At 41.6% G+C, this 57,671-nt stretch carries 43 protein-coding genes (1 of these 43 running past the window's edge); 11 read left to right on the forward strand and 32 right to left on the reverse strand.

All coding sequences use genetic code 11. The features are described 5' to 3' along the window. Positions 1 to 314 carry the 3' portion of an Hsp70 family protein gene (locus ACUN24_RS20930; RefSeq protein WP_445564281.1) on the forward strand. The gene continues 1,741 nt to the left of window position 1, outside the view, so the window shows 314 of its 2,055 coding nt (coding positions 1,742-2,055); its start codon lies off the left edge, out of view; the stop codon is at positions 312 to 314. A 640-nt stretch (positions 315 to 954) separates the two neighbouring features. Here ACUN24_RS20930 and ACUN24_RS20935 read toward each other — a convergent pair. After that, on the reverse strand, positions 955 to 1,599 hold the full coding sequence (locus tag ACUN24_RS20935) for a sensor histidine kinase (protein ID WP_445564282.1): 645 nt from the start codon (positions 1,597 to 1,599) through the stop codon (positions 955 to 957). Between the two features lie 172 nt (positions 1,600 to 1,771). Between ACUN24_RS20935 and ACUN24_RS20940 the strand changes: the two genes are divergently transcribed. Further along, a complete protein-coding gene (locus tag ACUN24_RS20940) occupies positions 1,772 to 2,911 on the forward strand; it encodes a hypothetical protein (protein ID WP_445564283.1) in 1,140 nt (379 codons plus the stop codon). A 627-nt stretch (positions 2,912 to 3,538) separates the two neighbouring features. Here ACUN24_RS20940 and ACUN24_RS20945 read toward each other — a convergent pair. Continuing rightward, a complete protein-coding gene (locus ACUN24_RS20945) occupies positions 3,539 to 3,763 on the reverse strand; it encodes a hypothetical protein (protein WP_445564284.1) in 225 nt (74 codons plus the stop codon). A gap of 285 nt (positions 3,764 to 4,048) precedes the next feature. Next, entirely contained in the window at positions 4,049 to 4,660 is a 612-nt protein-coding gene (locus tag ACUN24_RS20950) for a class I SAM-dependent methyltransferase (protein WP_445564285.1), read from the reverse strand. 884 nt (positions 4,661 to 5,544) lie between these two features. Between ACUN24_RS20950 and ACUN24_RS20955 the strand changes: the two genes are divergently transcribed. Then, on the forward strand, positions 5,545 to 5,946 hold the full coding sequence (locus tag ACUN24_RS20955; protein WP_445564286.1) for a hypothetical protein: 402 nt from the start codon (positions 5,545 to 5,547) through the stop codon (positions 5,944 to 5,946). A 633-nt stretch (positions 5,947 to 6,579) separates the two neighbouring features. Here ACUN24_RS20955 and ACUN24_RS20960 read toward each other — a convergent pair. Genes ACUN24_RS20960 through ACUN24_RS20970 form a run of 3 tightly spaced genes read right to left on the reverse strand, consistent with a single transcriptional unit; the run spans position 6,580 to position 14,475 of the window. Then, the gene (locus ACUN24_RS20960) at positions 6,580 to 7,326 is read right to left on the reverse strand and encodes a hypothetical protein (RefSeq protein WP_445564287.1); all 747 of its coding nucleotides are present in this window, start codon (positions 7,324 to 7,326) and stop codon (positions 6,580 to 6,582) included. Positions 7,327 to 7,331: 5 nt separating this feature from the next. After that, complete coding sequence (locus ACUN24_RS20965; protein ID WP_445564288.1) at positions 7,332 to 10,874, reverse strand: RHS repeat domain-containing protein; 3,543 nt, start codon at positions 10,872 to 10,874, stop codon at positions 7,332 to 7,334. 7 nt (positions 10,875 to 10,881) lie between these two features. Further along, a complete protein-coding gene (locus ACUN24_RS20970) occupies positions 10,882 to 14,475 on the reverse strand; it encodes a hypothetical protein (protein WP_445564289.1) in 3,594 nt (1,197 codons plus the stop codon). A 1,048-nt stretch (positions 14,476 to 15,523) separates the two neighbouring features. On the opposite strand from ACUN24_RS20970, the gene ACUN24_RS20975 reads away from it, so the two are divergent. Then, entirely contained in the window at positions 15,524 to 15,928 is a 405-nt protein-coding gene (locus ACUN24_RS20975) for a hypothetical protein (protein ID WP_445564290.1), read from the forward strand. A gap of 582 nt (positions 15,929 to 16,510) precedes the next feature. Next, positions 16,511 to 17,563 carry an IS110 family transposase gene (locus ACUN24_RS20980; RefSeq protein ID WP_445564291.1) on the forward strand — a complete coding sequence of 351 codons (1,053 nt, stop codon included), beginning with the start codon at positions 16,511 to 16,513 and terminating at the stop codon, positions 17,561 to 17,563. 165 nt (positions 17,564 to 17,728) lie between these two features. Here ACUN24_RS20980 and ACUN24_RS20985 read toward each other — a convergent pair whose 3' ends face one another. Beyond that, the gene (locus ACUN24_RS20985; protein WP_445564292.1) at positions 17,729 to 17,974 is read right to left on the reverse strand and encodes a hypothetical protein; all 246 of its coding nucleotides are present in this window, start codon (positions 17,972 to 17,974) and stop codon (positions 17,729 to 17,731) included. Next, positions 17,961 to 18,149, reverse strand: coding sequence for a hypothetical protein (locus tag ACUN24_RS20990; RefSeq protein ID WP_445564293.1), 189 nt, complete (start codon positions 18,147 to 18,149; stop codon positions 17,961 to 17,963). Before ACUN24_RS20990 ends, ACUN24_RS20985 begins: the two co-directional genes overlap by 14 nt. Before the next feature lie 105 nt (positions 18,150 to 18,254). Between ACUN24_RS20990 and ACUN24_RS20995 the strand changes: the two genes are divergently transcribed. Beyond that, positions 18,255 to 18,404 (forward strand): hypothetical protein, encoded by a 150-nt coding sequence (locus ACUN24_RS20995; RefSeq protein WP_445564294.1) that lies wholly within the window; start codon positions 18,255 to 18,257, stop codon positions 18,402 to 18,404. Positions 18,405 to 18,697: 293 nt separating this feature from the next. Here the strand turns inward: ACUN24_RS20995 and ACUN24_RS21000 are convergent, their stop codons facing one another. Then, on the reverse strand, positions 18,698 to 19,375 hold the full coding sequence (locus ACUN24_RS21000) for an alpha-ketoglutarate-dependent dioxygenase AlkB family protein (protein WP_445564295.1): 678 nt from the start codon (positions 19,373 to 19,375) through the stop codon (positions 18,698 to 18,700). A gap of 24 nt (positions 19,376 to 19,399) precedes the next feature. On the opposite strand from ACUN24_RS21000, the gene ACUN24_RS21005 reads away from it, so the two are divergent. Genes ACUN24_RS21005 through ACUN24_RS21015 form a run of 3 tightly spaced genes read left to right on the forward strand, consistent with a single transcriptional unit; the run spans position 19,400 to position 24,882 of the window. Beyond that, on the forward strand, positions 19,400 to 20,137 hold the full coding sequence (locus ACUN24_RS21005) for an ImuA family protein (protein ID WP_445564296.1): 738 nt from the start codon (positions 19,400 to 19,402) through the stop codon (positions 20,135 to 20,137). A gap of 53 nt (positions 20,138 to 20,190) precedes the next feature. Next, complete coding sequence (locus ACUN24_RS21010; protein ID WP_445564297.1) at positions 20,191 to 21,636, forward strand: Y-family DNA polymerase; 1,446 nt, start codon at positions 20,191 to 20,193, stop codon at positions 21,634 to 21,636. A gap of 18 nt (positions 21,637 to 21,654) precedes the next feature. Beyond that, positions 21,655 to 24,882, forward strand: a complete 3,228-nt coding sequence (locus ACUN24_RS21015) for an error-prone DNA polymerase (RefSeq protein WP_445564298.1) — start codon at positions 21,655 to 21,657, stop codon at positions 24,880 to 24,882. Positions 24,883 to 25,082: 200 nt separating this feature from the next. Here the strand turns inward: ACUN24_RS21015 and ACUN24_RS21020 are convergent, their stop codons facing one another. Next, positions 25,083 to 25,262 carry a hypothetical protein gene (locus tag ACUN24_RS21020; protein WP_057935026.1) on the reverse strand — a complete coding sequence of 60 codons (180 nt, stop codon included), beginning with the start codon at positions 25,260 to 25,262 and terminating at the stop codon, positions 25,083 to 25,085. Positions 25,263 to 25,368: 106 nt separating this feature from the next. Next, on the reverse strand, positions 25,369 to 25,698 hold the full coding sequence (locus ACUN24_RS21025; RefSeq protein WP_445564299.1) for a hypothetical protein: 330 nt from the start codon (positions 25,696 to 25,698) through the stop codon (positions 25,369 to 25,371). A 208-nt stretch (positions 25,699 to 25,906) separates the two neighbouring features. Between ACUN24_RS21025 and ACUN24_RS21030 the strand changes: the two genes are divergently transcribed. Continuing rightward, entirely contained in the window at positions 25,907 to 26,800 is an 894-nt protein-coding gene (locus ACUN24_RS21030; RefSeq protein WP_445564300.1) for an IS982 family transposase, read from the forward strand. A gap of 15 nt (positions 26,801 to 26,815) precedes the next feature. Here the strand turns inward: ACUN24_RS21030 and ACUN24_RS21035 are convergent, their stop codons facing one another. The 8 genes from ACUN24_RS21035 to ACUN24_RS21070 all read right to left on the reverse strand — a co-directional run bounded on the left by ACUN24_RS21035 (position 26,816) and on the right by ACUN24_RS21070 (position 42,498). Further along, positions 26,816 to 27,784, reverse strand: a complete 969-nt coding sequence (locus ACUN24_RS21035) for a FecR family protein (RefSeq protein WP_445564301.1) — start codon at positions 27,782 to 27,784, stop codon at positions 26,816 to 26,818. Between the two features lie 195 nt (positions 27,785 to 27,979). Continuing rightward, on the reverse strand, positions 27,980 to 30,445 hold the full coding sequence (locus ACUN24_RS21040) for a glycoside hydrolase family 95 protein (RefSeq protein ID WP_445564302.1): 2,466 nt from the start codon (positions 30,443 to 30,445) through the stop codon (positions 27,980 to 27,982). Between the two features lie 17 nt (positions 30,446 to 30,462). Next, on the reverse strand, positions 30,463 to 31,353 hold the full coding sequence (locus ACUN24_RS21045; RefSeq protein ID WP_445564303.1) for a glycerophosphodiester phosphodiesterase family protein: 891 nt from the start codon (positions 31,351 to 31,353) through the stop codon (positions 30,463 to 30,465). Continuing rightward, complete coding sequence (locus ACUN24_RS21050) at positions 31,350 to 33,677, reverse strand: alpha-galactosidase (RefSeq protein ID WP_445564304.1); 2,328 nt, start codon at positions 33,675 to 33,677, stop codon at positions 31,350 to 31,352. Before ACUN24_RS21050 ends, ACUN24_RS21045 begins: the two co-directional genes overlap by 4 nt. 104 nt (positions 33,678 to 33,781) lie before the next feature. After that, on the reverse strand, positions 33,782 to 35,530 hold the full coding sequence (locus tag ACUN24_RS21055) for an SGNH/GDSL hydrolase family protein (protein ID WP_445564305.1): 1,749 nt from the start codon (positions 35,528 to 35,530) through the stop codon (positions 33,782 to 33,784). Between the two features lie 10 nt (positions 35,531 to 35,540). Beyond that, complete coding sequence (locus ACUN24_RS21060; RefSeq protein WP_445564306.1) at positions 35,541 to 36,947, reverse strand: RagB/SusD family nutrient uptake outer membrane protein; 1,407 nt, start codon at positions 36,945 to 36,947, stop codon at positions 35,541 to 35,543. 3 nt (positions 36,948 to 36,950) lie between these two features. Next, on the reverse strand, positions 36,951 to 40,424 hold the full coding sequence (locus ACUN24_RS21065; RefSeq protein WP_445564307.1) for a SusC/RagA family TonB-linked outer membrane protein: 3,474 nt from the start codon (positions 40,422 to 40,424) through the stop codon (positions 36,951 to 36,953). A gap of 352 nt (positions 40,425 to 40,776) precedes the next feature. Beyond that, on the reverse strand, positions 40,777 to 42,498 hold the full coding sequence (locus tag ACUN24_RS21070) for a glycoside hydrolase family 28 protein (protein WP_445564308.1): 1,722 nt from the start codon (positions 42,496 to 42,498) through the stop codon (positions 40,777 to 40,779). A 170-nt stretch (positions 42,499 to 42,668) separates the two neighbouring features. Here ACUN24_RS21070 and ACUN24_RS21075 point away from each other — a divergent pair, with 170 nt between their 5' ends. Beyond that, positions 42,669 to 43,271 (forward strand): RNA polymerase sigma-70 factor, encoded by a 603-nt coding sequence (locus tag ACUN24_RS21075; protein WP_445564309.1) that lies wholly within the window; start codon positions 42,669 to 42,671, stop codon positions 43,269 to 43,271. Positions 43,272 to 43,701: 430 nt separating this feature from the next. Here the strand turns inward: ACUN24_RS21075 and ACUN24_RS21080 are convergent, their stop codons facing one another. The 13 genes from ACUN24_RS21080 to ACUN24_RS21140 form a co-directional block, all read right to left on the reverse strand. Beyond that, positions 43,702 to 44,262, reverse strand: a complete 561-nt coding sequence (locus ACUN24_RS21080; protein ID WP_445565152.1) for a S41 family peptidase — start codon at positions 44,260 to 44,262, stop codon at positions 43,702 to 43,704. A 51-nt stretch (positions 44,263 to 44,313) separates the two neighbouring features. Continuing rightward, on the reverse strand, positions 44,314 to 44,994 hold the full coding sequence (locus tag ACUN24_RS21085; protein ID WP_445564310.1) for a hypothetical protein: 681 nt from the start codon (positions 44,992 to 44,994) through the stop codon (positions 44,314 to 44,316). Between the two features lie 1,112 nt (positions 44,995 to 46,106). Beyond that, positions 46,107 to 47,795: a sigma-54 interaction domain-containing protein gene (locus tag ACUN24_RS21090; RefSeq protein WP_445564311.1), complete on the reverse strand. Its 1,689-nt coding sequence runs from the start codon at positions 47,793 to 47,795 to the stop codon at positions 46,107 to 46,109. Positions 47,796 to 48,331: 536 nt separating this feature from the next. Then, a complete protein-coding gene (locus ACUN24_RS21095; RefSeq protein ID WP_445564312.1) occupies positions 48,332 to 49,279 on the reverse strand; it encodes a D-2-hydroxyacid dehydrogenase family protein in 948 nt (315 codons plus the stop codon). A gap of 26 nt (positions 49,280 to 49,305) precedes the next feature. After that, a complete protein-coding gene (locus ACUN24_RS21100; RefSeq protein ID WP_445564313.1) occupies positions 49,306 to 49,932 on the reverse strand; it encodes a TMEM175 family protein in 627 nt (208 codons plus the stop codon). Positions 49,933 to 49,940: 8 nt separating this feature from the next. After that, the gene (locus tag ACUN24_RS21105) at positions 49,941 to 50,573 is read right to left on the reverse strand and encodes an alpha/beta hydrolase (protein ID WP_445564314.1); all 633 of its coding nucleotides are present in this window, start codon (positions 50,571 to 50,573) and stop codon (positions 49,941 to 49,943) included. After that, entirely contained in the window at positions 50,560 to 50,865 is a 306-nt protein-coding gene (locus ACUN24_RS21110; RefSeq protein ID WP_445564315.1) for a GNAT family N-acetyltransferase, read from the reverse strand. The genes ACUN24_RS21105 and ACUN24_RS21110 overlap by 14 nt, the downstream gene beginning before the upstream one ends. Positions 50,866 to 50,870: 5 nt before the next feature. Next, positions 50,871 to 51,806, reverse strand: a complete 936-nt coding sequence (locus ACUN24_RS21115; protein ID WP_445564316.1) for a ring-cleaving dioxygenase — start codon at positions 51,804 to 51,806, stop codon at positions 50,871 to 50,873. 5 nt (positions 51,807 to 51,811) lie between these two features. Beyond that, a complete protein-coding gene (locus ACUN24_RS21120) occupies positions 51,812 to 54,076 on the reverse strand; it encodes a tetratricopeptide repeat-containing sensor histidine kinase (protein ID WP_445564317.1) in 2,265 nt (754 codons plus the stop codon). A 53-nt stretch (positions 54,077 to 54,129) separates the two neighbouring features. Next, the gene (locus ACUN24_RS21125; protein WP_445564318.1) at positions 54,130 to 54,819 is read right to left on the reverse strand and encodes a YoaK family protein; all 690 of its coding nucleotides are present in this window, start codon (positions 54,817 to 54,819) and stop codon (positions 54,130 to 54,132) included. 11 nt (positions 54,820 to 54,830) lie between these two features. Then, positions 54,831 to 55,304, reverse strand: a complete 474-nt coding sequence (locus ACUN24_RS21130) for a Dps family protein (RefSeq protein WP_445564319.1) — start codon at positions 55,302 to 55,304, stop codon at positions 54,831 to 54,833. A gap of 22 nt (positions 55,305 to 55,326) precedes the next feature. After that, positions 55,327 to 55,761, reverse strand: coding sequence for a DoxX family protein (locus tag ACUN24_RS21135; protein ID WP_445564320.1), 435 nt, complete (start codon positions 55,759 to 55,761; stop codon positions 55,327 to 55,329). A gap of 3 nt (positions 55,762 to 55,764) precedes the next feature. Further along, complete coding sequence (locus ACUN24_RS21140; RefSeq protein WP_445564321.1) at positions 55,765 to 57,657, reverse strand: amidohydrolase; 1,893 nt, start codon at positions 57,655 to 57,657, stop codon at positions 55,765 to 55,767. Between the last annotated feature and the right edge of the window lie 14 nt (positions 57,658 to 57,671).

A 57,671-nucleotide genomic window follows, 5' to 3' on the forward strand; every position in this document is an offset into this window, starting at 1 on the left:
TTAAGGAAATATCCGTAGATTCAGTTGAAAACGGTTATCGAGAAAATCTGTTTAAGCCAACATCGACTCTCCCCGTCTATTCTAATGAGACCTTTGTAGTCCAGCACAAAACGGCAAAGCAAAAATGCCGGATACATCTCTTCGAAACTAGTATAAGTGATAACGTTGAATATGACTTGATCCATGTCGATATACCCTTGCATATTGGTGCAAATCATATTAAAATAATTACGGATATAAATGTTAATAGCCAAATTAAAATAAAAGTCTGTAACGAAGCACTTGAGTTTTCAAAGATTATAAACTTAAATTAATGGTGATTTAAGGCAAAGTTGTTTTAACTTTATGATCTGATCTCCTCACTCGTGGCAGTAACAAAAGTACTGGATGGGGTAAAGTATACAAATGCTGCATTAAAGAAAATAAATGTGCAAAATTTTGTAGGGTTGCCCAGGGTTGCTAAATGAGCAACTTGACAACATCCAAAAAGCTCCTTTAGAGGCTTTCATGCAGGTGAGAACCAATTATCTTTCTGGAGAATGCATCTGTAACCAAACTTAAGTAGCCCGTTTATTCTACCGTATCGAAGCCCCAATTTGGGGCTTTTCTTTTTGTGGAATCTTGATTTTGACCAATCTTGGATTATATTTGTTTGAAAAGGCAATCATTTTACTTGGTGTAAAGTAATATATCATTGCCTTTTTTATATTGCCTTCTACCGGGCTATTGCTCCAAGATAAACTGATTGCGTTTCGATGGACTTCAGTGCACCATTCCTCAGTTTTTAATGACAAGCTGTTTTCAGGACAAGACATACTGTAATATCGACTTTAAGGCTTGAAAACTATGTAAGCGAAGTTGATCAGGGAAGCATTTTCTCTATTTCGCTGCCTTTAAGCTGAGATATTAAATACCAAGCAGTAACATTTAATTTCCCCCTTTGTAAGTTGGAATTTATACTACCTTGATAACTGGTAAACAAATGGTGGCGATTGTACCACGTTCATTTTCTCCCAATCGGATATCAAAACTGGCCTTATAACTGTTGTTTTGCCTGTTGATCATATCCACCCTTTCTAAAATAGATTTAAGCCCGATCGATTTCTCTTTTATACCTTTCGGAAGCAAAGGTTTGGTGTTTTTCTGATAACCCACTCCATTATCGGTAACCCTTATGCAAACATGGTCTGCCGCCATATTTAAAGCTACATCCAAATGCGCATCGGGTTGTGGCGATTCGATTAGCCCATGTAAAATCGCATTTTCGATTAAGGGCTGTATCAGCATTGGCGGCAGCAAAAATTCTTTAAGCTCCAGCGCTTCATTCACCGTAAAGGTATAACTGAAAGCATGGTCGTAACGCATGGACTCTAACTCGGTATAAAGTTTAATGGCTTTCCATTCCCGATCGGCGGTAACCAGGCTTTTGGTTGAGTTTTCAAGGATCAAACGGCTTAAGGCAGCAAACTTCTGGATTAGCCGTGAAGCTATTTTTTTATCGTTATCCATAATGTATGATTCGATAGAATTTAACACATTGAAGATAAAATGTGGATTCATCTGTGAGCGTATGGCTTTTAATTCGCTTTCAGAAAGCATTTGCTTGACGGTGCGGAGGTGGAGGTCTCGCCGCAACGTAAAGAAACCTTATTGCAGAAATTATTCTAATGGTTTTAAGCCAAACAGTTGCTTAATAACATAAAGTTAACACCTTTTATTATCGGATATGCGAACTGCCACGTAAATTTGAAATCCGATAGCAAGCCGCCAGATGAAAAAAATAATCCTGTCTCTCTTACTCATAGCATCCTTTATACAGAGATCACAATCTCAAACCACAAATTTACCTGATTCGATATACTCAGGAAAACAAGGCGGCTTACATGTGCAAGGCGTAGTGGTAGATCAAATAAAGGGATATGTTTATTTTTCATTTACCGATAGATTGATCAAAACAGATCTTTCTGGCAAATTGATCGGTAGCGTAACTGGTTTTGTTGGTCATCTGGGCGATCTCGATTTTGCTGACGACGGGAAAATTTACGGTTCATTGGAATATAAAAACGACGCCATTGGCAAGGGGATAAAAAAAGAGTTAGGTGGTCAAATGGCTAACGAGGAAGGCTTTTATATTGCCATATTCGATGTGTCGCGTATTGTGCGGCCAAATATGAATGCAGAAAAAGAAGATCTGCTGCGCACCGTTTACCTCAAAGAAGCGATGAATGATTATACTGCAAAGGTTAAAGTAGGTGATCAAGAAATACCACATCGTTTTGCCTGTTCAGGCATAGATGGCCTGGCCTTTGCACCTGCGATAGGAAGTACAAAGGCAGCTAAAAAGTTTTTATATGTGGCCTACGGCATTTATGGAGATACAGTTAGAACGGATAACGAGCACCAGGTGATTTTGCAGTATGATGTAAGCGACTGGGGAAAATATGTACAGCCATTATCCCAGGAAAACCTGCATCATTCCGGACCAGAAAAACCATTGGAGAAATATTTTGTAAAAACAGGCAATACCCGTTATGGTATTCAGAACCTGGCTTATGATCCCTCTACCGGGAATTTATTTGCAGCGGTATACCATGGCACCAAAACGCAACTCCCGAATTACGATTTATTTGTGATAAACGGCAAAAGGAAACCTAAAGATGATCTTATGTCGTCTGATGGCCAGGAAATAAAGGTTAAAACACTTTCTTTATTGGAGGCTGGGGTTAAAGATGTCAAATCGGGTATCCGCGGATGGTTTTTTCCATGGGGCGCCACCGGCTTGTGTCCCCTAGGCGATGGATTGTTTTATATCTCACATCAGGAAAAAGCAAAGGATGGGCAACAACAAAGCACCATACACAAATATAAATGGACGGGAGACAATCAAAATCCATTTGTGCTTGTGAAATAAAAAATCAATTACTTACATGCCCCATCTTGTCACGCATCTTTTTAACCTAAATTTGATTTTAATTCCTTTTTCTCGGAAGATCGTCATGCAAAATTTATTTCAGCATCTATGTTGCTATTAACAGTATCGATTCCTGAAAAACAAACTTTTTGCAACAAAATGGTGTTTTAAGCACATGTTTTGTCTTCGAATCCTTTCGGACCAACTCTATATTGTTAATGATTTTAAATAAGCTTAGGTATTTCCGAAGCTTAAGCCAGTCCAGTAAGAAAGCGTGCTGAAATGTTATATTTGTCGAACTGTTTTAGTTAATGCCTCCAAAAAAACCTCCATATCAAAAACCAAACTGGTTTGATGAGCTTCCAGCATTCTTAAAGGTTCTGCTGTTTATTCTTTCCTGTGGTTTTCTCTACTGGCTTAAAACCAGGCCATCTACTTCTTCCCGACCGTGCTGTTTTTGATCTTGTTGCCATAATAACTAAAGATACAAAAATAAGATAATGTTTTACAACATCTTGTTTAATATCTGTAATCTTAACTTAAGCATGATGATCAGCATCTACCTGAAAACATCCTCTCCCATTATCCTAAGCTTATCTTCTAAAATATAGATGAGCACATCTGCCATTAGATCACTGATTTTCTTGGGTAGATGAAGGTAAGCTTTTTTTCTTCACTGGAGAGTTGCGCTTCCCTGAATTCTGTTTCAAAACCCCAATGTGCCTTTACTGTACTATCGGTCATATGGAGTAGCCCGCGCACATGTTTTATCGCTATTTCTGCGTTATCCTGCTGAAATGTTTTCAGTATTTTTTTTTGCAGCGTATATGGGGTTTCCGAGTTGATCAGCATCGATCTGATGATTTCAATAAAGGAATCGATTAATTTGTCCAGGTTAGACGTTTTTGGTCTGTTCTGGTTTCGAGCACGGGATAAAAGTAGTACAAAACAGTTTTGGCTGCAACCTTCAATTCCACAAGTACCAAAAATAAATCACCGATGACTGATTACTAAATGGTTGGACTAGCGGGTGGTTTTGGAAGTCCGCTAGTAAAGACAATGGCAGATTCCTGCTTTTATTCAATAAACCAAAATCATACATCTGATATGCTATACTAAACTTTTTAAACCCGATTGTTATTTCCGCACGCACCAAGTGGTCATGGCTCTCATGTTCTGCACGTTGGTCGTCTTGATGGGTTCGTGAAGTTGTCCGCCAAGTTTTTTGGTGAGCCTGACCAGCATTTCCTGGTTGACTAAAAAGCGCTCTGATCCGTCCGGAAGAATGTACCTCCCATTTCCGATAAAACGGACCAGCGATTCAATACCGATTTCCGAGGCCAACCGACAGAAGAAATATCCACCGGGTTTAAGTACGCGCCACATGGAGCTTAACATCGCTTCAAAATGTTCCTGGTTTTCAGCAAAGTGGAGTACGGCAGAACTAATGACCAGATCAAAACTTTCATTTTCAGATGGTAATTGTTCTACAGGCGCTATGCTGAAGTTTTCCTCGGGATTGATATGGGGAAAAGCACTGGCTACATTTTTAAGCATTGCTATAGCTTCAGGATTTTGATCTACCCCATAAACCTGTGCACCACTTCTTAAAAAGTAAAGCAGGTTTCTTCCTGTTCCACATCCAGCATCCAAAACAGTCTTACACTCATCATAGGTACCTTTTAGTAACTGGTCGAATAAATAAATATCAATGTTTCCGAAGATTTCCTGTATATGCTCGCTTTTCATCTTTGTAAAGATAACTACAATCGGTCTGGTATTAAATCGCTATCCCCAAGAAATAATATTTTAAGCAACTAATCTCTTACATCAGCCATTACACCTACCCTATTTACTTAAGTAGCTTAATTTCGTTTTCAGTAGGTTATATTACTAACCCAGAACTCATATTTACAGGCAGCTTTCCGGTTTTTGTATCAGTTAGGATATTTATGCAGCCAATGTTTTGAGTTTGTTGTCTTTTGATAGGAACGTCTCGGCTTAATCAGCAAATGCTCCAAACGCAGAAAGTCGAACAACCCCATCCCTGCCTATATTAATACCCTTGTCCACAGCACAAATGTATCAGTTTACAAAAAAAGCGCATCAATCCTGATAGCGCTAGTTTAGATAAAAAGTGCAGACCAAATAGCTCTGCAGCGCGAAAATAGGAAATAGTTCCGAAATAGAGGAAGCTTAGACCAAAAGAAATTATTAATTAACATCCCTATCTTGCATACAAACTGTCCTGTCAGGGACAGACGCGGCATCCTTTTGGAACAAAAGATACAGCAGATGGCCCGGCCCGCAGGGGACAGCCAAAAACAATCCAAGCCATTTCTTAATACCAACCAACCAACAGCCCATTTTACCGAAACAAACAAACAAACAAATCTTCATCAGCTATCATAAAACCAATTATAGAAATGAATATGAAACTGTTTATCGAGATAAGAACTTTGTCCCATAGATGACCGGATTATAACCAATAGTGAAATTCAGGAAAAAATACTGATACTATATATGGCCATAAAAAAGTATGGCAACCCTGCCATTCTGACCAATAGCCTCCAAAATATAAAAACCACTTGTTTTTATTCCCGGGGTTTCTTAAGTTTAAGAAACTAACCTCTATGAACCAGGACCCAATCGTATTATACATAGATGCCGACAACAATCACGGCTTTCTGAGCTACACTCAAGATCCGGATAAAATTTCCAAAAACATCAAGCATTTTGGAGAAGAATATGCCCAGGATATAGAAATACGGAAATCTATATACACCGATGACGTCGTAAGTATAAACATTGTTGGAAAATATATCTGCATTTTACATACCAATGCAGAATTCCAAAGGATGCTGCTTTTTGATTCTATGGCTATTGCGGATGTGGATATGGTGGAGACTTTTTTATCCAAACTATTCAACAGCGCATTATCTGAAGATTTCTTATACAAACTTGAATACCTAAAGTCCCATTCTTCCCGGTCTTTTTATCCCGTTTTGTTAAGCAGTGATATCCCTTCCCCCTGATTAAACTCCATATCAATCTCGTAGTTCCCGTTTGACGCGTTTACTTGTGGACCTGCAAAAAATCTGACCGTGGAAAGAAGGAAAATTGCTTTTGATTTTTTCACTGGCTATCCATTGAAATGGTCATGGCCTTCCCTCTCTGATATAATTAATAAAATGCCTTCCAAAAGCAATGATCTCCATATGGTGAAATGGAACATGCCTAATACTGCCTACGCCAACATCAGTCATCCCACATCTAGCCCACCTTTTTTACCGATAACCATTTTATCCAAGTCAAATCACAATCAGGAAGCCTTAACATCACCCGAATAGCAATACCTATACTAAACCACTCCATAAGCCGTCATAAAAAAGTATCCGTTTCGACAGGACAATATTACTCCGTTTAAAAATAACTATGGTTCATCTGTGACACAATCGATTACCATGCCACCAAAATTGGGGAAGAACCAGCTTCAGCAAAATCTCCAGCTTACAACGTAATCTTACCGGTTGGCCAGGTCCGCCTGTATCTCATTTCCACTGTAAATGGTAACAGTCATTGTTCGAAAGATCATAGCTGCCGGTGGGCTTTTTCAGCCCAAAGCTATAATAATCATCCTCCTGGAAAGGCCTTGAAGTACTTTTAAACTATCTCCGATTTTTTTCTATTTCAATAACTGTTTGATACACTTCAAAAAGCGAAGACTTAAGGTTTCCATTCGTGTAGATATCTTCGTAAAGATAAGTGAAAAATTCTATTGGCCTACCGGTAGATCGTAGGTATGGGTTCCATGTCTTACCGTCTGAACTTAATATCATTTCCCATTCACTCTTATTTTCTTTCAGCAAAACCTCACCAATAACGGCAATAAAATTCAGAAGATGTTTCTTTTTAAATTCAGATATATTGGGTAGCCTATCGAGTTTATAATCTAAATCCTTTAATAGTTGTTCATCAGATTGCACATACTTGACAGATAAAGTATCTATTAATTCTTTTATCAATGAATGGGTATTGTTAGGAAAGTCCTTCCCAAAAGGATTTTTATTGCTCAAGATTTCCGTTCCATGTGACGTCTGATTGTCTACAAGAACCCTCTCAACATCATCAACATTATCAAAAAGCATATAATAATCACCTTCATTAGCGATTACATCTTGATTGTTTAATTGATAAACCTCAACGCCAAATTGCTTTCTAAACTTTTCTATCGGACCTCCGGATACAGTTAATTTTAAAGTTTCAAATTCATTAAAACTAAGCGATTTACATTTGATGAATATCCCATTGCTTAATTCGATATTATCCATTTTTTCAGTTTTGCTATTTAATTTACAAGACGATATTACTAAAAAACTAAATAATATTGTCAATATTTTATTTGATTTCATCATCTCAACTACCATTTGGTTTCGGTCGATTGTCCAGGTCCTTTAGGAACGTTAATCGTTGGGCTACCAGTATTTATAAAATTCAATGCCTTGATACCAGGGGCTACGCGAATTCGTGAGGAGTCTTCTGTATCTTGTTGTGTAACCCTCTGATATAGTTTCACATGTTTAGAGGTAGCATAATCAATTAGATCAGCAGCAATGGTAGCATTTGAAGGAGTGACCAATGTAAGTTTTGCGGCTCCATAATCTGATGCTTTAATATTAGGATTAAACTTTCCGTCTTCGTAACCACCTTTCATATTACTTAAAACGTCTATCATCCCCTTTATTTGACCCGGATTATTTGGGTCATTCAATGACACACTAGATTTAAATTTCACTTCAAGGAAAGAACCTTGGGGAAAATAAGTCATTTTTGTTTCTATGTTTCTGGGATTACCTAAATCAATGGATCTTACAGCACTACCCCCAACCATATCGGGAATAACCTTTGGCCCAAAAGCAGAAGAACTAAAAGACTTTGTATTCTTATTTTCTCCTAATGAATTTATTACCGCATTTTCAAAAACCCTACCTACTTTCGTAATACCTATCCCACCGGAGTTAAAAACACCATTACTTGCCGCAGTCTGAACAAATCTACCTGTAGTATTTGACGTAAATTTTCTAAATAATGCATCGTATAATATAACTACCGGATTTGGCCACATCCCATCTGGATCAATATGAGATGTTGGATTATCAAAGCCATAGCTGTACGGTGACAATTCTCTCCCCTTCTCGGCTAAAGGATCAACCACATTCCATCTCCCAATCACCGGATCATAGAACCTCGCCCCATAATCATACTGGTTGGCCAGATCCGTCTGTATTTCCTTTCCATTGTAAAGGTAACGGTTATTGTTCGAAAGATCATAACTGCCAGTGGGCTTTTTCAGTCCAAAGCTATAATACTCATCCTCCTGGATAATCCTTGCAGTACCGTTGTAGTTATCAATGCTTACCCGTGTATTACCAAGGTGGTCTTCGAGGTTGTACTCATAGTTCCAGATACCGTTACGGAAAGTTACCCTTCCCTCTTCTGTACCAATAAAATCCAGAACATTATCATGGTAAACTATTCCTCCAATATAATCGCGCACGCCATCTGTCCCACTGTTCCTCAGTTTCCGGCCTGTCGCATCATAGATATAAGCAGCTTCAATTATACTGCTATTGTTCTGCTGACTGACCGTTTTTGGCAGGTTAAGGGAGTTATAGGTGATGCTTTTGCCCATTCCATCACTCATAGCGTTCCCATTGGCATCGTAGCTGTAACTGCGGGGACTGTAACCGGTAACCGTACTCAACTGGTTACCATTATAAATATAATTTAACTGACCTCCCCCTACGCCTCCGCGGTTGAGCTGGGCAATGTTCCCCATTACATCATAGCTCACCGCCTCGTCCAGCTCATTACCGGTAGATGAAGTATTCACCAAACGGTCCAGTTTGTCATAAGTATATCCGAAAGTCCTTACACCGGGATTACTGACCATGGTAGCCGACAGGCTCATGCCAGAAATATTACCGTTCCACTGGGCACCGGCACCATTGTTATAGGCCAGATGCATAGAAAATTTGGGAGAGCTGCTTTCAGCCAGCCATCCGCGCTCGTTATAACTAAAATCAGTATTTAACAGATTGTTGCCGATCTGTTTATTCGTCAGTTGTCCAATTTCGTTGTACGTTAAAGCTGCCAAGAGCACGCTGTCGCCACTATTAATCCTTTGCCAGGTCTCAAGCTTTCGCCCCATATGGTCATATGCATACCTGTTATAGATCTGAACAGACTGGCTACCGGAACTATGTACCCGAATACTCGTCTGCAGTTCATCGGTAAAGCTCCAGGTGTTGGTCACCTCGTCTATCCCACCTAAATGGTTCTGGCTTTTGTTCTGGACAATCCGCGCTTCCCCATCGTAATAGTTCACAGTTGCCAGCATATCCGCGCTGCCCAGCGTATTGACCCTGCTACCTGTTAATAGGGCATGCACATTCTGGTTTTGATTTCCTGTTGCCCCCCCGAAAGGATTACCGGGAAAACTGTAACCATCATAATAGTTCATGATATGGTAAGTGCCTATACTACCCTGTGGTGCTGCATTGTTGCTATATCCTGTAACGGCATTATTAACGTCGCGTTTCTCCCAAGGGGAGGAATTATAGACAATCCCCTGAAGTTCGTTACGGTAGTTTATATTTGCCTGGTTTCCATGCAGGTCATCAGCCCAGATCCCCGAAAGCACCATACGCCCAAGGGCATCATATTTAAAAAACTGCCACTGCTGTGGGCTCAGTCCCCGCTGGTTAGCATCCTGGGTCATCACCGCCTGGTCCAGCCTGTTGTATACCATAAACTCCCAGCCCTTTCCCGGCAGTTTTTTTTCAATCATACGCCCCATCCCGTCATAGCGGTACTGATAGCACCAGGCATCCAACGCATTCTGGCCCGGGACATTGCTGTCCGCCCCCGCGCCGGGCGGAAGCACGAAACTGAGATGGCCCATTGCATCATACACGTAATAGGTTGAAAGCGTTTCAAGGGCCCCGTTCGGGTTTTTGTTAAAAAGCCGTTTAAGCACCACCTGGCCCTCAAGGTTTTTATATTCGTGCACCTGGCCTGCCAGCCCATCGCTGGCCGTCCAATTCTCATCCTTGGTAACGTTCAGGTAAAGGCTACCGGCATTATAACTGCCCAGCCCTGTTAATGTCCGCTGATGCTCCTGCCCTGCCGTTAAAACCTCATCGGCACGGAAAGACTTTACAGCATACTCACCCTCAGCTTTGTTCACCCCATATGAAAGACGAACAGTATGCGCGAGATCATCTGTCCCATTATAGAGGGGCTGCCAGTCATCTCCCGGGCTACCTTTTTCAATAAGCCTTCCCAAAGGTGAAGGCTCGGATATGCTAACAGAAATGGGCATAGGATTAGCGCTCACACCAGGGGCGCCATAGGCCGCAGGATCATAGTAAAAGTTCAGTGCATAAACAAAATCATCCGGCTTAAAACTTCCATCGCTCACCTCGGAAGGCGGGATTACATAAGGAAGTGCATTAAACTCCTGCTGCCCATAAGAGTTATAGGCAATGGGCTGTACTACGTCCCTTTGTGCCGGGCTTCCCTTTATTTGTATAGTCTGTAGGGCTCTGCCAAGCCCGTCAAAGTACTGGACAGATGCCATTAAATTGCATGTCAGATTGCCCGCATCCGCAGGGTTTATGATATTCGCTTTTCGCGGCGTATAGGTAATAATGTAGTTTTTGTCGGAAGATGGAGAAGTTCCCAGTTCCTGGAATCCGGCCGACAGAACATGTAACTTATTCGCGATCCTGACCTTTGCTTTTACCCCAAGGACTGAATCTGTTTTTGTCTTTAACACCGCCCTGTACAAGGCCGGCCTGGAAGATCCTTTGTCCGCTACGCTTTTTATAACGGTCTGGGCATAGGAAGGCGCTACAGCAAACAGTATTGCAGACACCAGATGGAGCATCACTCTTTTCATATCGCTATTATTGATCTTTGTAGTGATAATCAAACTGCTTGACAATATTCCGGCTAACGTCCCTGATACATCTGAGACGGTGATAACCATCATATTCGTAATAAATAGTCTGCCCGTTCGCATCCGTAGCTGAGGTCATGCCTATTGCAGGTGTATATGTCCAGGTAGCCATCTGTGCATCTGTGGGGTATAGCCTCAGTTCATCAATGTAGGTCCGCTCGGGACCATCTATATCAATACTGGACGCCCCGTTAACTTCATATTCATAATATTTCATATCCGATCCCAATATATCCCGGCTAGCTTTTAGGGTTCCGTTAATATTGGGTATGGCTACATTTGAATAAAAAGACAAAATATAGCTCTTTGCAGGGTCGAGGCCATCCTTGGTGATCGTATGGTTGAGCGTTGAACAGAAAAAAACATTTTCGCCGGTGACGGCACTGGAAACCTTAATAATTCCAGGTATCCGCTGGGTGTCATAGGAAACCGAATCCTGATAGGTCCATCCCCCGGTATCTTTGCCCCACTCGAAACTTGTAAAAGCAAAGTCCCCACTGCCGGCATTTTTTACTTCGGCAACAGGATACTGACTGTTATAGCCCCAGAGATAGGACTGGACCGTCTGCGGAAGCCCTGCATCCACTTTGAGCACCTGAGCGATCTTTCCCCAGGCATCATAGGCATAAGCAAGCCTGCTGTTCAATTTCGGATCGAACACTTCCTCCTCATAGCCGTTCAGAAAATTGACATGATAATTCTGGTATTGATAGGTAGGTATCCCGTTCGGGCTTTTAAGGACATAGCCAGCAGAAGGGAGGGGCAAACGCTTCACCCCGGTTCCAGGGATAATCACACTCGCCATTTTAAGGCTGTTCACCATAACAGAGGTGATTTTTTCAGTCCCTTCGGATACCGTCGAGGTGATGGTCTCAACCGGTGTACCGATCATGTTGCTCTGGCACATATACGAATATGGATTTACCGAAGGTTCCTGAGGAATATACGGTATAATATCAAAAGGATAACGGTAACGTGTCTTATACCGCTCTCCCCTGCTCCCGTTCACTGTTTTTTCCCTCAGTACGCTGTATTTTTCATCATAAGAAAAGTCACTGACCACAGGTACCGATGCGGAACCGTCAGCATAATATTTAACCGTTTCTTCCCTCAGCGGGCGGAAAGAATAATAATAAAGCCGGTAGGCACCCACCTCAAAGGAATCATACTGGGAACCTGAACCTATCGGGGTTAAATAACTGCACCGGGTGAAAGATGAAATCCTTTTGGAGCGGGCACAGAGGGGCCTGTTGATATCGGCGCCAATGGTCGAGCTTCCCCAGGATATTTTGTGGGATTCTACCAGTCTTCCTTCGTGGGTATAAATTTCCTCACTTTTCTGTCTTCCCCTTTCAAAGGCCCTTGAGCTCACCGGATAGTCAGGAAAAAACGCAGGGTTCACCAGGGTCGCCGGGTCATCAAAATGGTTGTCTTCAAAACCGGTATACTTGGTAATCTTATACCCGTTCCCTGGGTTTATGTCCCCAAAAAGCGAACTGGCTGCAGGCATTTCCATCTCGACCACCTCGGAATAACCTATCGGATTATAATAGAACTCATCGTTTATCGGGATTACTTCATTAGAGGTCTTTAGTGAATAATCCACTTTGATATTATCAGTTGCTCCATTTGGATAGGTGACATTGTAGTCCTCCTTATATTTATGGCTGTATTTTGGAACACCGTTCAAGATCCCGCTCGGTTCGAACGATGAAAGCGCCCCCCCAGGCAGATAGCCTTTCACGTAATAATAGTTTTTCTTTCTGACGTTATTGCCGACCACATTATCCCGTCCGTCATTATCGGTTATCGTCTTTATCCTTGGCCCGCCACCGTAAAGCAAACCGTGATTTAAAAGCCCCTGCCTTGTGGAATCTAGTGAGACCTTGTAACTGCCCTGTTCATAGGTAAAATTGGTGCTTCCCCCTGTTGGGTAGACCATGCGGGTAAGCAGGTTGGTATGCAGTACTATTTCATCGGTTGTTGCTGAGCGGCTTTGATAATAGGCAGCAGGGTACAGCTCTGCCGAATCCAGTACTGAAGATTTCATATTGCTGTAAAAACCCCAATGATCAGACTTTTCGGATAGATAAGCAGGAAAATTGTCATTGTTGCTCTCTTCTATCGAATATGCAAACCGATAAGGCTTTTGCGCCAAACCTTCACCAGACACCTCTGTAACACTGTACAGCATCAGACGTCCTCGCTGATCATATGGTGTCTGGGTGGTATAATTGAGCCTGACTGTTTTTAACGTCCCAGAGGAATTGCCCCAACGGATGCTGTCTAATTTTCGTGACCCCATCCGGTCGTTATTCAGGTCAAGAATATCGCCCGAAAACTCCCGGATTGTTGACGTTCTCGTCGCATAATAATTCTCATTACGGTGGATAAGTACATTATCAAACGCATAGAACGGATCATAGCATTTCGAACTATAGAAATCCAAAAAATCTCCCCAGGAGCTCTTCACTGAAGTCAGATATATAGGTGAAATGACCTGCCCTCCGATCGGATCAGAAACCACCTGGGCCGCACAATCCTGCGTACCGTTTATGTAGGCTCCCGTTACCGAATAGGACTGGATCACCTGAAGGTCAACGAGAAGTTTGCCTCTTTCATAAGAAAAATCAAGCTGCCTGCCATCAGGCCAGACAACTTGAGTAATATGCCATGATGTGGCCAGCCAGTCATCCCAGTTCTGGGAATTGTATGTCAGGTTATATTCTATAGAATCGTTGCTGCCCCCAAAAAAATACCTAATACCCTGATCATCGGTTAAAATAAATCTTTTGAAGGCCCTTAAAGTAGGTTTATAATAAAAAAAGGAGTTTGCTACTTCACTAGTCTTTCTATTCGGCACAGGAAAGGGGGACATAATGAACTCGTCGAGAAATTCAACTGTTATATGTTGATCGCAGCGCACCTGCCATTTCCCTTGTTCATCCAGAAAAAATTTACCGCTATAGCCATTTATCATGAACGAAAATTCATCCGGTTCCGTATCATATTGGGAAGCAAGCCTTATATCTGGAGTTGCCGTATCCCAATCACTCCCCTGTAAATATGTACGGCTCACTTGCGAGTAAAAACCCCCTCCCGGGTATATGGGTGGGGTTTCACGAATGAACCTGTCAGCGAAAGGCCTATCATTCTCATCGTTTTTATCCCTGATCTTCCGTGAAATGACCCCACCACCGAAAACATTCATCGCCCAGCCTAAACCCGCCCAACCTGGATGGCTATCAGGTTTGACTACAGAAACATTGTAATCAAGGCTTACCGGTAAAGAAATCCCGTTGTTTTTTATATCGAACAATGGAACACTGATTTCGGGGTGCCCCAGATATTTAGCAACCTTTATATCCCCAAAAACACCAAGCGATGTGATATTGGGAGCGGTCATCGTTGGCGTAAGATTGATCTGCTGGGGATTTTGATGAGCAGGGGTATCTTCGCCTGGGCCGCGCTGGGCAAAAATCTGCACACAATTAGTGAGAAAAAACAGCATGAAGGTCATGCCGTAATGTGAAGTTCGCATAGAGAGCTGTTAATTTTGAGATAGCTAATTATTTTTACCGTGTCTAAATAAGTTAAAATAAATGAGCCTTTCAGAAAAGATTAATCATATAACACCTAGTTTACAGCATATTAACATAACCAAAACTTCTTCATCAAAAGAAAATCCCAAAATTATTCCGGCTGATCTTCACGCCAATCGACCTAAACCAAGACTGGTATGGTGCAGAAATGCAGGATGGTGATTTTTGACTAGTCCTAAAATAGATTGAGTCATGAATAGTTGTACGTCCTTTTATTGCCATCTTCAATGCTATCGACACTCCATCCGTATGGAGGCTTCCATGCAGGTGATAGCCAATTATCTTTGTGAAGAATGCATCTGTAACCAAACTTAAGTAGCCCGTTTATTCTACCGTATCGATGTAGGTTATATCACTAACCCAGAACTCATCTGTACGGGCAGCTTTCCGGTTTTTGTATCAGTTAGGATATTTATGCAGCCAATGTTTTGAGTTTGTTGTCTTTTGATAGGAACGTCTCGGCTTAATCAGCAAATGCTCCAAACGCAGAAAGGCGAACAACCCATCCCTGCCTATCTTAATACCCTTGTCAACAAATGTACCAGTATACAAAAAAAAGCGCATCAATCCTGATAGCGCTAGTTTAGATAAAAAGTGCATGCCAAATAGCTCTGCAGCGCGAAAGTAGGAAATAGTTCCGAAATAGAGGAAGCTTAGACCAAAAGAAATTATTAATTAACATCCCTATCTTGCATACAAACTGTCCTTTCAGGGACAGACGCGGCATCGTTCCAGAACAAAAGATACAGCAGATGGCCCGGCTCGCAGGGGACAGCCAAAAACAATCCAATCCCCCTTCTTAATACCAACCAACCAACAGCCCATTTTACCAAAACAAACAAACAAACAAACAAACAAACAAACAAACAAACAAACAAACAAACCATCATCTAGCTAATTGCCAGGTCAAAATGTGCGATAGCCTCCAAAATATAAAAACCACTTGTTTTTATTCCAAGGGTTCTTAAGTTTAAGAAACTAACCTTTATGAACCAGGACCCAATCGTATTATACATAGATGCCGACAACAATTACAGCTTTCTGAGCTATACTCAAGATCCGGATAAGATATCCAAAAATATCAATCATTTTGGAGAAGAATATGCCCAGGATATAGAAATAAGAAAATCTATATACACCGATGATGTCGTAAGTATAAACATTGTTGGAAAATATATCTGCATCTTACATACCAATACAGAATTCCAGAGGATGCTACTTTTTGATGCTATGGCTATTGCGGATGTGGATATGGTGGAGACTTTTTTATCCAAACTATTCAACAGCGCGTTATCTGATGATTTCTTATACAAACTTGAATACCTAAAGTCCCATTCTTCCCTGTCTTTTTATCCGGTTTTGTTAAGTAGTGATATCCCCTCCACTGAATAAATTCCATATCAATTTCGTAGTTCCCCTCTGACGCGTTTACCTGTGAACCTACAAAAACCCTGGCCCTGGAAAAACCACAACCAAAACAACACTTCCATTTGTTGAAACAAACAAACAAACAAACAAACAAACGCATACCCTGCTAAGCTATCCCTCTACCAAATCCCAGCCCACCACCTCATCCAACCAGAATCATCTTACAGCCCTGACCGTCCCCTATCAGAACACAACACCAGATTCCCCTAGCGCCCCGTGGCCTGAACTGGTGATATTTAAAAAAACTAAATTGATTAAATCACCTTTGATGACTAAATTTGTTTAAAATCGACCGGAAAACTCCCTATATCGAATAAACCGGATTTGAAATAATGTCCCATCAAAATTTAATTGAATGATCATGATCATCGGGAGAAGACTTAAATGCTAATCTAGGAAAGACCAAAGCGTGAGCAAAAGGCCCGATAAGTTAATGGTCAGCACCAATTAAAAGAACGGTCAGGTGAGTCAAAGCTATTGCTAAAGGTAAGACCTATATTGTAGAAAACGCCTGACCGTCCAAGATGGGAAATAAAACTGTCAACTATGGATACATTGAATAAGACAAAAAGGTATGTCTATTTCATCGGGATCGACATATCAAAAGAAACCCTGGATATCGCCGTCATGGCCCAGGGATCTATTTTGGTCCACAATACCATCCCCAATGAACCAAAAGCGATCAAGGACCATATGCTGCACCTGAAAGCTTCTTTGAAGTTTACCACCAGAAATACCGTTGTCGGAATGGAAAACACAGGAATATATGGCAATCACGTGGTCAACAAACTGAAGACGCTTAAAATCGATACTGTTGTCGACCCTCCTCTTCGCATTAAAAATTCTTCGGGTTTAATCAGGGGCAAAACTGATAAAAAAGATGCTGAAAGAATCGCCCTTTACCTTTATAAATCCAGGGATGTATTAAGATTAAGAGTACCAAGGCGGCCAATCATCGAACAGCTGGCAGGTTTATCCACTTTGAGAAAGCGGTTACAATCCCTTCATATCGCTATGCGTGTCCCCTTAAAAGAGAACACCGGCTTTGTAAAGAAAGGCCTGATCGAACAGAACAACAGGCTTTGCTCCAGGAGTATCGATGCGCTTAGACTGGATATAAAGGATGTTGAAGATTCAATCGAGGCGACATGGAAAGCGGATGAAGAAACAAACCGCCTGATGACCTTGATGCAGTCAGTGCCCTGTGTCGGTCCCGTGGTTGCACTGGAGATCCTCATCTGCACCAATGAATTCAAAAACATCAGTACCATCAAACAGTTCGCATCATACGCTGGAATAGCACCCTTCCCTTATAAATCGGGAACCACCGTCCGTAAGAAAACCCGGATATCAAAGATTGCCAATAAAAAAATGAAAGCCCTACTACATAACTCTGCCGTTCTGGCCAAAAAGTTTATCCCGGATATCAAGGCTTACTATCACCGTAAAATGGATATAGAGGGAAAACACAAGATGTCAGTACTCAATGCTATCCGATTAAAAATCGCTGCAAGGGTATACTCTTGTATAAAAAACAATAGATTATACGAAAAAATACATGAATACAAACCTGCGAACGATCTTACCCCGCCAATTTAACCAGTCAAGATCAATCAACCCGTTTGGTAATGATTCAAAGAACTGCCTGGTAAGAAGGGAAAATGGAATTCCCTATCCCTTAGCCCTAGAACACTATACACTGGATCATCCTGGTGAAAATGCAAAAACCCATCACCAAGGAATTATTTAAGCAGTCAAACTTTGCTAGGCGTGCCCTATAGCCTCATCCCAGCCTTCATAAGCCTGTATACCTTCGCGGACTGCATGCAATACCGGAAGGTCCAGTTCGCAGCCCTGGCTTTCGCAGCGGGCATGATCTCTCTCATCCAATTGAATAGTGCCGATTACCTCGCCGTTTTCTGATATTTCATACCGGGCATTTCCCAAAGGGCGGATGTCATAAAACCTGCCCTGGTTCTCTATTGCCACTTCTATTCTAAACTGTTCCATGTTCTACTTTGATTGGTATATTATCGACTACTTCTGCAGGCTTGTCATTAATTGTCTGATCCTGCTGGAATCTTGGATCCAGTTCATCGGTCTCTGCGGTGATGGCGGGATCCAGGAGAACCTTTTGCTCTCCCTTTTCTTTTTTCGGCTGCTGGCGGTCTCCTGTGGTTTCCATATTACTTTTTATGGTTCAACAATTTATTCCGCGAAAGGTTCGGTGCAGCACTGATTTTATATTTTGCTATTAGTGATCTGCGGGGTGGCTACTATAATGTGCGAGATGATCAAGAAGCGGAGTGATATACCCACTTTGGGAATTACCGGACAAAGCATCAATACCAATATACTACATGATTTTGGATCAAAATATACCATCTATATTCATTTCTTAAAGCGCAAACAAAACAAGGGCACATTTCCAACACTATAGGCTAAATGGGAGCTGTCTAATCCAGCTACTATCTAAAGAAATTGATTTAAGGTCTAAAGTTTGCCTCGCTTACATCAGAAAATGTCATTTTTAAATTATGTACCTGTGCTATGTGGTAGTATTTGATTTTATTTAAATTTAAAAAAGATACAACTAATCAAACAAATCTCCCCAATCCAGCGCAAATCCCAGCACTTGGTCTGAGGATTTCGCTGAAAGTAGTTCTTTCCCACCTTTAGCTGGTAACCATGAGAATTGAAGGTGAATGTACGTTAGAAAATGATATCGGAATTTTAAGTCCCAATGATTTTCCTAAAAGTCAGATTGACCCTTGGCCCCATTGGTCTGGTTGATTTTGCAATCCTATGGTCCCACTTGGTCTGCAGGTCTCCTTTCATTAGGAGCAGCGAACCATGCTCAAGCCTGACGGTATATTTTTCTGTATGATCAGTTTTCCGGCGGATATCAAAGCCCCTTACCTGTCCAAAAGACACGGATGCGATAACGGGATGTGAACCCATCACTGTTTCGTTGTCACTGTGCCAGGCAACCGAATCCTGTCCATCCCGGTAATAGTTAAGCAGTACACTATTAAAGCTGGTCCCTGCTGTTGCTTCGACCGAAGCTTTCAGTTTTAAAAGTCCGGCTGTCCATGGCAAAGGTGTGGATTTCCCAAGGGCATTATAATCTGTCCCCCCACGATCTCCATACCATGCAGAAAGCCTGGGGGTAATCACCTCTTTATCATACCTCTTTACTATCTTCTGCATCCAGGGAGTAGTTGAAATAAAAGATGAAAGCAGGACATCTGCCTCTTCAACACCAATAAATCCCGGCATATACTCCAGCACTTCTCTTGGCAGCCCTGGTGTCTGGCCTGATTCCCTAAAAAAACTCAGCTGTTCCATATCCAACACAAATGTGCAAAATAATTTTAAAATACTAATATTTTTAGCATTATATTTGTCCATGTAAAAACAAAAAGGAGGTTGATCATGGAACAGGCAGCAAAAAAACAGGTCATAGAGGGCTTAAGGGAGCAGATCCTTTCGATGCAGGGTTATAAGACCATATCCAAAAGCCAACAGCATATCCCCTGTCTTGAGCTTTTTGCACCTGCTTTTCCAGGCCATAGCTTTCCCCTGCAGGGCATCCATGAATTCATATCGGAAAGCAGCGAAGAGACCGCTGCCAGCAGTGGTTTTATCAGCGGCATACTGTCCGCACTGATGAAGGACGGCAGCCCCTGCATCTGGATCAGTGCCTCCAGAAAATTCTTCCCGCCGGCAGCCAAAAGATTTTCACTCCCAGCCTCATCCATCATCTTCATCGACCTGCAAAACGAAAAAGAACTCTTATGGGTAACCGAAGAAGCCCTTAAATGCGAAGGGCTCGCTGCCGTGGTCTCCGAAATCCCGGACTTGGATTTTGCCACCTCCAGAAGGTTCCAGCTGGTCATCGAAAAAAGCAAAGTCACTGCCCTATTCTTAAGGGAAAACCCAAAGATACGCGCCAACACCACCTGTTTAGCCCGATGGAAGATCAGTCCATTGCCAAGCATACTGCCCGAAGGCATGCCCGGTGTCGGCCAACCCAGCTGGAAAGCAGAACTGCTAAAAGTACGTAACGGCGAGGGCGGCACCTTTGAGGTAAGCTGGTCCGGCAGCGCGTTCGAACACTTGAAAAAAGAAAACACCAGGATTTTACCTATCCATGAACTGCAGGCAGGATAAAGATGGCAAAGCGATACATGAGAATATGGTTTCCGTTTCTGCTAACGGACTGGATGGCTATCCGCCGCCCGGAATGGAAAGAACGGGCAATGGTATGCGCAGGTGCCAGCCATGGGCGTATGATGGCCATCGCTACCAATCAACTGGCTAACGCCCATGGCATCCATAACGGAATGCCCCTTGCCGATTCGCGGGCGATTGTCCACCAGCTCGAAGTCTTTGATGAAAAACCGGGAAGAAAAGAAAAACTACTTGAAGGCCTTGCCAGATGGGCCATCCGTTATACCCCGCTCTCTTCTACCGATCCGGACGGCATCCTGCTTGACATCACAGGCTGCTGCCACTTATGGGGTGGAGAAGAAGCCTACCTTAAGCACATCACCAGCAGGCTCCAGTCATCAGGTTATTGCGTAAAAGCTGCAATCGCAGACACCATTGGTGCAGCCTGGGCACTCTCCCGGTATGGACAGGGAGCTGAGATCGTAGCACCACATGGGCAGCATTTTGCTTTACTTCCCCTTCCACCAGCAGCCCTGCGGATCCCCAGTGAAACCACCGAAAAACTGCACAAACTGGGTTTAAACAGGATTGAGCGCTTTATCCAGATGCCCCGCAGCACCTTAAGAAGAAGGTTTGGGGAAAACCTGCTCATCAAAATAGCGCAGGCCATAGGTGAGGAACCCGAAGCCTTCACTCCAATTACCACCATTCAGGAATTTGAAGAAAGGCTGGCCTGCCTGGAGCCTATCCGCACAGCCAAAGCCATCGAAATCGCCATCGAAAGACTGCTCGATAAACTTTGTTTAAGGCTCAAAACAGAAGGCTCAGGCCTTAGAAAAGCACAACTGAAAGGTTACCGGATAGATGGAAAAACAATATCAACTGCTATCGGCACTAACCGCCCGAGCGATGATCCAAAACACCTGATGAAACTCTTTGCCCTCAACATTTCAGGAATTGCACCCGGCATGGGCATAGAGCTTTTCACACTAACTGCTGAAAAGACCGAAAAAATGGAACGTCCACAGGAAAAAATCTGGGCGGGCCAGGCCGGCCTTGACAGCCAGCCACTGGCAGAATTACTGGACCGCGTGGCTGGAAAAATTGGTAAAAACGCTATCCGCCGCTACCTGCCCAAGGCAGACTACTGGCCGGAAAGGGCAGTTAAACAGGCTAAAGATCTCAGCGAGGACAGCAGGATAAGTTTCCATAATCCCCTGAACCGCCCCATACAACTGCTTCCAAGACCGGAACGGATCGAAGTTACCGCACCTATCCCCGATTATCCGCCCATGCTCTTTATCTACCAGGGACAGCGCCACAGCATCAAAAAAGCAGACGGGCCGGAAAGACTTGAACGTGCCTGGTGGCTGGAAGAAGGGGAACACCGTGATTATTATACCGTGGAAGACGAAAAAGGGAACCGTTACTGGCTCTTCCGCTCAGGCCACTATGCCGCAGAAAACTCAGCCTGGTTTATCCATGGCTTTTTTGCCTAAACCTTAAAAAGAAAAGCGATGGAATATACCGAACTCCAGGTCACCAGTAACTTCAGTTTCTTGCGCGGCGCCTCCCACCCCGAAGAGCTGGTGGAAGAGGCTGCCCGTATGGGCTATAAAAAAATTGCCATCACCGATCACAATACCCTCGCCGGGATCGTGCGTGCACACGCCGCTGCCAGAAAACTTGATCTCCAGACCATACCTGCCTGCAGGTTAAACCTCATGGACGGTGCATCCCTGCTTGCCTATCCCACGGACACTGAAAGTTATGGAAAGCTTTCAGCCCTACTCAGCCTTGGCAACCTGCGCACCGAAAAAGGAAGTTGCGAACTTTATAAAAAAGATGTATTCGAATATGGCAAAGGCATTATTTTTATTGCCATCCCGCCAGATAGCCTATCCGAAGGATTTGATTTCCAAACGAACTTTTATGCGGACCTTCAAAGCTATAAAGATGGGCTCGGGGAAAACCTGTACCTGGCCATAAACAGGAGTTATCAGGGAGAAGACCAGAAAAGGATGTTCCGCCTTTCAGAACTCTCCCAAAAAACCGGTATCCCGCTGGTCGCAACCAATGATGTCTATTACCACAGCCCCGAAAGGCGTGAACTGCAGGATGTGCTGACCTGCGTAAGGGAAAAATGTACCATCCAAAATGCTGGCTACCTGCTTTTCCAGAACGCCGAGCGGCACCTAAAGCCCGAAGAAGAAATGAAAAGGCTTTTCCGCCAATATCCCCAGGCCCTTGAAAATGCCGTAAAAATCTCCCAAACCTGTACCTTCAGTCTCGACAGCTTAAAATACATCTACCCAGAAGAAATCACTTCGGAAGGCAGGACGCCACAACAGGAACTGGAATACCTGACCATGAAAGGTGCCCACGAAATCTTCGGAGAGCAGCTACCCAAAAAAGTAACCGATAACATCAGCCATGAAATGAAATTTGTGGAGGAAATGAATTATGCTTCCTATTTTCTCACCGTTTATGATATCGTGCGTTTTGCAAGAAGCCAGCATATCCTTTGCCAGGGACGCGGCTCTGCTGCCAATTCCACCATCTGCTATTGTTTGGGTATCACCTCAGTTGACCCCACTAAATTTGACCTGCTCTTTGAGCGCTTTATCTCTTCTGCCCGTAATGAGCCGCCCGATATCGACGTAGACTTTGAACATGAACGCAGGGAAGAAGTAATCCAGTACATCTATACTAAATACGGAAGGGACCGCGCAGCCATTGTAGCTACTGTCACCCAGCAGCGGCAGAAAGGCGCCATCCGGGATGTAGGTAAAGCGATGGGCTTATCGGTAGATACCATCAACCGGCTCTCTTCCTCCATCTGGGAATTTACCGATGAATGGTTCGAGGGCGGAAAACTCACCGAACAGGGCCTCAACCCCAATGACCCATTGCTTCGAAAAGTGCTTAATCTTACCGCCCAGATGATGGGCTTTCCAAGACAGCTCGGCCAGCATACCGGAGGCTTTGTGATCACCAGGGGAAAACTGACCGACCTCTGCCCCATCCTGAATGCCAGAATGGAAGACCGGACGAATATCGAATGGAACAAAGATGATATCGACACATTGGGTTTCCTCAAGATCGATGTACTTGCCCTTGGTATGCTCACCTGCATCCGCAAAGGATTTGACCTGGCCAAAGCACATTATAACCTTGACCTGACCATGGCCAGGATCAACGAAAATGAAGATCCAAAGGTTTATGAAATGATCAGCCATGCCGATACACTAGGCGTTTTCCAGATCGAAAGCCGTGCCCAGATGTCCATGCTGCCACGCCTGAGGCCAAAATGTTTTTATGACCTGGTGATCGAAGTGGCCATTGTCCGTCCCGGCCCCATCCAGGGTGATATGGTCCATCCCTACCTAAGACGTCGTAACGGAGAAGAAAACGTCGAATATCCTTCCGAAGAGTTAAAAGATATCCTCCACCGGACATTAGGCGTTCCCCTCTTTCAGGAACAGGCCATGAAGATCGCCATTGTTGCTGCAGGCTTTACCCCAGCCGAGGCAGATGAGCTGCGCAGGAGCATGGCCACCTTTAAAGCCAAAGGCATGGTCACCAAGTTTGAAGAAAAACTCATCACCGGCATGACCGGCAAAGGTTATACCGGGGACTTTGCCAAACGCGTATTCAAGCAGCTCGAAGGATTTGGCAGTTACGGTTTCCCAGAAAGCCATGCAGCCAGTTTTGCCCTATTGGTCTATGTTTCCTGCTGGCTCAAATGTTATTATCCCGATGTCTTTGCCGCAGCGCTGCTCAACAGCATGCCCATGGGTTTTTACCAGCCTGCCCAGATCGTTATCGATGCCAAAAAACATGGCGTGGAAATCAGGCCCATTGACATTAATTCTTCCAACTGGGACAACCGTCTGGAAGAAAAGTCCGGAAAATATCATGCACTCCGCCTAGGTTTCAGGCAGATCAAGGGCATAAATGCTGAAGATATCGAATACCTGACCAATGGCAGGAAAAAAGCATACAGCCATATCCACGAACTGATAGATGCCGGGCTCAGCCTGTCTGCACTAGAACGGCTTGCCGATGCCGATGCTTTCCGTTCCATAGGAATGGACAGAAGGCAGGCCCTTTGGGAAGTATCCGCCATGGCCGACCGCCCGGTTGCACTCTTTGAAAACCAGCCTTCAGAAAGCAGCCTGGAAATGCAGGCCACCCTGCCCCTGATGAGCAAAGGCGAGCACGTGATCCAGGACTATGCCTCCACATCCCTATCCCTAAAAGCACATCCGGTCAGCTTTGTGCGTGAACAGTTAAGCCTCCTGCGCGTTTTGCCGACCCAGGACCTTGCTAAAGCAAAAGACGGGCAAACCGTCAAAGTAGCAGGCCTCGTCCTGGTCCGACAGCGGCCAGGTACAGCCAAAGGCGTATGTTTTATCACCATTGAGGATGAAACAGGATTTACCAACCTGGTCGTATTTGAAAACCTGTTCGAAAAATTCCGAAAAGAAATTATCCAGTCCCGGTTGCTTATGGTTGAAGGAAAGCTGCAGATAGAAGGCGAAGTGGTCCATGTGATCGTCAAACGCTGCTTTGATCTTACCAGCCTCCTGCGATCAATGGACAGGGAAGAAAACAAAAGTTTCCCCGCAGTCGCTTTCTCCAGATCTGATGAAAGGACCGCACCCTACTCCAGCAACAAAGATGTACCAGAAAAAGGTACCCCAGCAGCCTCGGCCATTCCGGGAGGCAGGAATTTTAAATAAATTCAAATTACATCGGATCATTGAAATACTTATTATCCCGCAACAGGGATAACAGCAGATACCGGCCCATGGTTAATGCCTGAAGGTGTATGAAGCGGATCGCCCGGCCGTTACCAAAAAACAAAAGCATTAAAACATCTATATACGCAAAAAGCCACTGATCTCTACCAGTGGCCTTATATCCCAAAACAGTCTCCTGTTTATTTTGCGCTGTTCTTTTTCTCGGTAACCTCAGCCCTGATCTCCTGGGCAAGGTTTTTAAGGTCCTGCATCGCTTTACGTACACGTGTACCCGCTGCTGCATTTCCACCATCATAAAATTTCGTCACATCAGCCTCCACTGAAGCGATCACTTCCTGTACCTGTTTGAATTTGTCCATAACTGTTTTTTTAAAGGGCCAGATGGCCCAGGCTATTAATTATTTTGTATTTGGAAACCGTATTCCAGCCCCAAAACTAAACATTTCAAGCAGAAAGCAAAAAGAACTATTGAAAATCCAGATGCCCGGCATCACTGTTTACCCCTATCGTGTTTGCCCTCCAGAGGATAAAGCCCAGCCTTCCGCAGCATTCAGCAACAAAATACTCAATATCCGCAGGTACATCATTTACAATCCGGTAGCGGATCTTGTATTTCGGATTATAACTGATATACACCACCAGGTCATCGTCTGAAAATCCCCTGCCCGACAAAGGCTTAAAATGCACTTCCTGAAGTTCCTTGGCCGCACGGATCAAACGGTCGTTCATTACTTTGGCCAATGCTTTTTCGGGCTTAAAACCTGTCTCTAAAATCGCCAGTACGGTTACAGTCATTTGGCAAAAATAGACAGATAAGGCACATTGTCAAGATGCCACAAATAAGTTCCTGAAAATCAGGGAAAATATTTTCAGGAGATTTGTGTTTCTTATTTTTATTCATAACCTGAGTTCGATTAATAATTTTTAGAAAAAATTAGTCAATCAAAGCAATCATATCTATATTCAAGTGTCTGAAATTCAAATATTTAAACACAAAAAACAGATGATTGACTACTCTAAAATTAGTGATATTTTTTGTCTTGTAGATGAGTTCTGCAAAGATTTTGATCAAACCACCAGTCCTTTTCTTTTGGGCAAGACCTCCAAGCGTCCTGCGACCATGTCTAAAAGTGAAGTAATCTCTATCTGTCTGCTCTTCCATCTAAGCGGGTTCAGGTGCTTTAAACACTTCTATTTGTTTTATCTCCAAAAGCATATGCAAAGCGAATTCCGAAATACTGTGTCCTATAACCGCTTTGTTGAACTCAGCCAGAGCGTGCTCATGCCAATGACTATTTTCCTTAAAACCTGCTGTTTAGGCCGCTGTACGGGTATTTCATTTGTGGATTCCACCCCCATTCGGGTCTGCAACAATAAGCGTATAAAAAGATACAAGGTATTTAAGGGGATAGCAGAGGTCGGGAAATCCACAATGGGCTGGTTCTATGGGTTTAAACTATACATCGTAATCAATGACAAGGGAGAGATATTAAATTTTGCCATCACCCAGGCCAATGTGGACGATAGGGAACCACGGAAGAACGAAAGCTTTTTAAAAGCTGTGTTCGGAAAGCTTTTCGCCGACAAAGGGAACATATCTGAAAAGCTAGTCAAAATACTGTTCGTCAGCGATATACACCTGGTTACCAGTATCAGGAACAATATGAAAAATAGCCTGATGACCATGAACGACAAAATTATGCTCCGTAAAAGGCCTGTGATAGAAACCGTTAATGATGAGCCTAAAAACATATGCCAGATAGAACATTCAAGACATAGGTCATTCGCTAATTTTATCTCAAATATTATCGCTGGCCTAATCGCATACTCATTCTTTCCTAAAAAACCCGCTATTAATTATCAAACCAAACAATCATCACAGATTTTCGCGTTTTGATTAATCGAACTCAGGTTAATAGTAAATAACTGTTTTAGCTTTTTCATCGAACTTATACTCAACGTGGTTCATTGATCTGATAACTTCAAGTAAATTCTTCAGGGTGGTATGATCGCTGAAGCTAGCGGTGAACCTTCTGGTTTGAACACGTTTATCTTTAAACTCAAAGTTTACCCCATACCATTTTTCAAGGTGGGCTACGATATCCTGCATTGGCATGTTTACGAATGCTAATTTGCCTTCGCGCCAGTTGGCTACCCCTTTGGCATCGACCTGAATTATTCTTGATCTATCCGTTGACTTATCTAATTCAAGTTGCTGATCGGGAGTGAGGTAACCCAATAGTTTGGAGGCTTGGCCTACCTGTACCTTACCTCGAGTTACTGTAATTGTCGCTGTTGAAGCACTCGGATAGCAAGAAATAGAAAATGCGGTACCGAGTACATGGGTTTTCAATTTGCCGGAATAAACATTGAATGGGAGTTTGGTATTATGCTGAACGTCGAAGTATCCCTCGCCGTTTAGGAATACATCACGGTCTTTCTCCCCGTAAGTATTTGCGTAACGAAGCGTACTTCCTGCATTAAGCCAAATTTTGGTACTGTCCGGAAGTTCGATCACTTTTATTTGTCCGATCCCGGCGACAATAGTTGTATACGTTGGAGATTTGGGGAAGCTCATATAAAACCATACGCCCGATGAAATCATCAAAATCAAACAGGCGGCCGCTAATCCACGAAACCACAGTTGTCCAAGATTTAAAGATCTTGCTTTCACAGTTTCTTGAACTATAAGAAGTTTTTCATTTAATGATGTAAATGTTCTGTTTTTCGATTCTATAAGTTTTTCATTGTCGCCAGCATAAAACGTCTTATCTGACTCAGAAAGCTGGTCATACCATTTTTCGATAAGCAAAGCTTCCTCCGGCGAACATTTGCCTGCCAGATATCGGTCTAATATTTCTTTTAATTGGTCGTTTTTCATGAAGTTATATTATATACATTGCAAATATTTGCCTTTACCCCCAACCCAATGTAGAAATTTTATTAATATTTATCGGACTTCGTTCGAAAACGTAACTGATACCTCTCATAAAGCTCCGGGCTGATTTCAGGAAAAGTAGAAATCCGCACGAAATAAAAAGGCAGAGTCGGTTCATGATGCTCTTCCCGCCAATTATTAATCATTACCTGGAAGAGTTTTCGGTTGAATTAGTGTATAAGTTTTACCTTTAATGGTTTGAAAGGCCAATTCACTACTGGTATGCTTTATTGTCCTTTTATCACTTAAGAGCATCATTGGGTTTTGCGTATGAATTTTGCAGGTACCGCCAGTTAAGGACTTTATCGTTACCGAGGTCAGCTTGCCGGAGGTCCACTTCATTGAAACATCAAAATTTCCTCTTGCCTTTAATCCACTAATACTACCTTCCTGCCATGCTCTTGGAAGTGCCGGGAGGAGATCAATATATCCACGATTGCTTTGCATCAGCATTTCGGCAATTCCGGCAACTACTCCAAAATTCGCATCAATTTGAAAAGGAGGGCAAGCATCGAAAAGATTTGGATAGGTACCACCGGCTTCCATGCCGTTTTTCGTTTTCATAAAAGGGTCCGTGAAACGGAAGGCTTTACACAACAATAAGTAAGCATGGTCGCCATTTCGGAGACGCGACCACCAATTGATTTTCCACGCCATGCTCCAGCCCGTGCTATAATCGGTACGGTGAATCAGTGTTGTTTCAGCAGCAGCTGCCAGCGCCTTCGTGTCATCTAAATGAATCTGGTTACCCGGAAAAAGTCCGAATAGCTGAGAAATATGCCGATGGGTATCCTTAGGATCATCAACATCGTCGTACCATTCCTGGATCTGACCATATCTGCCTATTTGTAAAGGATATAATTTATTTAAGGCATCAGATAGCTGGATCCTGAAATCGGGATCAACATTAAGTACTTCTGAGGCCATCAATACATCTGTAAACAATTCTCTCGTGATTGACATATCCATCGTCGATGCCCGTGTAATAAAATGCTTTTTACCATCAATAAAAAAGCCATTCTCCGGCGACGTTGATGGCGCTGTAATAAGATATTTAGAATCGGTATCCTGGATAAGCCACTTCAGTAAAAACTGCGCAGCTCCCTTCATTAAAGGATATCCGGTTTTGCGCAAGAATTTTTTATCAAGCGTATAAGCGTAATGTTCCCAAAGGTGTGTACTCAACCATGCACCCCCCATTTGCCAGCAAAAAGCACCCGGCAATTGCCCTTGAGCGCCAACAGGGTTAGTCATTGCCCAAATGTCAGAGTTATGATGAGCGACCCAACCAGGTGAAATCCCATAATTGGTCCTGGCCGTTTTAGAACCGTTTACAGATAGTTCATGGATAAAATCGAATAAGGGTTGGTGGCACTCAGAAAGATTGAGGTTTTCCGCAGGCCAGTAGTTCATTTCCGTATTGATGTTAAGGGTAAAGTTACTTCTCCAAGCTGGTTTTGCCTGGTCATTCCACAGTGCCTGGAGATTGGTAGCATGACCACCCGGCCGGGAGCTTGAGATCATTAGATAACGTCCAAATTGAAAATACAAAGTTTGAAAATCAAGGTCGGTCGTATCATGAGCAAAACGTCTAAGCCGGACGTCTGTAGGTAGATTTGAATAGGTAGGTGAGGTCAACTTAAAAGTAACTCGATTAAACAAGCGCTGATAATCCTTTAGATGATCAGCCAGGATTTTGTCTTTGCCTTTTTTTATTGCAGCCGCGGCTTTAGATTTTACGATCAGATCGGGGTTTTTATCTCCGGAAGGCCTTTTATCAAATCCATTAAAAGAGGTTGCCTCTGTAATGTATATGGTAACCTCATCCGCCTTTTCAACGATCAGTCGATTTTCTTCTGTCCTCAAAGTCCCCCCAGTATGCCGAATATTGGCTTGGATTTCAAATTTCATTCCCTTTTGTTCGTCATATTGCAACTCATCCGGGTAACCAAGTTTTGCAGTAGTAGCTTCTGGAGCCGATCCTGTTAAAATCAAATTATCATGATTACATTTGCTGACGTAATGGAGTACACTTTCAAGACACGCGCTGAAACTGATTTGTTTTTTTTTATCGGCAGAAATGGTTACAATCATAACTTTATCTGGGTAACTAATGAAAGCTTTGCGGGTATATTTGATGCTGTTAACGTCAAATGTTGTCACAGTTTCAGCTCGCTTCAGGTCAAGTATTCTTTTATAGTTTTTTACTTTGCTCTCATCAATGTTAAAATTTAAAAGCAAATCAGCCATAGGCAAATAATTTGCCGAGAACGGCCCCTGCATTTTTTTCCAAAGTTGCTCAGCACCAGCAAAGTCGCGTTTAAAAATTGTATTTCTCAATTCCGGCAACACCTTTGCCGCTTCGGGATTGTTTCCATCCATCGGGTGCCCGCTCCACAACGTTGCATCATTTAATTGAATATGCTCCTGCTTAATCCCTCCAAAGACCATTGCACCAGTGTAACCATTACCAAGTGGAAGTGCTTCTTCCCATGCCCTAGCGGGACTTTGATACCAGAGGGATTGTGAAAAAGCGTCTGGAATGTAACTCCAAACTACGAATGTTATTAATGTTAATATTTTTGGAAAGGGCTTTGTTTTCATGATTAATTAGCCTGGCTTTATTGATGAAGCTTTTTGCTGCGGAGATATTCTAATAGCAACTGAGGTCGATCAGTTTGGATAATTGTCGCATTACGTGCGACGATCCAATCCCAGCTATCTTTCTTGTTGTTTTGTTCTACGGCCATATCGTCATAGTGGCCGCCGTTCAAAGAGGCCCACAAGGAGTTTATCCAAACTCTTGCCCCAGTATTCCGTATAAATTCATTATGGTAAAGTATTGCGGAGGTATCGCGACTGAAGATCAGCTCAAACGCATATGGTTTCATTGCTTTCAAATAGTTAATGATGTTCAGCCTGGCATCCGGCTTATCTAAATTGATAACAGGCATATATTTGATCTTAGCAATAAGCTCTGGGTATCGGTTTTTAAGGATATCATAAGGCTCATCGGATTTAAAAAGTGCCTGGCTGAGTGTACCTGTTTCTGTCAGCACTTGATAAGCTTCACGGTAATAAGCAAAGCTCTTGTCAAGATTAACCATTACTTTTTTGCCTTTTAAAGCGGCCATAACCTCTTTAAATGTTGGAATCGTATTGTCCGTTGGTATTCCGCATCCATTCCTTAAACGGAAGGTTTTAAGTTCTCTAAGCGTATAATCTGATGGCTTGCCTTTACCTGTTGTAGAACGGTCGATTGTTTGATCATGCATGATTATCAGTGCACCATCTTTGCTTTTACCTAAATCAAGTTCCACGATATCTACACCCATTTTTATAGCGCTAAGAAAAGCCGGCATCGAATTCTCAGGCTCGTTTCGCCAATCGCCGCGGTGAGCGGTTACGATGATCTTATTTTGTGCTTTGGTAGCTGACGCAAATAATTGGAGACAAGCAATAGCGCAGACCAGGAAACGTAATCTCTTTGTATTTTGATTTCTGTTTATCATTTTGATGTGGTGTTAAAAAAGTTGGCCTTCCAGGAAATGACCCGGGTAACTGGTGAAGTGATTTTAATTCGCACGAGATCGCCTTCTTGATGGATACTCGTTTTTACACCTAGCCCCTCATCTTTTGGCGAGACTGCCACAGACCTTGGATGGTAATTTTTTTGAGGGCACACCACACGGATCTCATAAGAGTCGTTGCCAATAACTTCTGATTTACCAGATAACGTTTTGGATTTTGCTGACCAGATTTCATTTGCAAGGTCTGTCATACCCTGTGAAATGTGTCTCGAAGTCGAAATAACTTGTGGGAATGTTTGTACAGGCCTGAGGGAGACAATAGCACATGATTGAGCAGCTAACGGCATAGTTAGCACATCTTTAAAAACCGGAAGTAATTTATCTGACCAAAAGTCAAACCCATAATAGCTGCGTCCCGAGGCCAGACCGCCTTTTTTTAATGATATACTGAGCGTTGTATCACCGTTTTCCCAATTGAACATGCCGATAAGGTGACGATGAACATGACCTTGGACCTGGTGAGCTTCCCAGAAGTTAGGGATATTGTTTTCAAAATAGTCGATAGGTCTGATCTCGGCATTGTATCCGTCCATCGTGCGTTTTAAAATTTCAAGCCGGTCTTTGGGTAAGTGAGGCAGATAGTCGCTTAATAAAAAGAAGTCGTTGGCCAGCGAAACAAAGGAAGCTGCCAGGCGTGCCGATGACAATGTGGCTTTGCCCGAGGAAGCAGCATCAGCTGATCCAACAGCATTTGATGCCCGTACTTTTACGGGATCAGGATCATTCCACCAGACCTTACCATTTAAGAAATAAAGCCGCGAAGCCCTGATCGGACCAGTTTTGATCCCTTGTTTATCATGGTTGTAATCTGGGCCGACACGCATGGCGTCTACTAATCCAATTGCTCCGCCTAAGCTTCGCATATTTTGACTGATTGCACAGCCTGATATGAATACATCCTTCCCGGCAGTATTTCTAATTAATTTCAGCCCATCACGAAATGATTCGATCTGTGTTTTTGAAGTATCGTAAAAAGGAGAAATATTCTCCATGTGGTCATCTTTGTAACCGTCGTTGATGTAGTTGATTTCAGTCGCCGTACCAGTCCAAAGGCCGTCCATCTTAAAATAATTAACGTCCCATCTTTTCATGTTATTGACGATGAGTTTGATGTTTTCCTTAACTTCCGGCCGGGTTAGATCAAGACAGGTGCCCCCAAATTTTGCCACCCTGAATAGTTCACCATTCTTTTTTCTCGCAAACCAATTTTGTTTGTCAGTATATTCTGGCGCCTGATCATTCCTACCAAAAGGCATCCACCATAAACCGAAACGAAATCCATTTTTATTAACCAATTTACCGACATCTCCTAAGCCTTTGGCATAAGGGCCATTCGGATTAACCGCTTCAAAACCACGGGCGGGGCCATCAATTACTGGTCCACCCTGCCAGCCATCGTCTATTTGTATACCACCGAAACCAAATGGTTTTAATTCTTTCCTTGCAAATTCACTGATTTCTTTTATTGAGGATTCTGTGCCTGCTTTTCCGGCGAATTCATCATACCATGTACAGTATGTTGCACTTTTATCTTTAAGTTTGATATGATACTGTCGACTTAACAGATCGGCAAATAATTCTTGCCCCTTACGCGCATCAGTAAAATACCCCAAAACAAAAGTTTCCGTAGCAATACTTGCATGAACTGGAATTGGAAGCCTACCATAATCTACCTGCATTTTTAAAACCACCTGGCCATTTTGAACTTTGCTAAAAAGCACGCCGTCGCCCCGATCATGTGTTAGACAGCCCGCTACAATCCCATTAAGTGACTTAGGTTCAGCAACCGTAAGAAACAGGTAGCTCCCTGGATTGTCGTCGGGTTTACGCAGTCCTCCGGTACCCATCGTAACCAATTGATTTGACGGAAAATTCAGACTTATCGGAAAAGATCCGCTGTCATGCTTTTCAACAGTTTCAATTTGATTACTGCCATTTTTGATTACATCGTTTATAAAAAAAAATGGTATTCCATCATATAAAGTGATTACAGTATAGCTAATTTTATCGCGGGTTAAAATAATAGAGTGACCTTTACCGAACTCCTTATTGTATACAGGCCTTATATTTTTAAACAATAAATGATCGTACTCAAATGCATTGTAAATAATTGGTTTTCTGTTTCCAGAAAGAAAAGAAACACGGTGTGTTTTTTCGTTAAATTCAACCCGAAGTATTTCATTACTGATAGAATGATAATCAGGCTCATTTAACAATGGCTTCCCAAAACAATTGGTCGTAGTCACTATTAAAAAATATATCAGCAATACACAGACGATCCTTTTAAACTGAATCTGGGTTTTAAATTTCGCCATTGGATTAGGTATGTTAAATGGGTAACAGTAACCCATTAGTGTTTAAGTAATTCGTTAAATTGGGCGCCTAAAATTGAATATCCAGCTTCGTTAGGATGTAGGCCATCACTTAGAAACAAATCTCGCTTAGGCAAGCCGTTGTCTAAAAATGATGTTGAAAAATCAAAAAACTTTAAATGGGCTGCACTAGTCATAATTTTAATGCTCTCGTTCAATTGACTTAATCGTTTAAATTGGTCTTTCCTGGGAAGAATGCCACCGACATAAATTGTCGCATCCGGTTTTCGCAATCTAATTTGCTCCGCTAAAAACGCAAGGCCTTGTACAATTTCTTCATCTGTATTAACCGCAAGATTATTAGTCCCAATGTTAATTATGATCTTATTGCCACTAAATTGATCAAGCTCACCGTGATAAATTCGCCACAGTACATTTTCGATCCGGTCATTTCCAAACCCCGCATTTTGAACTTTTAAAGGTTGCATGAACCGCTGCCACGAAGCTTCGCCGCGGGGTTTAACTGTTTCAGGTTTAGGAAGTCCTCCCCAATAATTGATAATGGAATTACCAAAGATGATCACTTCCGGTTTTTTAGCTTTAATTTCGTTGATCACCTGCTGATGACGTAAATGCCAGTCAAACCCATCCCTGTATTGCTCTACGGCCCTTTGTGTTGGCAATTCACCTGATGGTTCATTAATTAACTTTTTAATCAGCCCACCGTATACCTGTGCATATTTAACCATGCCAATATCATTGGGATGGATGCCATCAGTGGTGTCATCAATATTAAAATTTAGTTCCTTTTCTGTTATCAGGTAAACGTTTTTGATGCCTGCAGCTTTGAATTCGTTAAAAATTGTATCAATCATCATTGTAGCCCCATGGTATAAATCAACACTCTCGGTATCCATATCCATGGATATCAAGCCATCCGGATGTTCGGCAAATATGATTGGAACGCCAGGGTGGGTTTGCTGAAGTTTTTTAACTGCATAGGTGAGCCTGTTGCGAACGGTATCTATCGGAAAGAGTTTCTTTTGGTATAGGTTTGGCATACAATCCAAAATGAAAACTTTGGCATTGGTTTGGGACATAATATCAATAACAGGCCCTTCAAAACGGCCGTTGCCACTCAATCCTATATTGATCACTTCCCGTCCGAGTGATCTGGACAATACATTTGTCCAGGCCTGTCCCGGCCTTGATGCAACCGCCCCCTGCATGATTGAGGTCCCATAGGCCACAATTGGCTGATCTTCATTTGCATGTGTAAACTGGAAATCAGAACTGCCGGGAACACCTATGCGAATCATCTGCAATATATTATACAAAGGAAGATACAATTGAAATTCCACCGTTCCCCGCGAGGCGATTTTTAAATTCCGATAGATATATAGGCAGGTATCGCCAAAAGAGTACCTGATAGGTGGTGCCCAATTCAGTTTGCCATTATAATCTTTAGCATACAGATCGAGCCCGCTAACAGCGGTTGCCGCCATGTGCGGCAGACCAAACTTCTTTGATTTTACAATAAATTTAATAATGAAAGAACGTGCAGTAGTTTTGAAAGTGAGGTATTCACCTGAACTGTTGATTGATTGATTCCAGGCACCAGGGGAAATTTTTGTTTCCAGATCAGCCGGAAGACGGTGGAAAATATTTTGCGTGTCAGCCTTGGCGATACCATTGGCCCATTCTGCCGTATGCCATTTATAATTAGGTTGCGATTTAGCTTTTAAGGCAACTGTTATAATGAGAATGGCAATAAATAGTCTTTTCATAAAGTATAAATTAATAGCCGGGGTTCTGCGGAAATATCGACGGGTCATGGATTACCGTTACTTGTTGAAAAGGCAATGGATATAATAATTGATACGGTTGAATGACCTGCTTTGTTAATGCCGTGCTTTGGAAAGCATGAATTGCAGTGTTTGTCCGGACCAGGTCGAACCACCTGCTCCATTCGAATGGCAGCTCAAGCCTTCTTTCCTGGAGAACATACGTGCGGAAACTTGCCTGATTTGGCAGTAAAGCGGGTGTAAATGGTAATGCTTTAGCCCTGTTGCGAACGAGGTTGAGGTATACAAAATTGTCGCTGGTGGCGCTGTTGCTATAACTTATTTCATTTAATGCTTCAGCGTACATTAAAAGAACGTCCGAATAACGAAGGATGATGTAATCCGCTCCAACTAATTTAGTCGTTGCATCATAAGTATCGTAATATTTATTGATTGCTCGTACAGTTGCGTCCACTTTTGTAACGTTCAAAAGCGCGCGTCTTGTATCAGTTGCCTGATAAGCATTAAGCAGGTTTGGATCAATAACTGGTGAAATAGTGTACGTACCAAAAGCATGTCCTTCATTTATCAATGTTTTGTCGTAATGTACCGCAAATAACACCTCTGCATTTAATTTATTGCTTGTGCTGAAAACGTCTGCGATATTAGGCAATAGCGCGTATTTATAAGGATTTGTCCCCACTGGCATGAGCTGTTTTAAGGTACTTACTGCCTCGCTGTATTTTTGCTCAGTTAAATAAACTTTTCCCAGCATACCAAGTGCTGCGCCCGCCGATGCCCTTCCTAAATTCGATGCACTATAAGTTTTTGGTAGCAGTGTGCTTGCTTTATTAAGGTCGTATTCAATAGCGGCGTATACATCAGCCGGTGCACTACGACCAACCGTTAACGCATCCTGCGTTGAAATTGGCTGCAGCACCAAAGGGACTCCCCCCCAAAATCTAACAAGGTTAAAGTAATACAGGGCCCGTAGGAAACGTGCTTCACCTTCATACTGCGATTTTAAAGCAACATCAGTTACTACATCTAAATGGCTTAAAACTTGGTTACAACGGGAGATGGCATTATAATGAGCAAAATAGGTGCTGCTAAAAATGCTATTATCTGAGCCGGCAAGAAATCTGTCAACATTAAACTCCCTTCCTGCATCGCCTCCCGGATTCTGATCTTCAACATTATCAGAACGTAATTCGGTCATAATCTGAATATAGTCTCCATACATGGTATTTAACTGTAAAGGCTGATAACATGCGGTCACGGCATTTGCTATATCCCCAGGAGTTTTATAAAAAGTCTGTGAGGTTATTGTTGAAACCGCTTCTGGTGATAGAAAAGTTTTTTGACACGAGATGATGGGTAGCATCAATATCGTTGCTGTATATAATATAATCTTTTTCATGGTTTATAAACTTAAATTTAAGCCGAATACAAAAGATTTGCTTAAAGGATATGTTCCGTAATCTACGCCGGGATTAAGCGGGTTGGGATCCTGACTCACCTCCGGATTGTAATCATTGTACTTTGTGAACAAAAATGGATTGGTTGCCGAGAAATAAAAGCGGACATTAGAAAATCCGGCATGTTTTATTAGTGGCTTTGGTAAAGTAACACCTAAGGTAATATCGCGTATTCGCAAATATGAACCACTTCCAATATAGAAAGAAGAAACATTTGCGTTTAAGCCACGTGTGGTCCTATTTGCCCTTTCATGAATCCCATCACCTGGATTATCCGGAGATTCGTAACGCCCTAACCCCTCGGCAAGATTATTAGTAAAACTCGCCTCACTATTGATATACCTCGTATTTATATTGGCAATTTGATTACCATAAACACCTTGTAGTGATGCGCCTAAATCGAGTGCCTTAAATTGGACCCTTGTTGAATATCCATAGGTAAATTTCGGCTGATAGTTTCCTGCAATTGCCAGGTCATTAGTGCCGTCAATTTTGCCATCACCGTTAATATCCTTAAACATTTGGTCACCAAGTTTAGCACCGGGCACGATGGGCGCCTGGGTAAGTTGAGCCGGGTCGGTATAAATTCCGGTTTTGATCAAGGTATAATAGTTCCCGATTGGCTGACCAACCTCGGTCAAAAAGTAAAGTACCTGGGATTGAGTTAAAATAGATTGCTGTCCACCTAAATCAACTACTTTATTTCGGTTAAATGAGATGTTGGCACTGTTGTTTAAACGAAAACCTCCTAGCTTTGCATCAGATGACAAGGTAAATTCAAGACCTTTATTGTTTAACTTGCCAATGTTAACGAGGTTTGAATTATAACCGGAGCTTTGAGGTACGGGAACCGAAAGGAGCATATTACTTGTGTTATTTGAATAAGCGTCAACTGTCAACTGTAAACGGTTCTTGAAGAGGCTAATATCAGCACCAACATCAAATGCCGCTGTCTGCTCCCATCCTAATTTGTCATTACCCGGAATATTTTGGTAATACCCGTTGGACAATCCGGTGCCTGTACCGGTGCCAAAGACATAATTAGCTGGTGCTAAAGTAGAAAGCGCCGCATAATTACCTATCTGATTGTTTCCGGTTAACCCATAACTGGCGCGCAGTTTCATGGAACTGATGACTTTCTGTTTCTGCATAAAAGGTTCCTGATCTACATTCCAGCCAATAGATGCCGAAGGAAAGCTTCCATACTTAGAATTTGAACCAAAGCGAGAGGAGCCATCGGTTCTCATAGCAGCCGAGGCCAGATATTTACCCTTATAGTTGTACTGCACACGCGCCAAAGCAGATAAAAGATCCCATTCCTGTGCATTTCCGGTATAGGATGTAATTGCAGTCGCTCCATTCAACGTTGTTACCAAGTTATTCGCAAATCCCGTAGCTGCAATAGAAAGTGCACTGGTATTTTCTCTCTGGGTACTAACTACTGCAATGGCGCTTATTGAATGACCGTTAAATCTCTTATTATACGACAAGGTGTTTTCTGCCAGCCAATTGACCAAGGTTGTATTGTAATAGCCTGCCGATGGAATGGATGTAGGGCTTGATGGGGTAACGGTTGGCAACGTCGAAGGCCTGAATGTATTCCTATTTCCGTTATTTATCGTTGAACCAAAGGATATTTTATCTGAAAAAGAAGGGGTGAATTGATATTGCGCGTAGACGTTTCCAAGAAATTTACCCTGATTGGTATTGTCCTGTTTCAAGTTAGCTAAAGCTACTGGGTTAATTACTTGGGCTGCACCATCCTGATTGTTATATTGTGAATAATTGTAAGAACCATCGGGATTATAAACAGGATAAAACGGCGAATAGGATAAAGCGATTGACACGATATTCTCTCCGCTCAAAAACCTTCCACCCGTTGGCTGAAACTGATATTGCTCAAAGGAATAATTAATAGTTGTTCCAATTTTAAACTTGTTAAATGTTCCTTCAAAAGATATTCTTGACCCATAACGTTTGTAGCCGGTTTTGATAACCGTGCCATTTTGGTCAAGGTAGTTACTTGATACATAATACTTGGTATTGTCGGTTCCGCCCGACACCGAGATGGTATGATTTTCAATTGGGGCGTTACGGAAAATAGCATCCTGCCAGTCTGTATTCGTGAGCCCAGGTGTTCCTGCGATATATGGCAGCACTACCGGGGAGAAAGTGGAGGCACCTAACGAGCCGCCTAATTTGGCCAGCCTTGTGGCATTGTCATCAGTTGCCGAGCCTGTGAGTCCCTTATCTTCAAGCAAATCAAAATACGTGTTATTGTGTGCATCATATACAAGTTTTGCATAGCCATAAGCATCCATCATGGCTAATTTATTTTGCACTTTAGCAATACCGTAGTAACCGTTATAACTAACAATAGGTTTTCCTTTCTTGCCTTTTTTTGTTGTGATAATGACAACACCATTAGAACCTCTTGACCCGTAAATTGCAGCAGCTGAGGCGTCTTTTAAGACATCGATACTTTCTATATCTGCAAGGTTAATAGCATTTAAGGGATTTTCGGATATACCTGGTCCATTTGCATTTTGTTCAGATAAAGGAATACCATCAATTACATATAAGGGAGTAGTCCCGGCAGTAATGGTAGCTTTTCCCCGTATTGCAATAGCGATCCCCGCCCCAGGCGAACCATCTGGTTCAGTTACCTGAACACCCGCCATCTTACCGGTCATTGCTTTATCCACTCCAGTTCCGGTAAAATTATTAACATCTTCTGCTTTAAGAGAGCTAATCGCTGTTGTCACGTCACCGCGCCGCTGTTGACCGTAACCAATCACAACCATGTCTGTTAATTGACTGGCTTCTATATGAAGTGAAAGGTTAATGACTTGATTTCCTTTAATTGCAAATTCTTCATTTTTGTAACCGATAAATTTAAATACCAGGATCTGCCCAACCTTTGCCTGAATGGAGAAAATCCCACCCGTATTGGTAAACGTAGATTTCGTTGTTCCTTTCACAACTACCGTAACGCCTGAAAGTGCCTCACCCTTATCGTCCGTGACTTTACCATGTAAAATCACCGGAATAACCATACCACTCTTTATTTCTTTTCGCTTGGCTTGCGAATTGCCTGCCGGCACTTTCTCGATAATGATGTTGTCCCCGATTTGGCGATAAGCCAAGCCTCTTGGCAACAATAAGTCAACGAGGATATCATCAACAGATCGTTGTTTAACTTCGAGATTCCTGACCGAGGTATTTTCAAATAGCTTGCTTTCATAAACGAAATGAACACCGCTGGCATGCTCAATTTCAGCTAATACGGCAGACATTGATTTATCTTTGGCCTTTAAGCTGATTTTTGGGCTTTTAAGATTTTGCCCGATACTCCTATTCGACAATAAAGTGAATATCGTGGTACAGGTTATAATTAATATTGTGACTGGGATTTTCATGATTTTTGACATAATTGACCAGAAAATAATTGAGGAATTGGCGGTTCTGGCAGACAGTCCCATGCTTTTGCACTTCTCTTGTAAGGAAAATTCATATATTTGAATAGTTTTGACGAATTACTAATTGGTTAAAATTTCTATTAAACCGTTTTGTGGTCCAGACAAAGCGGTTTTTTATACCCTGCCTTGCAGGATATAATCGCTTGATGTTTGTTAAAGTTTAAATTTCATAATTAATACCTTATTTCTTTCAATTGGTCGTTTCCATGAAGTTATATTATATACATTGCAAAACTGGTTGACTACCCCCATACATTTTATTTTAAAAACCTTCAATTCTTACCCTTTTGTTCTAATCGCGTCTAATCATAGTAGCATTAGCTCCCCTCGCCATATCGATTGGTATCTCAGATTTGGAAAAATCTCCTCCGGTAATACGAATGTTTTGATTTTCCGATCCTTCAACTTGCAAAAAGGTTATGGTAGATGAAGTTAATCGCGGTGAACTAATTAACATGTCTTTACAGTTTATTATTCTGATTGCACTGTTTGCGTTTATATGCGCTTCTAAACTGACATTTTCAATACACGCATCCATAACCTGATCAAAAATCATAGCGGGCCGCTCATCATCATGAAAAAAATTGAACTTGACGTTATTTAGTGTTAAACCATTTACCGACCGAACAAACAGCGCGTAAGCAGGCATGGTACCCATTGAAAAATACTGACCTCCCGATTGCGGCAATTCTCGGCGCTCACCCGCTTCTTTACTACCACCGCCGCCGAATGTTAAATTAATATCTGTCAGTGAGATATTATCCATGATGGCATTATCCGCAGAAGAAAGCGTTATGCATGAAAATTCCTCGCCTGGATAAACACGCACAGAACCAATCAGGTCGGGAAGTTGACCTGGTGACGATAGTACTGTACCACTGATATTATGAAAAGAGATATTCCGAACAATTACTTCTGCTTTCTTCGCTGTATCAGGATAACCAGGACGTACGTCAAAATTTGGGTCTTTGGGATTAAAGCCGCAAGCAATGTATATCGGGCCTGTAACATCATCAAAAATAAGGTTGGAAAAAGACGCATTTTCTAAACTTGAGCCTGGGGAACCTTGGAATTTAATCGGGCAACCATAAACCTTTGTTAACAAGCAATTTGATACCGTTATATTTTTCGTTTTCCCCCCGCCAAACCTAAACACCGACCAACGTGTACTAAATGTTGAGTTTGTAACAGTTATAGCTTCACAGCTACCAAAAAAAGCGCAGGCATCATCCTGACAAAGTACAGTGCTATTACTGATAGCTACATGCTTACAACTGATAAAGTGAAAACCATCATTGTTGACGTTTACTCTGCTATGAATATAAACGCCCTGTATATCAATTCGTGAAGATTGAATGATTCTAAGGCTGTGGTATGCGCAATTTATAAATGAAACATCTTTTATTTTTATAGATTCGCAATGATATCCCAGAAAGTGATGCGGCCGCTTTTCACCCCATAAAACGTTTTGACTGCTCGAACCATTTTCGCTTTTGTGGAAACTGGCACCTTGACCATCGATAGTACCATTACCTTCAATAACCAGGTTTTTCGCATTGGTCGCATAAAACAATGCCCAATTGCCATCTCTTAAAGTTGTATCTCCCGAAAGTGGCACAGCATCTACAGCGTGATAATCGTTAGCGTTCGTCGAACCCAGAATCACAGCTCCGGAACTTAGATGAAATATTAAATTAGACTTCAGTTCTATGCTGCCGCACAAATAAATACCAGCCGGTATTAAAACCGTCCCACCACCGTTTTTAAAACACGTATCAATAGCAGCCTGGATTGCATTAGTTTCAAGCACCCTACCATCACCTTTTGCACCAAAAGATTTAACATTGTAAATATTTGATTCTGAATTTAAATCAATTTGATGATGAAGTATTGATTTATGGTTACCAAATTGTGCAAATGTATGTGTCGCTGCAAAACTACCCAAAATAGCTAACGGCATTTTCAACAACCACTGACGGCGTGATAAATTTTGATCGGACGAATTTTCTAACATAATACGATTGTTATTATTAGTTTGTTAGCAAGTACATTGCAGAAATCTATACTTACCCCCAATGAAATTTTCACTTTTCCAATTATTTAACTTAATCTTGTTAAATTAATAATACGCTATATCGCGTTGTTTGGATAGCCAAATGTATTTTTGCAGTAAATTATTTTTTCTTGTTAAGGGATATCTATTCAGATAAGGATTTGGTTGCATTAATTGCAAAAAAGGACGGCAGGGCCTTATCGAATCTCTATGACCGTTATTATCGCGATTTAGTTACAGCCGCTTTTAGGCGTATTCCTGACGAATGCATCGTAGAAGAGATTGTTCAGGACGTATTTATGGTAATTTGGGCAAAGGCAAACACCCTGGATTTATCCGGGGATATCAAGGGCTTTATTTTTGCCGTATTGCGTAACAAAGTTCTTTACGAATTGCGTACCAGAGCTTCTCAAAAAGCCAAGGCCGATTTCTATAAATTGAAAGATGATCTTTGTCATACAAATGCGCTCGATATTTTACAGGCTAAAGAGCTTGAAAGTAAAATTTATGAGTTAATCGATGAATTGTCTCCACAATCCCGCGAAGCTTTTAAGCTTAGCAGATTCGAAGATATGTCTTATAAAATGATCGCTGAACGAATGAATATTTCAGTTGGCACAGTTGAAAAACATATTAGCAAAGCCCTTGTTGTTTTACGTAAGGAAGTAGGAGAATTGAATCACTCTATAGTTTTATTCTTGGTTGTTTATCTTTTTCATCAACTGCTAAGTTGATGACTTCGCAACAATATTATGGAGTCACCAATTTTAATATATTTAATAATACTATTTTAATTGATTAAACGGCAAGGATCCTTCATTTAAATATTATAAAAGTTGACCAGGTAAAGAAATATGTTCTAGGAAAGTCATATGACAGTTATAATCCAAACATATTTGACGCCATCTTATTCATGCTTGATGGAGTATTTCTAACTGGAACCATTTATATTTTTTTCTGTACGACAAAAAAAATCGGGGTCAGTGGCGGGGCCTAATTCGACCATTTTGTGGACGAATTGATTGAAATAGGCATTTTTTCGAAAATTTTGGAAATGGAAATAATCACAAAATAAGAAATTTATCAAATAGAAGACTTGTCTTCATGGATAGCTTGTCATTAGGTCTATTGCCCAAATCCGTTGTAGTAGCTGTTATCGGCAGTTTATTCCTCAATTAATTTAAAAACCATTTCAATGGCTTCGTCTCCATTGTCTGTTTTTCTTTTCAATTTTCTAATAAACACATTTTCATTGTGAGAATAGTTTATTTCTTTATTTGGAGGAATTCCGATGCTTTCATAACAAGTTCCATTAATATCTTGGTAAATTTCATTGGAAAGGTTTACTATCCAACCATTAGGTATTTTTTTTTCTAGGATATCAGAAAATATTCCTTCAGTATTGGATCCTATACGTGTAGTGTTCTTGACTGCCATGGAGCCAATAGCTAATACTTCCGGAGCACTGGCTGTTTGGTGGCTCGTGAGCAAAAAAACAGGTTTATGATATGTTGTGTCGGCTGGTAAAATAGCAAAGAACTGAGGTTCTGTGTAGCCGTTTAACAACTTGGCTTTTTTAGAATACAATTTAGTCTCTTCAGTAATGAAATGCCTAAGTATTTCTAATGACACCAGATCATAGCCTCCTGAATTGAAACGAATGTCTATAACTATTGCATTTGTTCCCTGTAATTTTCCGATGATTTCCACCATTAGTGTTCTAATTCCTCTTTTTTCATCTTCAAAATGGTTAGGATTGCTTGCAGATGCTTTTAGCTAGTCAAATAAATAATCATAGCCCGACAAACCTTCAGGATTTTTGTACTTGTCGGAAAAAAATAGCATATTATTTATCTGTATATAACCTATATTATTTTCAGTAATTCCATAGTTTAACAGACCGTTGCCCTTAATACTTGTTCCATATCTTATTGGATTCTTAACATAACGCTCTAAAATTTTATCTTCTAAAACGGCTGTTTTATTGCTTGTTCTGTAATGGGGAAATGCACCATTTTTTTTTGGTATAATCAAAGTAGTGTGCCCATCATTTAACTGTCTGATTGTATTTTTTAAAATATGATGCAGCTGATTTTTATTTTTAATCCTTTTGCCTTGATACTTTTCTTGTATGCTTAGCCAATCCATTTTTCGCTCTTTAAAAAAAGGATAATTTTCATTCATCATGTTCCAAAAAACCTCAAAATTATAATTTGGATCCTCCGCTTTTACCAAATTATATTTAATGCTGTTCGGCAGTTCGCCTATTTTATCTAGCATGTAGGTTTTAATACCCTCCGTAATCGTAATTAAATTTTGATCCACCCTCTTAATAGTTCCCATCTGTGAAATATCATCTCTTTTCAATTGAGAACTTAGCGTACATGAGATAGCGGTTGTGTCATAGCTATTCACTACAGTATCATTAATAGTTATAATTTTTCCATATCCTCTCATTTTCCAGATGCCCTTTAGCGCATCTTCAGGTACTATTTGAGCAAATAGGCTGTTGGCTGAAAATAAGATGAAGAAATAGAAAAGAATTTATTTTTTTTGTCATTTTGTATTAATTATTGACTACCACTAACTTTTTAATTCCAGCCATGATCGTGAAAATGAAGTTCCAAAAAGGATCAGCAACAGTTTTCCGAAGCCTTATTTTTAACTTCAAAGATGTATAAGGCATGGACATATTAGTTACTAGACTTCGTATCACTCCCTCATGATAACATCTTGGGCAGTAGCTACAACAAGAACAAAAAAGAATATCAAAGACAATAGTTTAGATAAACTTTTCACCAAGACTTTAGACATAAGTTTGGATCTACAAGATTTTTAAACTATTTCAAATATAAAAAAGATATACCCCGTAAATTTCCTTTAAGTGTTAAAACATGTTAAAGACGAAAAGGCACTCATTTATATATGATTGCTAAACAGAAATGGCACATTACAGTTCCTGATTTTTATAGCATGCCAAGTTAGGACATTTGTTAGCGCTTTGCTTAACTTCAATAGGAGATCATAGTCCACCTAATAACTTTCTAGAATTTCAACTATTTGGCCCAAAACATTTCAGGGTAAACTTCAGTATAATTAAAGTTAACAACATCGAACTAAAAAAATCCTAATGCACAATTTAAACTATTGACTTACAAATGATTATAACCAAAGGCTAAAAACCTACAAGTTTTTGCACCGTCAGGGTACCATATAGGGCTCGAACCAAAAATCGGCCTCTATCAGAACTATTCAACGATTTGAAAACCGCCTAAAAACAAAAAAGTCCTTTAAGATATCTTAAAGGACTTTCGGGTCGACGACGGTACAAATCAGCAACAAATTCATTCACGATTTAAAGAGAATCGCAGAACTAGACACTAAGACGACAGAGTATGATGAGCTTGGCAGATTAATGAAATTAAGAAAAGAAAGAGTAAAGATAATTCGGAAAGTAGTGGACAAAATGAAAAAAATCAAAGCGAATCGAAAATTAAGGAAAGTGACATTCAAAAATGGATTATCAATATTTCTGATGACTAAAGAAGCACATTATTGATTCATGATTATCAATAAATGTGTTTTTTAGCCAGGCCAAGCTTTTTGATTTTTGAATTCAATGTAGTGGCCGGAACGCCCAATAATTTTGCTGCTCCATTCGTCCCGGAAATACGCCCATTACATAATTCCAGTACATTGAATATATGATCGCGTTCGTTTTCAAATATGGTTTTAACAGATGCGACCGGAGACAAGGATTGTTTGTTATTGCCCGGAATTTCAATATCCATAATTACATTCCGATCTGCCATCACCACATGCCTTTCGATAAGGTGTTCCAATTCCCGTATATTTCCTGGCCAACTGTAGGCCATCATCCTGGAAATTGCCTTTTTTGAAAATCCATGAAGATTTCGATTCGACTTTTTGGCGAATTTCGCTAAGAAAAAAGCAGCTAGCACAGCGATATCCGATTTCCGGTTTCGAAGCGGTGGTAATGAAACCGGAAATACATTTAACCTGTAATATAAATCACGCCTAAAACTTCCTGCCTCCACTTCCGCGGAAAGATTTCTGTTCGTGGCCGAAATGATACGCACATCAGTTGGAATAGTAGCTCTACCACCAATACGTTCTATTTCCTTTTCCTGCAAAACACGGAGTAACTTTACTTGTAAATCGAGTGGTAATTCACCTATTTCATCAAGGAAGATTGTACCCCCATGTGCCTGTTCAAACTTGCCGATCCTTTTCTCAGTAGCACCTGTAAAACTCCCCTTCTCATGACCAAAAAGTTCTGATTCGATTAAATTGGGTGGAATGGCAGCACAGTTCACCTTAATCATAGTTTTCCGACTTCTTACAGATTCATCATGAATGGCTTTAGCGATTAATTCTTTCCCCGTTCCTGTTTCACCTAAAATGAGCACGGTAGTTTCCGAGGAGGAAATCCGGTTGAGCAGTCTGTAAACTTCCTGCATTTCAGGACTACTACCAACAATTTCAGGGTGTGTAAGAATTTCAGATGATTCTTCCAGTTCAAAAATGAGGTGTTCATCAAGCCGCGTACGTAGTTTTTCAATTTCCTTTTCTAACTGCTTTATTTTTGCATCAGCAACCGCCGGCATTCTGGTTCCATTCCTAATTTCAGATTTAACCGGCCTTGTAATATTAGGTTCAGAAACACTTCTTTTCTCCATTTCATCCAGTAGTCCGGCGATAAAATCGGCAATGTTACAGCAAAAAGTCAATCCTTCTGCACTTAATTCTCTGCTGTGATTATGAAGTTCAAAAGTACCCAATACCCTTCCGTTATGCTCCAACGGGATATAACAGTGAAAATGGTATTCTGTTGGATGACTGTTTAAACAATGATTTTCGCCAAAATCGGCTATCCAGTCTTGCCGCGATTTCAGCACAGGAAAATCAAAACCCGAAATTTCTTTTGTAATTAGCGAAAGGTTAACCGGATCGGAAATGGTTTCTGTACAGTATATTTTTCCGGAAATGGCTTCGGTGAGATAAGCCCTTGTAATGTGGTCCATTTCTTCGTTATACAGAATTAACACACCACAATCAATCGAGAATAAAGGATTGAGTTTAGAAAACACACCTTGACACAGCTCCTTCAACGTAAAATTCTTTTCTTGTACTGCTATGGCATCGGCCAGTGTTTCGAAATATGAATCGGCATGAGGGTTAATATGATTGCCATTAACATTGGTACCCGTGTTAAAATCTGATTCCTGCTTTCTCATTTTTTATAATCGTTTTCCCCCGATATTTTTCCGGAAATTGGGTGAATGAACTTTTAAAGCAACCACCAAACGAACAACATCAGGATGGTCATTCATCATCACCTTACGATCGAGGATAGTTCTGCAGGGTTGGTTTTACTTGCAGGTTCAACTGCGGGAATTCAAAGAACATGCCAAAGGCAAGAACATGGCTCTGGTGCTTTACTGGCAATGCCATGGTTATAAATAACTCACGATATTTCGCTAAAAGGCGATTTTAGACACGAAATATAGTAAAGAGAACTTTTTGTGATTACGGAACAGGTAAACCTGGTATATGCAGATGCTTGATCTCTACCCTCAAAGAATCCTCATTGCGAGATAGCTGAAAAAGCCGTCTCGCAATGAGGATATTTCTATAGAATCTGTAAATTGTAACGTAGTCGACGGCATATATTTGCGTTTAGTAAGTTCTAGTAATCTTCGACTACGCTTAGACTCATGACCGCGGCACTTAACTTATTGGCATCAGATGGTAATATCTGGCACCTGGAAATTTAATTTTTTGGATGTTTTGGCAGCCAATCCAGTAAAGCCTTAACAATATCGTTAAAAAAAAGGTTGTAGGTATCCTGTGTAACGTAGCCGATATGTGGCGTAGCCAATACGTTGTTCAACTTTCTGAAAGGGTGACTATCATCAAGCGGTTCTTTATCAAACACATCTAAAGCCGCGCCGGCGATCTTATTTTCTTCCAGGCATTTGATCAGTGCATTTTCATCAACCAATGGTCCCCTTGAGGTATTGATCAGGTAGGCGGTTGACTTCATTAGTGCCAGGTCTCCGGCACCCACAATACCTTTACTCCTATCGCTCAACACCATATGAACAGTTAAATAATCAGATTGCTGGAATAGAGTTTTTTTGTCTACATATCTGGCGCCCCCGGCTATCGCTTTTTCGGGTGTTAAGTTTTCACTCCAGGCAATGATATCCATATCGAAAACTTTTGCTACTGCCGCAACCTGCGAGCCCAGATTTCCAAGTCCTAATATACCCAGGGTCTTCCCTTTTAAATCGTTACCTACCATATGCTGCCAACCACCAGCACGCAGATTGGCGTTTTCTTGCGGAATGTGTTTCGCTATAGCCATCAACAAAGCCCAGGTAAGCTCCAAAGCGCCATGACCTAAATAGCCGGTATTGTACACTTCTATTTGTAATTTTTCAGCAGCAGCAACATCAATAGACCGATTTCTGGTACCCGTAGAAACGATCAGTTTTAGCTCAGGCAGTTGCATCAGTAAAGCAGCCGTTAAGGGAGTACGCTCGCGCATCACACAAATGATTTCAAAGTGTTTCAAACGTTCTACAATTTCATCCTCTCCATGAAGATGATCGGTAAATACTTTAATATCGGCATATTTGGCAAGTACGGCCCAATCAACAAATGATTTCGCTACATCCTGATAATCATCAAGTATTGCAATTTTATATTTTGACATGTTTTATGAATTTAAATTTTTTTTAATTACAAAGCTGGCGTTTCGGAAAAGTCAATTTTCTTTGATGATGCTGCCCAGAATATCCAAAGTAGAACACAGATCAGCAGTGCGAAATTGGGATAATAGAACGACACAATAAAAGCTGCTAAATAAGTTGGAAAGCCATAAAGGTAGTTGTTTCGGAGTTGCCTGACGGCGGCATCACTGATTCCGGGGCGTAATAGTTTTTTATCTGAGGTAGCCTGTTGCCACAGCAGGTTAAATGCCAGGTTAATTAAAACAAATAAGCCGGTGTAGATAGTCACTGAAAGTTGTTTGGAATCTGTTAAAAAAAACCTGGCCAATAAAGCGCTGGGAAAAGAAACAAGCGAAACAAGGAACAAAATGAGCCCGTTGGCAAACATTAGCCCTGTGTTTCGTTTGTATATCTGTTTAAAAACTTTATGGTGATTTACCCAGATGATGAAAATACTGAAAAATGAGATGATAAAGGCAATATAACCCGGCCACTGCATTTTTAGTGTTTCAAATAGATATACCGAGGTATGGCCATCCTTCAGTTCAGGAACGTGAAGTTCGAGCACCAGTAGCGTCACAGCAATTGCAAAAACGCCATCGCTAAAAGCTTCAATTCTACCCGTTTCCTTTTCCATTATGCTTTTCAATCCTTAAAAATCAATTTATTCACCTGTGTAATTTCTGCCTGGCTGATGGTATGACCCATATTTTCGTAAATAATCTCAGTAACCTGTGCGCCCATTTCTTCCAGTAAAACAGTCGATTCCTTTACCCTGGATACGGGAACATGCATGTCGGGATCACTGCTCCCTATAAATATCGGCGTACCGTCAAAATCGCCATGGTAATTGCGGTGATCTACCGCTTCGCCGATAAGGCCACCTGTAAAAGCCACCACACCGCCATAACGCGCTGCATTGCCAGCCACATAGTCGAGCGTTAAGCAGGCACCCTGAGAAAAGCCCAAAAAGTAGATCTGTTCTTTTGAAAAACCTTCTTTTTCCAGATCAAGCACGGTTTCTTTTATGGTATTTAAAGCAGTCGACAAGGAAGGCTCATTGGCTGCCCGAGGGGCCAGAAACGACTGTGGATACCAAGTATTATTTTCAGCTTGCGGGGCTACCAATGCAAAATTGGAAACGTTAAGATATTCTGCCATTGATAAAATATCCTGCGCCGTTCCGCCACGGCCATGGATCATGATCAGCACTTTTTCGGCCTGACCAGAGCTTTTTCCTGCTTTTATAACTTCTTTCATCTTGCTATTCTTCTTCATTTACTTTATTCCAGATATCCTGGTATAATTCTTCGTGCCGCTTAAACTGGATGTGCACGTATGGACACATCGGAATAACCATCAATTTATTTTCACGAACATAGGCGACCATGGCATCAAGCAACATTTTCGCATAACCTTTTCCTTCTTTCGCCGTGTCTACTTCGGTGTGGTAAACGGTTAAATCGTTATCCTTGACATCGAAAATCATTTCTCCAACTTTTCCATCTTCATCATAAATATCGAACGAATTTGGTTCGGCTTCCTGAATGTTTAATTTTACTTGTACCATATTTTCTAAGTTAATTTTGGAAGTACTTTTTCTAAATCACCGCGTAGATGCTCGTGTTGGCCTGGCAGCATTAAATGTGTACCCAATTCATTTAAAGGCTCATCAACAGTAAAGCCAGGGTTTTCGGTCGCAATTTCGAAAAGTACACCTCCTGGTTCACGGAAATATAAGGAGTAAAAATAATCACGGTCAATTTTTGGGGTAATCTGTAAATTTTTACTCAAAATCTGCTCCCTCAATTCCATTTGAATCGCCTCATCTTTAACACGGAACGCAACATGATGGTTTGTACCGGCGGCATTTCTCCCCCTGTGGCCAGCTGGCACTTCCAACAGATCAACAATAGCCGCAGTTGCTACGGTATCGGTAATGAAGCGATAGCGGTTTTCTTCCTGCACCAATAAGCGATAACCAAACAAATCGGTGAGTATTCTTGCCGTTTTATCGATACTTTGCAAAGTTAAGGTGGTACTGTGAAAACCTTTTGTCGCAGTATCTTTTTTAACATCAGCAGTTTCCCAGGGCGTCCTTATATCTGCTGTTTTAGGTACGATCAAACTCAGTGACAAACCATCCGGATCTTTAAAAGCCAATACCTGCTCGCCGAAACGCTCTGTAATTTCTTTTGTTTTAACGTTTGCCGCCCCAAATCTTTCTAACCAGAATTGATGACTTCCCGCAGGTACCGAATAACCAATTTCTGTTGCCATACCCACACCTTCAGTTCCATGGCCAATTCCATCCCAGGGAAAAAAGGTTAGGATCGTTCCCGCCGATCCGGTTTCATCACCATAATAAAGGTGGTAAGTACCCGGGTCATCAAAATTAACCGTCTTTTTCACCAACCTTAAGCCCAGTGTTTTGGTATAAAAATCGAAGTTTTGCTGTGCACTGCCTGCTATTGCCGTAATGTGATGCAGACCTAAAATGTTGTTATTCATATTGTTTAATTTTTATTTATTAATAGTTCTGAGTTTTCTGTAATTAATTCGTTGTGACGTTTAAAGATGACATCGAGCACAAGACCATCATCATTCCACATTTTTATCTCGCCGTTTAGCTGTTCGGTAAGGCCGGTCATCAAGCTCATTCCAAGTGATTCAGTATTTTCAGGAACAAAGCCTTCCGGCAAACCAATCCCGGTATCTGCAATTTTCAGTTCGCAGACTTCTTCTCCGATAAACAGGAAAGAAATGTGCACCTTACCTTTTTTATCAATTTTATCAATAGGAAAGGCATATTTTATCACATTACTAATGGCCTCGTTCAGGATCAAACCAAGGGGAACGGCCTGTGCAACATCCAATTTAATTACCTCTGTTTCCAGGGTGAAGTGGATTTTCTTATCGGTATCAAAACATTCGATCATGTAATCGACCAGTTCTTTAATGTACCATTTCATGTCAATTTCAGCCAAATTATCAGATTGGTAAAGTTTCTGGTGAATGAGCGACATGGCATGCATTCGGTTCTGGCTATTTCTGATGGCCACTAAAGCATCTTCATTATCAAGGTAAGCCGACTGGGTATTAAGCAGGCTGATGACAATCTGGAGGTTGTTTTTAACCCGATGATGGATTTCGCGCAGAAGCCATTCTTTCTCATTGAGTATTTTCCTCAGTAGTTCGTTCTGCGCATTGATTTCGTTTTGTTTTTGTTCTAAAACAAGATTGCTGCGTCTTTTTATTCGATAACGGTTATAAATCAAACCCACAAACATAAGGGCGATAAAAAGTCCTCCGATAAATATATACCTCAACCTGCCCTCATTTTCGATCGTAACTTTTTGTAATTGGTTTTTCTGGCTGAGCAATGCAATGTCTTTATCTTTTTTTTCGGTCTGAAATTCGATTTCCAGACCCGAGATCTGTTTGTTCTTGTCGTTGTTCCAGATAGAATCAGTTAATCTTTTATAGGTTTTATAGTGTGCCACTGCCGACCAGGGCTTATTCAGTGCCGAATCCACATCAAACCAAAGCCGGTGCAACTGCGAAAGGGCCAATAAGTTTTTCTGCTGCAAACTCTGTTTTTCATGCTCTTTTAAATAGCCGTCGGCAGCTACAAACTGTTTATCGTGAATCAGTTTCCTGATGATACTCCGGTATAAATAGATCTGATTCGGATCATCTTTTGGCAAATCATGGTGGAATTTGATTAAAGTTTTGAAATAAGGCTCGGCCTTTCCATATTGCTGAATATCATAGTAAGTGTTGAATAAAATGTATGGAATGCGCAATTTCATCTGGGTATCAGTTGGCGGATATTTTTTGATCAGCTCTTTCAATTCAGCTATCCCTTCTTCAAACTTTTTCATGCGAACATAAATGGTGGCTACATTGGCAATTATGGTTTGCATATAACCTGCGTCTTTGTAACGCTCAGCGATGTTTTTTGCCCTTAACCAATAATCAAGCGCTTTCTGGTCGTTTCGCAGGTAATAATAGGTTAAACCCAAATGGTTGTTTATGGAGCTTCTTTGCAAACTTGTATCGGCCAGTTGATCCGCAGTTTTCTCAGCCAATAATCCATACTTAAGGGCTTCTGAAAAATTACCAAGACTGATCTTGGTGATACACATGTTATTGTAAACTCCTTGTAGTTCTTTAAAACCAATGGACCTGTAAACGGCAAGTGAAGTATCCATTAATTTTATGGCATAGGCAGGTTGCCCTTTGATGTTGTAATAATCGCCAAGGTTTTTGAGCGAGTTGGCTTCTTCTATTTTATTCCCAGCCTGACGGTAAAAGACCAGGGATTTCTCGTTATATGCAATTTTCTTATCAAGCTCAGCTCCTTCATTGCCGAAAAGATTACCCATGGCCGAATATGCTTCTGCCAATTGCTCTTTCAGGTTAAACTTTGAAGCGCAAGCAATTGCCTGTTCAAAAATTTTTGTTCCTGCTTCCTTGTCTCCCGATTCGCGGATGATATTGCCTTTGAGTACCATACTCCGGGCAATTCCTTTAGGATATTCGATCTTGCTGGCTAAAGCAAAAGCCTGTTCGCGCAGTTGCATTGCCCGGGCAAGGTCGGCTTTTAATTCGCCTTGCAAATTGAGGTAGTAGCTACCCAGGTCGATCCATAAATCGACTTTACTTTCGGTTTGGCCAAGCCTGCGGAGTTTAATTTCAGCAGCTTCTACTTCCTTTTTCGTCCTAATGCCCTGCCCTTTAGTAAGGACAGGACTGATTAGCATGAAAATAATGAACAAGAACCGAAAGTTCGGCTTACAAAAATGAGTTATGTTATTTTTGATTGGCATGTTTAAAGTGTAGCATCATTTTTATCCGGCTTTGTACCGTAATAGCAGATTAACATGGTAACACCGGGCAGCACAATACCCACTAAACCAAAAAGTTGTCCGATCCAGGCACCAAGGATACAGCCGGTTAAAAAGCCACCCAAGGTGATTAAACCTTTATTTACTCCAGAGCGGAAATCGGCATTTTTAAAACCTGAGTTACATAAAGACCTGATATCGAGTGCAAACTGAGTAACATTACCAGTCATCATGGTGGTAGGTCCATAGGTTTCTTTGGCAAAAAGTTTCCCAAAGGCATTTTGCAGGCCCATGGCAAAAACCACGATCATGGTAACCAGGTACATAGGCCACGTAACTTCACCATTGTCAATATAACCTAATGAATATGCTAACGCACCGCCAAGCAAAAGAATAACTCCCTCGCATAAAAGCAGAAAATGCATGTTCGAAAATCTCGCCGATATCCAGCCTCCGGCCATAACAGAAAGCATAAATATTGGGAAAGTCAGCAGCTTGATCCATGCATCGCCATCAGATCCTTTAATTATTTGATAAGCGAATACAATAAAGTTTCCCGTAACATGTGCAGAGAAAATTTTGTCGGCAGCAACAAAAGTTATTGTATCACAATAACCGGCTATGACGGTTAATATGAGGGTTACAAACCAGATATTGCCCTGTTTTTCTTCCATCGTGTTTATGATTAGGATAGGTGTGCCCTTAACATCCAGGCCATGGTTTCGTGTGTTTCCATTAAACCTGTAATGTAATCGCTTGTTCCGGCGTCTTTGAGCGCACCTGCATAATTATCAATGTTTTCTCTTAAATGGATCAGGATACTTTCGTGATCTGCCAATAACATTTTGATGTAGGTTGGCGCATCGTTTTTACCACGGCCGTCCTCTGTCAGGTGTGTCAATTCCAGAAACTGTTTAAGCGATGCGGGCGCATAATGGCCGAGTTTACGGATACGTTCTGCAACTTCATCCACTATGTCTTCCAACTGCATGTATTGGCCTTCGAAAAATTTGTGTTTATTGTAAAAGTCTGGCCCTTCAACATTCCAATGTGCTTTGCGGGTTTTGGTGTATAAAACGTACTCATCTGCCAGAATTTTACTTAATGAATGTGCAACCTCAGCAAGGTTTTCTGCACTGATTCCAATTTTAGCTTCCATAATTTGTGATTTGATGTTTATTTTAATTAAAAAATGTATTGAATAAATAATGATCTATTGAAATTGTGCCGGGTCCGGTTAACCACAAAAAAAGCATGGCCAATGTATACATGTAGGGTACATCCCGCACCTCTATCGAATCTTTTCTGTGTACTACGAAATAGCCGATGGCCGTTACTCCTATAGATGGCAAAAGGAAAATTCTGGTTCCGAAACCGATGGCAACCAGAAGTGGCACAACGGTATCAGAAAACGTAGCGACTAAGCCGTTCAACTTATCCGGTAAACCCAAAGGATTGGGCACATGCTCTTTTTCTCCGTTTTGAACACGGAATTTTTTCATTCCATGTACCCTGAAGAGTTCGAGCATAAGTAATACCCTGAAAATGAGTACAGCCCAATTGTTAAGGCCTGAACCCAAATCAGAATACAACAGGTATTTGATGATATCTTCCATAATTTAAAAAGCAAAACACGAGCAGCCCAATGCGCCCCAAAATGCAGTATAATTGTTTACAGGGAGGTTACTGGTTCTTACTGCATCATGACTGTGGTTGTGAACGTTACAGCTACCTACACAGGAGTGTACCATGGCTAAAACTGAATCTGCGCCCTTTGCCCCTTTTGTTTTTCCTTGCTGTTCAGTTTTATGCGTCGTAGGAGAATAATATCCGTTATAGTTTTTAGTTGGCGACCAGTCTGGAAGAATCGGGATTTTTGGTGGCGAAAAAGAAGAGAAATCGCCTTTGGCATATACAATTTTGCCATCAACAATGGTTAAATCAGATTCGATACTTTTTATCTGCTCATCCCCAACCTCGAAGTAATCGTGATTTAATACCGCTAAATCGGCAAGCATGCCCACTTGTATATCGCCTTTCTTTTGCTGCTCGTTCGAAAACCAGGCACTGCCCCGGGTGTACAGTTCTAAAGCAGTCTCTCTCGATAAAACGGTTTCTTCATTATAGATTTTTAAGCCACCCACCGTTTTACCAGCCGTTAACCAGAACATCGAAACCCATGGATTGTAACTGCTTACCCGTGTTGCATCAGAACCGCCGCCTACAGGAACTTCCATTTCGAGCATCTTTTTTACCGGTGGGGTTTGTAGTGCTGCTTTTGTACCGTAACGTTCGGTAAAATATTCGCCCTGATAGGCCATCCTGCTCTGAATCGCGATACCACCCCCTAAAGCTTTTACACGTTCTATGTTGCGCTCATCAATGGTTTCAGCATGGTCAAAAATCCATGGCAAACCAGCGAAAGGGATATCTCTGTTTACCTTTTCGAAAACATTTAGAAAACGGCTGATACTTTCATTGTAAGTGGCATGGAGCCTGAACGGCCATCTTTTTTCGACCAGCAAACGCACCACACGTTCTAGTTCCGGCTCCATATTATCAGGAAGATCTGGCCTTGGCTGAAGAAAATCTTCAAAATCTGCTGCCGAAAAAACCAGCATCTCACCTGCCCCGTTGTGGCGGTACATGTCATCTCCCTGGTAAAGTTTTACGGTATTGGTCCAGTTGTCAAAGTCTTCAAATTCCTGTTTTGGTCGTTGGGTAAACAAATTATAGGCAATACGAACGGTAAGTTGCTTTTGTTCGTTCAGTTCATTTACTACTTTATAATCGTCGGGAAAATTCTGAAAACCGCCACCGGCATCAATCACACTGGTAATGCCGAAACGGTTCAGTTCGGTCATAAAATGACGGGTAGAATTTACCTGATGTTCGTAAGAGAGTTTTGGTCCTTTGGCCAGAGTGGAATATAATATCATGGCATTCGGGCTTGCGATGATCAACCCGGTGGGTTCTCCATTCGCATCTCTCTGGATTTCTCCACCCGGAGGCGCAGGCGTATCTTTTGTATAACCAACGGCCTTAAGCGCGGCACGGTTCATAAAAGCACGATCATATAGATGTAGAATAAACACAGGCGTTTCGGGCGCAATAGCATTTATTTCTTCCAGCGTTGGCATTCTCCTTTCGGCAAACTGAAATTCCGACCAGCCGCCAACTACGCGCACCCATTGTGGCGACGGCGTAATATCCACCTGTTCTTTAAGCATTCGCAAGGCATCAGCCAGTGATGGAACGCCATCCCATCGCAATTCCAGATTAAAATTTAATCCACCCCTGATTAAGTGAATGTGCGAATCGTTAATGCCCGGAACCACCCTTTTTTTGCCGAGATCAATCAATCTTGTAGAAGAACCCGAAAAATTCATGATATCGCTGTCACCGCCAACGGCAATAAATTTCCCATCTTTAATAGCAAGGGCCGTTATTTCTTGTTTGTGTTTGGCAATGGTATGAACCTTGCCATTGAATAATATGATATCTGCATCCATGATATTTATTTTAG

Source organism: Pedobacter sp. WC2501, assembly GCF_052682415.1.

Bases quoted from the DNA above. Each gene is read 5' to 3' on its own strand.
- ACUN24_RS20935 (WP_445564282.1), bottom strand. From the start codon at position 1,599: ATGCTTTCTGAAAGCGAATTAAAAGCCATACGCTCACAGATGAATCCA.
- ACUN24_RS20940 (WP_445564283.1), top strand. From the start codon at position 1,772: ATGAAAAAAATAATCCTGTCTCTCTTACTCATAGCATCCTTTATACAG.
- ACUN24_RS20945 (WP_445564284.1), bottom strand. From the start codon at position 3,763: ATGCTGATCAACTCGGAAACCCCATATACGCTGCAAAAAAAAATACTG.
- ACUN24_RS20950 (WP_445564285.1), bottom strand. From the start codon at position 4,660: ATGAAAAGCGAGCATATACAGGAAATCTTCGGAAACATTGATATTTAT.
- ACUN24_RS20955 (WP_445564286.1), top strand. From the start codon at position 5,545: ATGAACCAGGACCCAATCGTATTATACATAGATGCCGACAACAATCAC.
- ACUN24_RS20960 (WP_445564287.1), bottom strand. From the start codon at position 7,326: ATGATGAAATCAAATAAAATATTGACAATATTATTTAGTTTTTTAGTA.
- ACUN24_RS20965 (WP_445564288.1), bottom strand. From the start codon at position 10,874: ATGAAAAGAGTGATGCTCCATCTGGTGTCTGCAATACTGTTTGCTGTA.
- ACUN24_RS20970 (WP_445564289.1), bottom strand. From the start codon at position 14,475: ATGCGAACTTCACATTACGGCATGACCTTCATGCTGTTTTTTCTCACT.
- ACUN24_RS20975 (WP_445564290.1), top strand. From the start codon at position 15,524: ATGAACCAGGACCCAATCGTATTATACATAGATGCCGACAACAATTAC.
- ACUN24_RS20980 (WP_445564291.1), top strand. From the start codon at position 16,511: ATGGATACATTGAATAAGACAAAAAGGTATGTCTATTTCATCGGGATC.
- ACUN24_RS20985 (WP_445564292.1), bottom strand. From the start codon at position 17,974: ATGGAACAGTTTAGAATAGAAGTGGCAATAGAGAACCAGGGCAGGTTT.
- ACUN24_RS20990 (WP_445564293.1), bottom strand. From the start codon at position 18,149: ATGGAAACCACAGGAGACCGCCAGCAGCCGAAAAAAGAAAAGGGAGAG.
- ACUN24_RS20995 (WP_445564294.1), top strand. From the start codon at position 18,255: ATGATCAAGAAGCGGAGTGATATACCCACTTTGGGAATTACCGGACAA.
- ACUN24_RS21000 (WP_445564295.1), bottom strand. From the start codon at position 19,375: ATGGACAAATATAATGCTAAAAATATTAGTATTTTAAAATTATTTTGC.
- ACUN24_RS21005 (WP_445564296.1), top strand. From the start codon at position 19,400: ATGGAACAGGCAGCAAAAAAACAGGTCATAGAGGGCTTAAGGGAGCAG.
- ACUN24_RS21010 (WP_445564297.1), top strand. From the start codon at position 20,191: ATGGCTATCCGCCGCCCGGAATGGAAAGAACGGGCAATGGTATGCGCA.
- ACUN24_RS21015 (WP_445564298.1), top strand. From the start codon at position 21,655: ATGGAATATACCGAACTCCAGGTCACCAGTAACTTCAGTTTCTTGCGC.
- ACUN24_RS21020 (WP_057935026.1), bottom strand. From the start codon at position 25,262: ATGGACAAATTCAAACAGGTACAGGAAGTGATCGCTTCAGTGGAGGCT.
- ACUN24_RS21025 (WP_445564299.1), bottom strand. From the start codon at position 25,698: ATGACTGTAACCGTACTGGCGATTTTAGAGACAGGTTTTAAGCCCGAA.
- ACUN24_RS21030 (WP_445564300.1), top strand. From the start codon at position 25,907: ATGATTGACTACTCTAAAATTAGTGATATTTTTTGTCTTGTAGATGAG.
- ACUN24_RS21035 (WP_445564301.1), bottom strand. From the start codon at position 27,784: ATGAAAAACGACCAATTAAAAGAAATATTAGACCGATATCTGGCAGGC.
- ACUN24_RS21040 (WP_445564302.1), bottom strand. From the start codon at position 30,445: ATGAAAACAAAGCCCTTTCCAAAAATATTAACATTAATAACATTCGTA.
- ACUN24_RS21045 (WP_445564303.1), bottom strand. From the start codon at position 31,353: ATGATAAACAGAAATCAAAATACAAAGAGATTACGTTTCCTGGTCTGC.
- ACUN24_RS21055 (WP_445564305.1), bottom strand. From the start codon at position 35,530: ATGAAAAGACTATTTATTGCCATTCTCATTATAACAGTTGCCTTAAAA.
- ACUN24_RS21060 (WP_445564306.1), bottom strand. From the start codon at position 36,947: ATGAAAAAGATTATATTATATACAGCAACGATATTGATGCTACCCATC.
- ACUN24_RS21065 (WP_445564307.1), bottom strand. From the start codon at position 40,424: ATGAAAATCCCAGTCACAATATTAATTATAACCTGTACCACGATATTC.
- ACUN24_RS21070 (WP_445564308.1), bottom strand. From the start codon at position 42,498: ATGTTAGAAAATTCGTCCGATCAAAATTTATCACGCCGTCAGTGGTTG.
- ACUN24_RS21085 (WP_445564310.1), bottom strand. From the start codon at position 44,994: ATGAGAGGATATGGAAAAATTATAACTATTAATGATACTGTAGTGAAT.
- ACUN24_RS21090 (WP_445564311.1), bottom strand. From the start codon at position 47,795: ATGAGAAAGCAGGAATCAGATTTTAACACGGGTACCAATGTTAATGGC.
- ACUN24_RS21095 (WP_445564312.1), bottom strand. From the start codon at position 49,279: ATGTCAAAATATAAAATTGCAATACTTGATGATTATCAGGATGTAGCG.
- ACUN24_RS21100 (WP_445564313.1), bottom strand. From the start codon at position 49,932: ATGGAAAAGGAAACGGGTAGAATTGAAGCTTTTAGCGATGGCGTTTTT.
- ACUN24_RS21105 (WP_445564314.1), bottom strand. From the start codon at position 50,573: ATGAAGAAGAATAGCAAGATGAAAGAAGTTATAAAAGCAGGAAAAAGC.
- ACUN24_RS21110 (WP_445564315.1), bottom strand. From the start codon at position 50,865: ATGGTACAAGTAAAATTAAACATTCAGGAAGCCGAACCAAATTCGTTC.
- ACUN24_RS21115 (WP_445564316.1), bottom strand. From the start codon at position 51,806: ATGAATAACAACATTTTAGGTCTGCATCACATTACGGCAATAGCAGGC.
- ACUN24_RS21125 (WP_445564318.1), bottom strand. From the start codon at position 54,819: ATGGAAGAAAAACAGGGCAATATCTGGTTTGTAACCCTCATATTAACC.
- ACUN24_RS21130 (WP_445564319.1), bottom strand. From the start codon at position 55,304: ATGGAAGCTAAAATTGGAATCAGTGCAGAAAACCTTGCTGAGGTTGCA.
- ACUN24_RS21135 (WP_445564320.1), bottom strand. From the start codon at position 55,761: ATGGAAGATATCATCAAATACCTGTTGTATTCTGATTTGGGTTCAGGC.
- ACUN24_RS21140 (WP_445564321.1), bottom strand. From the start codon at position 57,657: ATGGATGCAGATATCATATTATTCAATGGCAAGGTTCATACCATTGCC.